This is a genomic window from Chloroflexota bacterium (genome assembly GCA_026389585.1).
Lineage (GTDB): Bacteria > Chloroflexota > Dehalococcoidia > UBA2247 > RBG-13-53-26 > JAPLHP01.
The window spans coordinates 1-42,483 of the sequence record JAPLHP010000011.1; the positions used below are offsets into that span (position 1 = coordinate 1).

Genomic DNA, 42,483 nt, shown 5'->3' on the forward strand with positions numbered 1-42,483 from the left:
CCGACGGTATTTCGTTGGAAACACCAGATGATACAACAATACGCTTACATTGTGGCTCTTGTGTAAATAGATGCTCATGCATCTATTCTAATTCATTCGCCGCAAGCGGCGGGGTATCAGACCCTAAAAGAGAATGACACGTGTCGGTTGTCGGCTTTATGCATTGCATAACTCAGGCATGGCAAGTAATCACCTCCATGGCCCATAATGATACTGAAGTCCGGTGCAGTTATCCTATTGAAGACGCGGATAACGAGAGAGTAGAATTGAGGGAAATGGGCGGGCGACGCCGGTGACACCAGGAGGTACGTAGTGACTTCTCTGCAAAAGCTTTTCAGCCCGGTCAGTATCGGATCGATGGAGGTAAAGAACCGCCTTGTGATGGCACCAATGACTACTCAGTGGGCAGGCCCGGGTGATACCATCACTCAGCGATTGATAGACTATCATGTGGCCCGAGCCAGGGGCGGCGTCGGGTTGATCACTTTTGAAGTCTGCACTGTGGACCGCCAGTACCCCTACCAACTGCACACGGTGGGGTTGTGGGGTGACGAACTTATCGCCAATCACCGGGAATTGACCAAGGCCGTGCATGCCCACGGCGCCAAGATAGTGCCGCAGATCTCGCATGCCGGGCCGGAGTCATTCGCACCGTTTATCAACAAGCTGCAACCCCTGGGGCCATCGCCGTTCCAGTCTGCAGTAACCGCGCAGATGTGCCGTGAGGTCACGCTCGAAGAGATCGAATTGATCATCGAGCAGTACGGTGAGGCGGCCAGGCGGGCCAGAGAAGCCGGCTACGATGGGATGGAGTTGCACTGCGCCCATGCCTACATGATGTGCGGGTCGTTCATCTCGGCTTTGCGCAACAAACGGACGGATGCATACAACGGCAGCACGGTCGAAGGGCGGCTGCGGTTCCCCATAGAAGTCATCAAGAGGATGAAGGCCAAGGCAGGGAAAGACTTCCCTTTGACCATCCGCATCTCGGGTGACGAGCGGACGCCTGGCGGCCGCGACGTAGAAGGGACAAAGGAGATAGCCCCGAAGCTGGTTGAGGCCGGGGTAGATGCCTTTCACATCTCCGGAGGCGTTATCGACAGGCTCAGCACAGGTATTATCGCAGGTTCGAGCTTCGGACCTGGTTTCAACGCGCCGACTGCCGCGGCCATAAAGAAAGCGGTGAATGTGCCCGTGATGGTTGTGGGCAGAATCCACGACCCGGTCCTGGCAGAGAGGATACTGCAAGCTGATCAGGCAGACCTGATAGTCATGGGGCGCCCGCTGCTGGCAGACCCCGATCTGCCGAACAAAGCCCTGAAGGGAGAACTCCAGCATATCAGGAGATGTATCTCCTGCGAGAACTGCTTCGATTCGATAGCCGAGGGTGATTTCACCAACATGCACTGTGCAGTAAATGCTGCTACGGGAAAAGAGCGTCAGCTCAACACCGAGCGGGCGGCGAAGACCAAGAAAGTGATGGTGGTCGGCGGCGGGCCGGCGGGAATGGAAGCGGCGCGGGTCGCGGCCTTGAGAGGACACTCCGTCACACTGTATGAGAAGCAGGGGCGACTGGGCGGGTCGCTCCTCTTCGCTGACACTGTTCATAGCGACAACGACAATCTGCTCAACCACCTCACCACGGAGGTCAAGAGTCTGCCAATAGAGGTCAAGCTGCGGCATGATGTCACTCCTGCCCTGGTCAGTGCCGCCAAACCGGATGCAGTCATCCTGGCGTTGGGTCCGAACCTGTCCGTACCCTCCATAAGGGGGTCGGACGGCCGCAATGTGCTGAGTGGCCCGGAGCTGAAGAAAATGCTGGGCGGCAATCTGCAGGGGGCCGCCATCAAGAAGCTGCCTGCCTGGCAGAGACTGGGGCTGCAACTGGGCGGTCCGCTGATGCGGCGTTGCCTGAATCCTCCGCGTATAAGGAGGCTGACGCGGTTGTGGATGCCACTGGGAAAGAGGGTCACAGTCATAGGAGGTGACCTGGCAGGCTGCGAGCTGGCTTTGTTTCTGGCAGAGAGAGGCAGAAAAGTCACCCTTTTGGATAGCGGAGGGAAGATCGCCCCCGACGTCGGAAGCAAGCGAAGGGCGGAGGTGAGGCAGAGTCTACAGGAATCGGAAGTCACCGTCGTTACCGGGGCGGTGTACGAAGAGATAACCCCGAAGGGGGTCGTTTTCAGCACAAAAGATGGGGGCAAGAAGACCGTGGGAAGCGAAACTGTGGTAATTGCCGGCAATGTCGAGCCGAATATGGATCTGCAGAAGACGCTCGAGGGGAAGGTCCCCGAGCTGTATGTGATAGGTGACTGCAAGAAGCTGGGCTTGATAAGGGGGGCTATTGGTGATGGCATGACCATCGCCTGTAAAATATAGACCAACCCGCGCAGAAGGGTTGTGGTTTATTACCACTCTACATAGAGTTATTAGGAAGAGGAGGGTCATCCATGAAGCCGCTGAAGAAGCTATTCACACCCATCAAGATCGGAGCAATGGAGCTGAAGAACCGTATCGTTATGGCTCCCATGACCACCACCTGGGCACCTACCGACGGTACTGTGCCACAGCAGATGATCGACTACTGGGAGGCCCGGGCGAAGGGAGGGGTGGGGCTGATCATATTCGAAACTGTGGTCATCGATGCCGCTTTCCCGTATATAGTCCAGAGCGTCGGACTCTGGGATGACAAGCTCATCCCCAGCTTCAAGAGGTGGGTTGACGCCATGCATGCCCACGGCGCTAAGGTGGCACCGCAGATCAGCCATCCAGGACCGGAGTCATTCTCCTGGATATTTGGAGTACAGCCCGTAGGGCCTTCTGTATTGGTCAGCAGAAGACACGGGCAGGCCTGCCGCGAGCTCACTGTGGATGAAATAAAGAAGATCATAGAGCAGTACGGCGATGCAGCAAGACGGGCGAGAGAGGCCGGCTGCGACTGCATGGAATTGCACGCCGGTCACCGATATATGCTGGCTGCCTCGTTCCTGTCACCATTGCGCAACCAGAGAACTGATGAGTACGGGGGCACCATCGACGGCCGACTGAGATTCGTTCTGGAAGTGGTGGATAACATCAAGAGGAAGGCCGGGAAGGACTTCCCGGTGATCATCCGCATCTCGGGCGATGAGCATGTGCCCGGCGGGAGAGACCTGATGGACACGCTGTACATAGCCCCCAAGCTGGTAGAGGCCGGTGTAGATGCCATCGAAATCTCCGGCGGGGTAGATCCTGAACATACCTACCGGGTGCTGCCATGCATGGGGATGCCCCCAGGGTTAAATGTGCCTGCCGCGGCTGCTGTGAAGCAGATGGTGAATGTGCCGGTTATAGTGGTAGGAAAGATCACCGATCCCCGTTTTGCAGATGACATTCTCGTTAAGGAATATGCCGACATCATAATGATGGGGCGAGCCCTCCTGGCCGATCCCGAGCTACCCAACAAGGCAAAGGCCGGCAGGTTCGAAGATATCGCTCCCTGCACTAGCTGCGGGCAGGGATGTCTTCGGATGCCATTGACGTTCGAGGGCTTCACCTGCGTCATCAATCCCACAATCGGCAAGGAGAAGGAGATGGTCATCACCCCTGCAGCCAAGCCGAAGAAGGTGCTGGTGATCGGGGGTGGCCCCGGAGGCCTGGAGGCAGCCCGTGTGGCTGCAATCAGGGGGCACGATGTCACCCTGTGGGAGAAGGCCTCCAAGATGGGAGGACAATTGAACCTGGCGCCCATTCCACCCACAAAGCAGGACATGGCCAGATGGGTCATCTATCTCACCACTCAGGTGAAGAAGGCTAAGGTCAAGGTGGAATTGAACAAGGAGGCTACGCCGGAGTTGATCGAGCAGTTCAAGCCGGACGTGGTTATTGTGGCCACCGGAGGCAAGCCTCTCATTCCGCCCATACCAGGTGTGCAGGGGAAGAAGGTGGCTACGGGAGCCGATGTGCTCACGGGTAAGGTCGCTATATCCCGCGGGAACGTGGTCATCATCGGAGGTGGCATGGTGGGCTGCGAAGTAGCTGACTGGATAGCCAACCCCGGCCTGGACCAGACCTCAGGATGCACCAACATCACTATCATTGAAATGTTGCAGGACATCGCTCTGGACGAGATCCCACAATCGAGAATGGTGCTTCTGCCAAGGTTGAGAGAAAATGGCATCAAGGCCATAACCTCAGCCACAGTGAAGGAGATTCTGGAGGATGGGGTGGTCTATACCAAGAACGGCCGCGACGAGACCATCCGCGGCATGGACTTTATCATACTGACCTGCGGCGCCACATCGGTGGATGAGCTGAGCGAGAAGATCAAGGGCAAGGTGCCGGAGGTCTATGTTATCGGCGATGCCAAGAAGGCCCGCAAGGTACTCGAAGCCATCGCCGAAGGCGCAGAACTAGCCAGAAAGATCTGATTCTATCCTTCTGGAGCGAGATCCTTAAAGGGGACAGCCCCGTGCGAGGCTGTCCCCCTGTTCTTCCCCCGTGCGGATTGCGGCGGCAAAATGTCTCAGAATTCCCACTCCTTCAACGGCTCAAACCTGCCCTGGAAGAACCGCAGGACTTTTGGCTCATAAGCTAACTTCAACCCTGTGATCCTGTCGCGCTTCTGATAAAGTCCCGCTATCCCTTCCACCGCATAGTCTATGTGCGAATTGGTGTACACCCTGCGCGGGATGGTGCACCGGACCAGTTCCAGCTTTGGCCTGTAGTTCTGGCCGGTCTTCGGCTCGCGACCCTTGGAGACGTTCCCGCGCTCCATCGTCCTCACCCCAGAATCAATGTAGATGGCCGCAGTCAAGGCCTGCGCCGGGTATTCTTCCTGGTCTATATGGGGCAGGAATCGTTTGGCATCAATGAAGACGGCATGTGAGCCCGGAGGTACCACAATCGGCACACCGGCCTCCTGAAGCTTGCGGCCGAATTCCTGGGTTTGGGCAACTCTCATCTTGATATAGTCATCGTCCAGTGAATCCATCAAGCCTCGATGGAGCGCCTCGATGTCCTTGGAATCCAGACCACCGTTGGTCACATCCCCCTCCCAGACCCTCAGCATCCTCAAGAAGGCACGGTTCAAGTCGGGGCTGTTGCACGCGATCAATCCGCCCATGTTGACCAGGAAATCCTTCTTGGCGCTGATGGTGCAGCCGTCGCCGTAACTCAGCAGTTCGCGCAGGATCTCCTTGACGGGTTTGTCGCTGTATTGAGGGTCCTTCCACTTGATCATATAGGCGTTCTCAACGCACCTGGTGGCGTCGTACATGTTCGGGATGCCGTATTTGTGAAGCAGTTTCGCCACGTCTTTGGCGTTCTGCATGGATATCGGCTGCCCGCCCGCCATGTTCACGCAGGTCTCGAAACTCACGTAAGCCACATTCTCCGGACCAGCGCGCAGAATCTCGCCCTCCAGCTTCTTCAAGTCTATGTTGCCCTTCCACGGAAACGGATTGGTGGGATCGTGCGCTTCGTCCACAATGACGTCCACAAAAACCCCGCCGGCCATCTCCTGATGAAGCTTGGTCGTGGTGAAGTACATGTTTCCGGGCACGATCTGCCCCAGCTTGATCATGCACTGGGACATGATGTGTTCCGCGGCCCGGCCCTGGTGTGTCGGAATGATGTAGTTGTAGCCCAGGATCTCCCGGAACTCTTCCACCATCTTCAGGTAATGGCGGCTGCTGTATGGAGTGTCGCCGGTGTTGGTCATCCCCTCCCACTGGTAGCAGCTCATGGCCGAAGTTCCGCTGTCGGTCAGGAGATCCAGATAAACGTCTTCCGATTTGAGCAGGAAGGTGTTGTATCCGGCTTCCGCCATGGCCTTTTTGCGGTATGCTTTGTCCACCATCCTTACCGGTTCGAAAATGGCGATCTTGTACGGCTCGTACATCCGCTTCTCTGAGCGCTCCACCCGCGGAAACGAAACAAACAGGCGTTGCTTCAGGGGCTCAAACTGGGCCTCGTCCACAAATTCAGGATCGTTCTTCAGCGAAAGGCCGGTCAAGTCGTCTCGATTCTTGTACACCGCCACCACCACGTCCGCGACCTCTCTCAGATGGTTTATCGTATATGCGCACCGGGGAAGCTCGAACATCAGTGTCCTGGCCCCCTCGCCTTTCGCGTGATAGTCCCACAGCCCTTCTATCTTGCCGCGCATGCCGCCCTGGATATACAGGGAAGCCGCCAGGGCGAACTTGGGAGATTCCTCACTCGGAATGTGGGGCAGGAACTGCTTTACATTCAGCGCGAAGCCCCTGGTGCCCTTGAACACCGGCACGCCTTCGGCCTGGATCATGTTGTAAAGTGTGCCAATTTGCTCCTGATACCATTCGGTGTATTCCGTTTTCCTCATTTCTGCAACGCCGACGGCAAAAACCTCCATGGCCCTGCCCGACACGCCACCATACGTGTGCAGACCTTCAAAAACTACGACCTCGTTTCGGAGTTTCTCGAAGCACTCGTCGTGGCGGCTGGCGATGAAACCGCCTACGTCCGATCTGGGGTCCTGGCTGGCATCCATCAGAACGACGTCCGCCAGTTGAATGATCTTTTTCGCTATGTCTACTATTTCTTGATCCGAGGCCTCTACATTCCTGATCCAATAAGCATTTTCGAGAACGTTTGAAATGTCCACGACCAGCGGGAGCGAGTAGGCGGTCGCGAGCTTTCTCACCGCCTCGATGTTGGGCAGCGATACAGGCTGGCCATTCCAGGCGTCGGGGCACGTTTCAATCTGGATGTAGGCGGCTCCATCTCTTCCGAGTTCCTTCAGCAGCCGCTTCAGTTTCGCCACATCCAGATTCCCGCCGAACTTCTCCGGCTCTCCGTACTTGGCGGCATCTTTGACACTAACGTCAACGCTCTTTCCCTTGTTGGCAAGGACCAGCCCTTCGCACCGCCCGCGGTTGTGCAGAACAGTCTGGCCCGGTTGAATCATCGTCGCTGCCAGGAGCTTCTCTGAACCGATTCCATTGTGCGTTGGCACCAGCCGGTCAATGCCCAGGACTTCCTGGACGGCACTCTCCAGTCGCAGGAAGCTTCTGGCGCCGGCATAGGCTTCATCGCCAATCATCAGCCCGGCCTTCTGGAAGTGGGACCACGCCGACATCCCCCGCGCCACCATGTCAAAGGCCACATGATCGGAACAAACGTGAAACGTATTGAAATGCGCTTGCTTCAGGATGTTCCACCGTTCGTAGGGCCTGAGCGCCGTGATCTTCTTGACTTCCTTAATCTTGAAAGGCTCGCTTCTCATCTGTCTTCACTCCGTAGGTTTGCTTCCCGTCGTTAAGTTTATCCGATACCCCCGCCTATTGTATCACCTCAATAGTTGGGCCTGCTGTCAGGTAGAACGCGGGCTGGGTAGCCTCTGGAGCAGGGGGTCGCGCGGAAGAGCATGAAGGATGAAAGGCAAAATCCGTGCTGTCTTCGTATGTAGCGTTCAAGCCGGGGGTCCGAAGATCGCCAGCGGCCTCTTGTTGCACAGATTGGGGTGTCCACCCTTCCTATTTGCCATACAGGCAACCACCCCAGCACCACCTTGTGGAACTTCAAGCTGTCCTGCGCCATTGCTCTAGGCTCAAGTCTCCCGGAAGCACTTGAGCGTGCATAGACCACAGTTCTTAAGAGACGATGGTCTCACACCAGAACCGGGTGACTCTGGCCGATGGTTGGCTTGAGTGATGTCAGCGCTGGCTGGCTTGGGTGAGCCGCTTGCACAAAAGCAGCATTCGATTCGGCTCGCCAGGAGCGTCATCGTCAACTAACTTGGTGGCAGGCACCCCTTCACGTCAAATATGTCTTGACGTACTTCTCCATCTCCGGCGTCGGTTTCCACCACTTCTTGACGCCCAGGTCCTCAGCCACCTTGTTGGCGCCGAGGTATCCCGGCCCTCCCAACACCAGCCCTCCCGGATAGGTGGACACGCCGCACACGTAGAGGCCCTCGATGGGCGTCCTGGTGGATGAACATTCCTGGTTGGGGCGGAAGCAGCCCATCTGCACCGGCCGGTAATCGCCGTGCTTTATGGCCCCGCGGCGCATGTTGGGGAAGCGGATGGCGATATCCTCGGGCGTCTCGTTATTGGTGCCGATGATGTTCGCCTTCTTCATGTTGGGCGCCACGCGTTGCCATTTGGCCAGAATGGCCTCATCCAGTTCCTTGGCCCTTTTCTCCCAGCCGCCCTCGATCTCGTAGGGAGCGTGCATCTGGAAGAAGGACACGTGCTTGCCGGGCTTGCGGCTGAGATGGGGATCGAAGAGGCTCTCGCAGGTCGAGTGACCGCCGAAGTTGCTGCCGATCTTGCCTTTCACCACGTTGTCCCAGTGGGCCAGCAGTTGCCCGGTGCTCTCGAAACCGAAGACAGTCATGAAGGCCTCATTCACCCAAGTGTCATCGCAGGCATAGTGAGGGGCTTCCTCAGAGGCAACGTGCAGGGTGTAGAAGCTCCACTTATCATACTTCCAGCCCTCTACGGCGTCCTTCAGAGAGGCAGGCAGATTGTCCTTGCCCACCAGATCGAAGAAGGTGGTCTGGGGGTCCAGGGTGGACATGACCACTTTGGCTCGCAGAGTCCTCTCTTCATACCCGATGAGAACGCCCTCCACCCGTCCGTTGTTCATCAGGATCTTGGTGGCTTCGGCGGCCTCCAGAATCATGCCTCCGTTCCGCACGATCTCTCTGGCCATGGCGGCGGCGAACTTGTGCGAGCCGCCGTAGCAGAGGCACTTGTTCATCCCTCTGTCCAGAAGCAGGGGCACGAAGAAACCGATGCCGGTCTCCATGGGGTCCAGCCCCCACATGCAACTGGAGTAGAGCATAAGAGCGCGCACCCGGTCGTTCTCGAAGACATCGTTGATGATCTCCAGTGGACTGCGGTCGACCATCTCCAGCATCTCCGCGCCGATGGGGGTGCGCTGCATGGCCACGGACAGGTCGATGGGGGACATGGGAGGTATGTAGGTGGCCGGAGCCACTATCTCGTTGACGATGCGCCGCCAGGTGCGCATGACCTTGCCGAAGGCGATGGCATCCTTGAACGAGAACTTGCTGATGGAATCCTTGGTGTCCTCTATCATGCGGGTCAGCACCAGCGACTTGCCGTCTTCGAACACCATGGCCGTCTGAGAGTTGGGCTTGACCCAGACCAGGGCATGGTCGTCGAGGTTGAAGTCCTTGATCACCGGCATGTAGTCCACCATCATGTGATAGACAACGTGCGGGTTGGAGGAATACAGAGGGAAGATGATCTCCTCCGTGGCCAGCCCGCCTCCGACTTCGAAGCGGCGCTCCACCACGGCCACCTTCAGTCCGGCCTTGGCCAGATACGCTCCGGCCATCAGACCGTTGGGGCCGCCTCCGATGATAACGACGTCCCAGGTGGTTTCGTCGGGGAACTCGTCGAACATCTTGAAGATAGGTTGCTCTCGCATGACGTCCTCCTCTTCCCCTACCTCGGGGGTATGGCCGAGATCTTGCCCTGCTGGGGTATATACCAAGGCGACGGGTACCACCATTTGCCCGGCTGGGCGATCCCGTCCTCGATCAGGATGTGCATCAGGTTGTACGGGATAGCCATCAGGCACAGCGCGCCCGGATGCCCGGAAGTTTGATGGCAATGGTAGAGTCCGTCGATGGGCGTCCGGTAGCGGGCCAGCTCGGGCAGCGGGCGCTGCGTCCATAGCTGGTCACGGCAGTGCCGGGTGCCGCACCAGGTCCCGCCGACCAGGCCGCTGTGGCGGAACTCAGCTTCGTACGGTGTCGCTGCCCAGTGGTGAATGATATTATCCGAGTCCAGGCCATCCAGCGCTTGAGAGAAGGCTTCGCGCATGTAGGCATTGAGCTTATCCTTGATCTTATCGATGGCATCTGGCCCTTCGATGTGGTACTCTGGCGGGGGAACATTGACCTCAAAAGCTGCCGATATGTACCCCTTGGGATGATAACCCTGGCAATCAGTGGGGTCGAACGCCTGCGATGGGGTGAGAAACCACATCAGTCTCTCCGGCGGCACGGTCGGGTTGCCTTTGCGACCATCCACATCCATCACGTTCTCGTAGTAGATCTGTCGCGAATCCGAGGGGTAGACGGCCCCACAGGGAGTCTTGTTAGGGCCTAGCCCCACCTCATCCATCACTCTGAACTTCTCACGCCAGCGGATGGGCCTACGCGTGTGCAAGGTGGACACATAGAGACTCCCTCCCTTAAGACTGATGTCCTTTATGCGCTGGACGAAACCGGGGTCCAGGTGCTGCTTCCCGATCAACTTCAGGAAGGTCTGCTTGTAGTCCACCGCGGCGATCACGGCCTTGTTGGCCCATAGTGTCTTCGCGCCCGAAGCAGCGTTATCCCTCAGTCGCACCCCCACGGCCCGGCCATCCCGGATGATAATTTCATCAACGGGACAGCAGGTGCGCACCACGACGCCATTGGCCACGTCCGCACGATGTATAGCGTGGAAATAGCCGTGCAGGCCGCCGCGTGGCACGCTCAACTTCCCTGCTATCAAGATGAGGATGTCTGAAAGAAAAGAAGGAATGGCCACACCCTCCCAGTGGCCGGCCGCCCCTGAGGCCCACGCTGCGAATGCCAGCATAGTCTTGACCGACTCGGTCTTCATGTGCTCGTCCATGAGGTCAAACATGGTCATCTCACGCAGTTCCGGGGTCCACACATCCGGCTGCCGCTCTTTGTACACCTGCATGTAGGGTACGTTCTCGTCCGTGACCTCCACCTCAGGCGGATGGGGCGGGCACCAGAATGTGGCCCGCAGAAGCTCCTGCACAAAGGGAGTCGCGCTGGCCAAGCCGCTCAACTTGGCAAACCCCTCCATGTCCTTCGGGTTGGGCGCCTCGATACCGGCCGTGGTCGGCTGGCCTATGGCACCCATGGACTTCATAAGATCCATCGGACTCCAGGACATGCGGAAGCCGTGCTTCCAAAGCTCCAGTTGCTCGAAGCCCGGAGATGGAGCTCCGTACATGAGCATGGCATGGGGATAGATACGCACCCCGGCCATGGGTTCCACGGTCTCACAGGGCCCGCCGGACTCTGTCCTCTCCTCCAATACGCAGACGCTCAGCTTGCACTTGGCCAGATATGCCGCCGTTGTCATGCCGTTGTGCCCACCACCCACAATCACCACATCGTATCTTTCGTCCTTGCTCATGTTTTCCTCCTATCTGGCTGACTAGCGAGCATGTCTCTGCTCCCACCCTTTGCGGATCCCTGATCAGAAGATTGCTGTCCTATGTAGCTATCCGTCAACTGGCTTCAGAACATCTGTGCAGAAAACACCATTCGGGCACTTCGGCCCGGATCAACGAGTCAGGCCCCATGCTAAAGCAGTACGGCACGGTTCCCATATCCCCCCTTGGCACGCTAGCACAAGAAGGCAGAGGATGTCAACTGTTTTCATAATCCGGTAGTGTTCGGTAGAGGTGGATGGCTTCTGAAAAATAAAACTATCCATCTCATATGATGCCTAACCATGGTTTTTACATAAAGTTCCCTCGTCAATCGTAGTGCTGTCGGCCAATAGGTTGCACCTTGAATTCACCTGTTTCGTCTACGCCATTATCCCTTGACATTTCGTAGGGGTGTGGTATAATGCTAAGTACATATGTCGAACGAAGGTTGGGGAATACTGTCATATACTATCTTTCCCAAAGGAGTGACGCTAACATGCGTGTTCCTGATGAAGTTAGACAGTGTGTTGTATTTGTAGGTTTGCCAGTTTCTCAACCTAATGGACAGGTAGCCTTATCATTTAAGGGAACTGCCTTTTTTGTTGCAGTTCCCTCGGCTGTGATTCCGGGGAACAGTTATATGTGCCTAGTAACGGCTAAACATGTGGCTGTTGCACTTGAGGGTAAACCATTCCTAGTCCGAGTCAATACAAAAGATGGAGGTTCACAGTTAATAAGAGGCGAGGGGGCAAAATGGTGGTATCATCCCATTGACTCATCTGTGGATGTTGCTGTTATCCCTTGGGTGCCCCCTGAACAGGTTGAATACATTCCAATCCCAGATACCATGTTCCTTTCCGATGAAATAATTCGGAGCAAGGGTATTGGAACTGGGGACGAAGTTTTTATCACAGGGCTTTTTGCGTATCTCGCTGGGTCTTCAAGGAATCAACCAATAATACGTATGGGGAATATTGCAATGATGCCGGGCGAGCCAGTTGTAACCAAGGAATTTGGCAATATTGAGGCATATTTGATTGAAGCTAGGTCTATTGGTGGGTTAAGTGGGTCGCCAGCATTTGTTAGAGAGACAAGTCCGTTCGGCAGGGTCGGCGCCTTTTATTTCCTCGGATTGATGCATGGGCACTGGGATATCCCACCTGAGTCCAAGAATGACCAGTTAGTAATGGACAGTGACAAAAATGGTCAGGTAAATATAGGTATAGCCATTGTGATACCGGCGAAGAAAATTCTGGAGGTTCTTAATCAGCCAGCTTTGGTTCAAGCGAGAAAACAGAACGATGAAAACTGGCAAAAGCAACACACGCCAACTCTGGATGACCAAATTAAGTTGTCGGAGCAAAAAGAAGAAACACCAAAGTAGCTTTCTTATCACACTAATGGAGGGCGCTAATGGCCAAGCATCCTTTGATGAAGCAACCCCTAACTAAGAAGCGGTTTGAAAGTCTCCTAAAGAAGGCTGCTCAACCTGTTTCAGAGTGGCAACACGCTCCAAAAGAGACAGGAATAGTGGAGTCTCGTCCTTCCGATGATTGTAGCGGTAAACGTAAGAGTCGAGGTAAGACTGAAGATAAAGAGGGCTGACCGAGTGATTAACGCCACTGATACCACGCTTGATGTTACTCCAGAGCGATTCAATAGTGTTGACGTGGGCAGTCCCATTAACATACTGTTTGGCAGCATGTTGAACTATTTCATGGGCATATCCCAATCTTTCGATATGATTGTAGCTGGCAAGTTCATCCGTAAAGATAACTGTCTTGCCCTCTCTGGCAATCCTAGCTTCAATCATGGGCAGCAATGTTCGGGCTTGAACATTGGGAACTACCTTGGTGATTGCATTTCCGTCACGCTCCACCATGCCCATGACAATCGCCTTGCCAGATGCACCACGGCCACGCTTACCTGGTTTTCTACCACCAAAATAGGACTCGTCAACTTCAACCTGTCCAGTAAGCGGATTAACATTCTCGGACATGAGTTTGCGAATCTGATTGAATATACGCCATGCTGTTTTGTAGGTGACACCCAGTTCCCTCTGAAGTTGTTTGGCAGAGATCCCCGTCTTAGTAGAGGACATTAGGAAGATAGCATGGAACCAAGAGCAGAGAGGCGTATCGGATTTGTGGAAGATAGTCCCCGCAGTCGGAGAGATACCCCTACCACAAAACTCACAGGCGTAGAATTTTCCTCCAGACCTCTTGTAGTGTTTAGTTACCTTCACGCATTTATCGCAATAAACGCCATTTGGAAAGCGAAGTTTGAAAAGGAAATCAAGACAAGCATCATCATTCGGGAATTGTTCATTAAAGTTTTTTGTAGTATAGGTTTTCATCTCTTTTCTCCAATCTCATCTTATACCTACACTATAGCATAAACAATACGAAATGTCAAGGGATAATTGCGTTCGTCTATGAAAGCACGGTAGATTTGATCAATGGATTCTGTTGGCACATCTGCCCGAATACTTACAGTAGAAACAAAGCCATCTTTCCTCATGTCCTGTGGCGTGTTGTTACGTGGAATGGGAAAGACATATTGATCTCCTCCGAGGTCTCTGGCATAGGGGAGATCACTCCTATAGAGGAATAACTTGGTTCTGGTCGTATCCATGGCAATAACATCAATCAGTAATTGTTCACCATAAGTCAAAGACCATGACTTCCTATATGGTGGCACATTATCGTGGGTTCCTTGTAGTGCTACCGGAAGGATGTTGGTTAAGTCTGGGTTAGATTGAGAGTGAGGTAAGATGGATGAATTCCGTAAATGTCCTGGTGTTCATATCCTTCTCTGAATAGCCCGTGAACTCCACGGCTTTGGGGTTAGCAAACTTCAGCATCCCATCCTGTACCACAACGACGGCTTCATCGGAGTTTTGCATCAGCAAGTGCCTCTCCTCTTCTGATGCCTGCAGCCTCGTCTCCGCCAGCTTCTGGGCGGTGATATCCCTGACGGAAATCAAGCCGGCGAGCCTTCCCTGATACTCTATTCTCACACCAAGGGCGCTGAGCCATATCTCCCTGCCGTCCCTGGTTATGGCCCTGAGTTCCATGACCCGCCGCATGTTCTTCTGGAACATATCTTCGGCTATCATCCTGGCTACCCGGTCTCTGTCTTCTGTGGGGATGTGGTTCAGTGGATTCAGGCCGATCATCTCCGTCGGGAACGTAAACCCGAAGATCTTGGCCATAGCTTGGTTGGCCAGTACCACCCTCCCCGTCTCAGCATCGATAACCTCCAAACCATCAAGGGTGGCCTCGAAAATGACTCTATACAGAAGCTCGCTATCCCTCTCTGCTATTTCCTTGTGTACTATCATGGTCAGATCCCTCTTCCCTTCAGTGGCCTATGAGGATTTGCCTTCATCACAGTGTTAGTCGGCTTAGATATTACATACACGATATGATCTCGTATCTCATTTATCAATAACTCTATTTTCCGCCCTGGCCACCACCCTGACAAGATACAAATGGCCCAATAAGATGACCCAAAGGGTTCATAGTTGTCTCCGGCAAGGCTTTCTATGGAGTGCCCGCATCAGGCAAGTCTTAATGAATAGGAGCATGAGCGATGGTCTATCATCTGGAGGAGTGGATGACCGACACGGCGGCACCCGGGCCAAAGGAAGATATCAAGACCAAGTGGCTTATCCTGGCGGTAGTGATGCTGGGGAGCATTATGGGGCCTCTCGATAGCAGCATCGTCAATACCGTCCTTCCATCCATTACAGGGTACTTCAATACCGAGATATCGATAGCGCAGTGGGTACCGACAGTCTATCTGTTGACCATTAGCTGCCTCATTCTGCTCTATGGCCGTCTGGGGGACATGATAGGATACCGGAGGGTTTTACTGGGTGTGTTTTGACAATGGGGCCGGGGGTGGACTATCATTTTGAGCTTGGAGTAACACTGGCAGGCGCATGAAATCTTGAAACCAGACTCTCTCTGCTCTATCCCTGGCGTCAACCATTTGGTAGATACGATTCACAGGACTTCGAAGTATTGAATACTGCTGCACGCCCTGGCGGCAGGCGCAACCCGCCCCCCCTCGACTACATCTTCCATCCCCGCTCGGTGGCCGTTGTGGGCATCTCGGCTGACTTGCCCAAGATGTGGATCAAACAGCTATACCTCGACTCTCTGCTCCAGAGTGGATACCCCGGCCAGATCTACCTGGTGAATCCGAAGGGGGGAGAGATGGCGGGTTTTCCCATCTACCGCAGCTTGAAGGACATCCCGGGACCGGTGGATCATGTCGTTATCTCTGTTCCTGCTCTGCACACCCCAAAAGTCATGGAAGACTGTCGGGATATTGGAGTCAAGGTGGTGCATGTCTTCGCATCTGGCTATGCCGAGACCGGTGAACCTGATCGTGTCGAGGTTCAGAACAGGCTGGTGGAGATAGCCCGACAGGGTAACATCCGCATTATCGGTCCCAATTGCCTGGGCATCTACTACCCCAAGGGTAAGATTGGTCTATGTCCGGACTTCCCAATAGAGGTGGGACCTGTAGGATATCTTTGCCAGAGCGGTGGCAATGTCACCTATATGGTGCGGCAAGCAGTGGCTCGCGGCCTGCGTTTCAGCAAGGTTGTCAGCTATGGCAATGCCTGCGACATCAACGAATGTGATTTGTTGGACTATTTTGCAGAGGACCCTGAAACCAAGGTGATTGCAGCCTACATTGAGGGTGTCAAAGACGGTCGCCGCCTGGTCAAGGCGTTGAACAGAGCAGCCTCTGCCAAGCCGGTGGTGGTTTTCAAAGGAGGCTTTACTGCTGGTGGACTGAGGGCTGCGGCTTCACATACAGGGTCTCTGGCAGGGACCGATGTGGTCTGGGATAGCCTCCTCAGACAGGCTGGGGCTATCAGGGTATACAGTATTGAAGAGATGGTGGACATGCTGGTGGCGTTGCTCCGTGCCAAACCTCCCAAAGGTCTGAACACCTGTGTTGTGGGACACGGAGGCGGCGCCAGTGTCATGGCTACTGATGAATTGGAGCGAGTGGGGTTGCGACTTGTCCCTATGCCGGAGGAGACAAGGTCGAAGTTAAAGGAGTTCATTGATCTGGCAAACAGTATGCTCCGCAATCCGATCGACGCTAGCCCAGTGCCGGCGCTGGATGTGATGGAGTTTTTGAATAGCCTGGGAAACCGCAAGTGGGTTGACCTGCTGCGGGAGAAGGCAGGCACAGGAGCCATGGGCCATTGGAGCCGGCTGAATGCCGTGTTAAGGGAGTGGAGTGGCCTCGATCTGGTGGTCTACCAGCACGGCTTCGACATAAGCCCAATGCCAGTGGGCGAGTGGGACATTGCCTTCGTGGTGGGTCCAATGGTTTTGGCTGCTAAAGCATGTGAATTGCCCAGCGTTGTTGTTCTCCACTCCATGGGAAATGATGATACCTGGCGGGCTTCGGCTGAATTGCGGGCACTCTGCGTAGAGTTTGGCCTCCCTCTATTCCTCTCCATGAGGGGGGCGGCTGTGGCAATCCGGAAGTTGATCGATTACTACCAGGCCTATCCAGATAGGCTTCCCAGCATCAGTGGTGGTTTTCCGCCCGCACCCTGCGGATAGCCATCTTGTTCTGGCTTTCACAATCAGGCACGCTGCTGGATTATCTTGCTGAGTGGATGGTGTGGCACAGCTTCGCCTTCAGATATGCTTCTCGGCGAACTCACCGGCTATGGGAAGTTTGTATCTCTCGCCCTGATAGGCCTTGACCATGAGCACGATCCAGAGGACAACCGCCAGGATACATGCGATCACGTAGAGGGCTGCAAACAGGGCGCCAACAAGCCACAGCTCACGAAGAACGGAAAGCACAACCATCACGGCTGTGATTGCTCCAAATGTGACTATGGACTGCATGGCATGGAAACGGATGAAATGGTTCTCCTTCTCCAAGAGTATGAATATGAGTCCGGTTACCCAACCCAGTACGTAGCAGAGCAGTCCAGCGATGTTTGGCTCCAGGCCGGTGCTGGTCCCGGTGGGCTTAGGGGCATCTGGAGCGAGAACTGAGCCACACTTCTGGCAGAATTTGCTGATTTCATCGTTTTCGGCCCCACACTTTGGACAGAACATTTTTGCCTCCTTAGTACCCCGGCGTGGCTGGGAGATAAGCTCTTCAGTTCCGAGGTGAAATAGACATGGCATGGTCAGCAGAGAGCCTGCCGATGGGCTACTTCTTGTAGGGATGCCTCCATTCCAGCTCTCCTGCATAGGCTGTGGCGAAAGCACCGACCGTGGCAATGTACACGCCCTCACGGATGGTGCCATCGTTGTCCTCTATATAGTACATGGTCTGGAAAATCAGCGCCAGTGCCAGGGCACTCAACAGAATCATGACTAGGCCCCATGCCCCGGGAGTGCCGCTCCGGGATAACACCAGCTGTCAAGACTCTTTAGAAATGACCTCCTTCTTGACTCAGTAGCGGCCCGAAAACGTTAATGGCTGGGCAATGCATAGCTTCCCGTGTTCCCTTGGTCACCGCCGGGCTCTTGCAGGCTGGCAAGCTTCGCTGGATATGCCTTGTTGAATTCTATCAGCTTCCGGATAGCTTGAGCCGCCCCTCTTAGTGTGAGGAAAAAGGGGATTCTTTCTTTCAGACACAATTCCTGTATCGTCAATGATACCTGCCATGAAGCATTGGTGGCCATGGAGTGGAAAACCACGGCCATAGGCAGTTTGCATTCCATGACAGCAGCTAATGTTGGCTCCACAGTAGTTGCAACCCAATCACCCGCGGGAATGGGCGGCGTGTCGAAGGCAAAGTGAAATATTACCAGATCCAATCCTTGCCAGTCCTCGATTGCCTCCAGGAAATCACCCCATCCTCTATCTCCCAGTGCCGCCGCCGCAACGGGGGATTCTTCCCCGGCAGGTGCGGGTTGTTCAACAAGAGAACGGTTCAGCAGTACTCCAACAAGGGGGAAAGCATCGATGGGGTTACAGAGCATACCGCCAGCCAGTGGGATGATCTCTTTCATTCTGTTTTCTGTCCCTGCTGGTATAGAGGGCAGTTTCAATCCAGCACGCTCCAGCTCATCTGTGGCGAGAACGCTGGCGCCGCCGCCGATACCCACGGCGCACGCATTCAATCCCTGTGGCGGTTTCATACGCAGCAGTGCCACCAGTACATCTGCCATTTCCTCCACGCTGTAGACTCTGATGGCCCCGGTTTGCCTTAGAAGACCCTCCCAGACACTGTCGGTCCCGGCGAGGGATCCGGTGTGGGAGGCAGTAGCCCTGCCCCCGCCCTCGGTATAACCGCCTTTGAATACTACAACAGGCTTCTTCGAAGCTGCCTTGGTGAGCGTTCTGACCAGGCGTCGACCGTCAGTGGTGCCTTCAATGTACGCGGCGATAACCCTGGTATTGGGGTCATCGGCCAGGTATTCCAGGAGGTCACACTCGTTGATATCGCAGGCGTTGCCATAGCTGATAGCTTTGCTGAAACGAAGTCCCCGCACAAGAGCGCTGCGGATGATGTATGCGGTATTGCCACCACTCTGGCAGAGAATCCCGAGAGGGCCACTCTCTCTGGGGAAGTCCATGGAGAAGTTTATCCCTGAATCGGGACAATAGATTCCCATGCAATTGGGCCCAATGATGGGTATGCCGCTGCTGCGGGCGATCTCCAGCAACCTCTTCTGCAGATCAATACCTTGCGGCTCTCCTGTCTCAGCAAATCCGGCAGTATAGAGTTGCATCACCTTGACACCGGCGTCGCGACAGTCCTCCATCAACTTTGGGGTGTGTCGGGCAGGAATGCAGGAGATGACGTAATCCACAGGGCCAGGGACATCTTTCAAACTGGCGTACACGGGAAGCCTTCCGATGTGTCCTCCTTTGGGGTTTATGGGGTAGATTGGCCCCTTGAATCCCATTTTCAGAGGCGAATCGAGGTAGACCTGATTGAGCCATGTCCCATATGGGTCTGGGGAAAGACCGGCCACTGCTATCGATCGAGGGTGAAAGATGTACTCCAGACCTGGCTGGTTCATCATGATCATTTCAGAAGTGGATAGGCTATGTTTGATTTACCCTGGCTCGGGCACAGAGCAAATCAATGTCGATCTCATTATGATATGTGCCGATATCTGCCAGTGAATGGGCATCGCTGTTGGTCAGCAGTACAAGGTCGTGCTTCTTGGCCAACTCCATTATCATCGTGTCATCCATCTCATCATCGTGTGCAGGGTTTCTGAATTCGATACCGTGAATAGTGCTATCTATATAAGAACCAAGGTTTCTGATACACGGGTGGCCGGGGTGGGCGATGAACCTGAAGGTGACATCGCCGGGAAGGTACAACTCCACTAGGTGAAACAGCGCCTTGTCAATCTTCAGGAATACCTTATCGATCTCCTTGCCGGGGATGATCAGGATCTCATCATTGAAATAGCGATGGACTATTTCCTTCACTTCATAAGCGTAGGTATCGGTGTAATGCTCTGTGATGGCGATGCCGTCCAATCCCTGAGCTTTGACTGCGGAGACGATCTGCCTCACGATGTCTGGGGTCGGATGCGGACAGGCTGTTGCCTCGCGACAATGGGTATGCAGATCCAGCTTCAAATGCTATACCTTACTCACTCTAGCATTGACCAAATAGATCACCTATCTTGTTCACAGCGCGATGTAATTGGGAGATCTGTTATTGGCCAGAGCGGCCATACAGGAAAGCCTTGGCTCTGGGATTGTGTTGGATGTGCCGACCTACCAGATCTCTACCCGGGCGCCCGGGTATTTCTTCAGTAAAGACTGTGTGAGATTATTGCGGATCTCCTTGTCTTGGATGGTTTCCACTTCTGAAACTATTGGGGCGGTTCCCCCACCTCGCAATTGCCTTTTCACCAGAAATCCAGGGACCTGAATATAGCTCCAACTGGCTACGCCGCAGCAGGAGGCCTCAATGCACGCATCTCCTACAATGTAGAGTACCTCCCGGCCGTCATATGGTATGGTATGTTCCTCACGTGGTATGTAATAGCCGGATATTGAGCTCACTTCCTGGTTCAATTCGGGATGAGTGAATTCTGTTGTCATCTCTCTTCCTCCGGTTAACAGCCGTGAGATTATTATAACATACCCTATAGGCTGTAGCGGTTTTCCTCCCCGTTGGCTGGCGCATCTGACTATGGACATGGACAGTTTTCTATCTTCGGAAGGGCTGCTATGCCAGCTAACTTAAGTTGCTGTGAACTGTGGCAAAATGGATAATGCCAGCGGGTGACAGAATCCGAGAGATGCTATAGAATAGGTTGGCTACCAGAACCCCATAGTTGCTGTGTGCTCATGATGAAAATGAAAGGAGGTGTTACTATGGCAGAGCAACAGGAAGGGGCATTGACTGGGTATCGTGTACTTGATCTGGCTGACAAGAAGGGTGGGTATTGTACCAAGCTGCTGGCAGATCTTGGAGCTGATGTGATCAAAGTCGAGAGCCCGGAAGGTGACCCCAGCCGGAGGATACCACCTTTCGCAGGTGATGTCCCTCATATGGAGAAAAGCCTGCATTTTCTCTATCGGCATGCCAACAAGCGGGGAATTACCTTGAATATCGAGGACCCTGCTGGCAAGACGATTTTCAAGAAACTGGTTAAGAAAGCAGATGTACTGGTGGAGACATATCCACCAGGATATATGGCAAGCCTGGGACTGGACTATGAGGCACTGAAGAAGATAAACCCGGGCCTCATAATGGCAAGCATTACCGAGTTCGGTCAGACCGGCCCGTATAAGGACTGGAAGGGTTCTGCAATAGTTGACTATGCTATGAGCAACACGATGATCACCAGCGGCTTCCAGGATGGGGCACCGATCAACCTGCCTGGCCTGGCATCGTATGATGCTGCTTCTCTGATAGCTGCCATACAAGTGGTTTTATCACTCTATCTTCGCGGAAGCAAAGGACATGGTCAATACATTGATGTCTCTGTGCATGAATGCTCACGCATTGGCCTCTATCCCTGGATGCTGCCTATGTACTCGTATAACATCAACCCCGGCAGCCCGCCGCCACCCCCCGAGGGGCGCCTCGGCGCTGCAATATACCCCGTCTACCCCTGCAAGGACGGAATGATCCGGATTGTTGCCCTTACGCCGAGACAGTGGGATGCCCTGGTTAAAGTGCTTGATGAGCCTGAGGTATTAAAACTGCCTCAATGGCGCGAGTTTTACTATCGCATTGGGAATGCTGCCGATCTGTATGCTCTCATGATAGAGTTCACCATGAAATATACCATGCTCGAGCTGTTTGAGAGGGGGCATAATGAGGGTGTTCCTGTTGTGCCGATCTATGATGTAGGCGGGTTTGTCAACAGCCCTCAGACAAAGGCGAGGAAGTTCTTTGTTGACATGGATCATCCTGTGGTGGGCAAGTTCAAGTACCCCGCCCCCCCCTATAAATGGACTGGTACATTCTGTGGCATGAGGCGTCCGGCCCCATGCCTGGGCCAGCATAACGAGGAGATCTATTACGGTGAGCTGGGTTTTTCCAAATATGATCTGGTCGCCCTCAGGCGTGCCGGGGTCGCGTAGGAAGGAGGTCAAGAAAATGCCAAACACTCCTCTGGAAGGAATACGGGTTCTGAGTTTTAGCCAAGGTGCTGTAATACCTGATTTCGGCAAGATTCTCGGTGAGTTCGGAGCCGATGTCATCAAGATAGAGTCCAAAGAAGGCATGGATTTCATGAGGACTATTGGAGCGGATCCGAACAACATCGCTGGTTTCAATGAGTCGAACCGCAGTACGCGGAGTTTTGGGGTAAACCTGAAGAAGGAGGAGGGGAGGGAGATTGTCAGAAAGCTGATCAAGATGACTGACATCATAGGGGAAAACTTCCGCGGCGATGTTATGAAGAGCCATGACCTGGATTACGAGAATGTACGCCGGATCAAACCCGATATCATCTACGTTAGCAGTCAGGGTTTTGGTCGTGGCGGACCATATGCCGATTACCAGGCTTATGGGCCTATGCTGGCGGCTGCCTCTGGTCTGCTGGCGCTCTGGGCTCATCCTACTGACCCCTACCCTGTAGGAGCCAATGTGCCGCTTCCCGACCATATGGCAAGCAAGCAGGCGGTGGTGGCGGCACTAGCTGCCCTCGACTACAGACGACGCACGGGGAAGGGGCAATTCATTGACATGTCTCAGGTAGAGATGGCAGCCGGCCTGATTGGGGAGGCTTGCCTAGACTATACCATAAACGGACGGGTTCAGAAGCCGGTGGGGAACCGCAGTCCTTATGCTGCGCCCTACGGCTGCTATCGTTGCAAGGGCAATGATGAGTGGTGTGCCGTCAGTGTGTTTACCAGTGACGAATGGGAGAAATTCTGTAAGGCGATCGGCAACCCATCCTGGACGAAGGATCACAAATTCGCTGACGTTGTCAGCCGATTGAGGAACGTTGATGAGCTGGATAAGCTGATTGGAGAATGGACTATTCAACATGGCCCTCGTGAAGTGATGAATGTTCTGCAATCTGCAGGAGTGGCAGCCGGTGTGTGCCAGCGGCCTGCCGACATTCTGGATGATCTGCAGCTTAAGTGGCTGAATGCCTTCGTAGAGATTGATCATCCCGTGTCAGGCAAGAGGATGTATCCGGCCATACCCTTCAGGATGTCAGAGGTGAAGCTGCCTCCGAGCAGGCCGGCACCGCTTCTTGGCCAGCACACTGCAGAGATTTGCCGTGAGCTGCTGAAAATGTCAGACGGCGAGATAGAGCAGCTAAAAGGGCAGGGCGCACTGGAGATTGCGGCCAAAGCCAAGTGAGATTCAAGGCCGTGACGCGTATCTGAGGAGCAGGACTTCAGCTCTCAAGGATGGAGGGTTGATAAGGGATAAGACTCAGGTGAAGTAAGGACAATCTGCCCTCACCATTCTGCCGGTGAAATAAAATGCGGTGCCAGCGATTAACATTGTTGCTGACACCGCTACTTTTATGTAAGTTATCTTCGGAAAATGTGCTCATGTGGCAACATCGGCCGTATTAGTATGACCAGAATCACGCCTTGTCAATGACTGGGAAGCAATTCTGGAGAGGCAAGTCCTATATGTGGACACACAGTGGGCAGATCTAATTCAGTAATCAGCTCGTACCCCTTTTGTTGCCCTTCCTGGCTTCAATACTGCGCAGTGAATCATCATCGAATCCAAAATGATGGGCTATCTCGTGGCGGACTACTCTTTGTACCTCTTCTGCGATCTCCTTCGTGGAACGGCATCTGGACTCAATTGGCTTTTGGAAAATGATGATCTTGTCCGGGAGCGCCATGCTATATGCCCTGGTGCGTTCGGTATGGGGGATCCCTTCGTAGAGACCCAATAGAGTCATGCCGGGGCCCAAATTGGCTAGTTGCCTGCGGGTAGGAGAGTCTTGTACTACCACATCGATGTTCTCCAGTTGACTCAGGAACTCCCCCGGCAGGTCGCCAACCGCCCTGGCTACCAGATCTTCAAACTCTGCTCTTTCCAACTAAGTTGTCTCTCCCATGGCCCAGCTGCTCTGTTGTGACACTACCCGGTTCGCTTCCTCCATCATGTTCCTTCAGCCTGGTCTAACCGGGCGGACTCTGATGACATTATAGCATTGTGTGCTTATCTTGAATGCAGAGTCTGCTGCTTAGTTGCAAGAATAGGCCTCATCCCCTTTGTGAGGAGGAGACCCTTCGGCTTCGCTCAGGGTAATAGCATGTAATTGGCTGGTGGCTGTCGGGTACCCTGACCCGACAGCCAGTTGTTTTGCACGAGCCGCAGGCCAGGTCGGGACTTGACACCCACATGGGGTCAGGGCACTCGTGGTTGATGGTCACGAAGGTATGGTAGATCAAGACAAAACTGCTGGCTGTTCTAGGACGAGGCTAAGGCTGGTTTCGGACAGAGCTAAAGCTCTGTCCCTACAACTACACCTACACCCAACCCTACAACTACAACAAAGCCTATAACCGAGATTTGACTTAACACCGAATCAACCGTTGATCCGGGGGGAGTGCCTGGGGCAGGTCTGAAGACCTGCGCTACATTTGTGATGCCGACAGGCCGTGGGCGCCACCTGGATTCCCGTTTGCACGGGAATCACATGGTGTGGGGCGGTTCGTCCTTCCGCAGAAGGATGGCTCGTAGCTGATAGCTGATGGCTGATTGTTCATGGCTCACAGCCTTGGTTGGCAAGGGGGCCAGATTATACGGGTATGTGACCAGGGGTTATGTTATTGACACAGGGACGATGGAAAACTACCGCAGGGCTGAGCGAGATGCGCTGGGAGGCAGGTTTGTTCCAAAGAGGGCGGTCTCCACGAGGTAACAGATAATATGCCCGGCAACGATGTGGGCTTCCTGGACCCGCGGTGTGTCAGTTGAGGGAATCGAGAGGACGTATTCGGCAATTTCCTTGAGCTTACCTCCCTGGCCGGTAAGAGCTACAGTGACAGCACCATTTTTCTTTGCTTCCTCTATTGCCTTGATGACATTGGGGGAGTTGCCACTGGTGCTAATGCCGATGACTACGTCACCTTTGTTCAGCAGCCCCCGGAGTTGTCTGGCGAAGACCTCGTCATAGCCAAAGTCGTTGGCAATGGCAGTCAGGGAAGAGGTGTTGGTGGTGAGTGCGATGGCTGGTAAGGGATCCCGATAGAGGGTGAATTTGCCAGCCAGCTCACAGGCGATGTGCTCGGCATCAGCAGCGCTGCCACCATTCCCGAAAAGAAGCACTTTGTTGCCGCGGCGGAAGGCCTCAACCATTTGGGTGGCTATCTTAATGATGGTGCCTGCCCGGGTGATCAGGTCTTTCTGCAGAACAACGCTGTCCTCGATTTGCTTTATTACTACATCCGTCTTGTTTTCCATGGTTTTCAGTCCTCGCTGACCTCCCAGCTTTGCATGCCACGGAGGTCGAAAGCAAAGCCAACGATCTTGCCGCCAGCTTGCTCCAGCTTCTCAGCCACAACGTGCCACTTGTCAAATTCGCAGAGGAAAAGTAGGTAACCACCACCTCCTGCTCCCAGCAACTTACCACCTATAGCCCCACTTTGTCTGGCCAATTCGTAAAGCTTGTCGATGCGATCATCTGTTATCTTTCCAGAGAACTGCTTCTTGCAGCACCAGGCATCGTGCAATAGAAGCCCAAATTCGTTGATTCTTCCCAGGAGAAGGGAATTCTTCATGCGATAGGCCAGTTCCTTCGTTTCCTGTAGGGCTTGAACCACCTTCTCCTTCTTCTCAATGTAAGCAGTTACCTGGTCATGGAGAATACCAGCAGAGACTCTAGTCCCTCCGGTGTAACAAATCATCAACCGATACTGAAGCTCATTGATGGTATCCCAGTCTATCCGCAGCGGATTGACTATGGTTGTCTTGCCGAGAAACTCGATAAAGTTAAATCCGCCGAATGTAGCTGCATACTGATCCTGTCTTCCTCCTTTAATGCCGGCTTCATCCCGTTCGATGCGGTAAGCCATCTCGGCAATATCATAATCTGTGAGGGGCAGTTTGAGCCACTGTGTGAAAGCACCGACAATGGCCACTACCAGCGCCGAAGAGGTTCCCAGGCCTGAGCCCGGTGGCGAATCGCTGTGCAGGAAAAGGTCGAAACCAGTCTTCACGTCCATGGTACGGATAGCCGCTTTAACTAAATCCAGCTTGCCGTCGTACTTCAATTCACCGTTGATCTGGTATCTGGCAACGAGGTCGTAGTCCAGGGATTTGACGTTGATGGAGTCATCATCACGCCCCACCAGTGTGCAATAGGCATATTTATCAATGGTGGTACTGAGGACTGCGCCCCCCTTTTCTTCCGGATAAGGGGGAACGTCGGTGCCACCGCCGCCGAAGCTAATCCTCAAAGGTGCCCTGCTTCTAATGATCATGATGGCGGTCCCTTATTTGCCTCTCACTCATTGAATGGGCCTCGATTTTGCGTCCTCTACCACCCATTCTACTGCCTCGTACAGGCTGCCAGCAATATGATCGGGTAATTGATGCTGTTGCTTGTTTTCTGTCTGGCTTGGATCTGTAGTCAACCAGACTGTCCGACAACCGGCGGCATTACCTGCCTCCACGTCCTTGGCATCATCGCCGATCATGTATGACATCTCTAAGGCTATGCCCATATCCTTTGCCGCTTGCAGGAGAAGTGCAGGCTTTGGCTTGCGGCAATCACATCCATCATCGGGATGGTGGGGGCAAAAATAGATAGCGTCCACAAAGGCATGATGTTTGTGCAATTCCTGCTTCATCTTTTGGTGAATGAGGGACAATGTCTCCTCTGTGAAGTAACCCCGAGCTATTCCTGATTGATTGGTGATCACCACAGTCTTGAAACCATGTTGATTCACCATTCGAATTCCCTGCGGTGCATGGGGCAGAATCTCAAAGTCTTCCACACGGCGGCAATAGGGGACATCTTTGGCGATGGTGCCATCCCTGTCAAGGAATACGGCTCTGTCCAATGCCATAGTCCCTTTCAGCCATCTGCTCTAAGGCATGAGGTCATCACGTGACCCAGCATGAGGTGTACATCCTCGACCTGCTCCATGGAGTTGTCAGGCACGATAACGCAGAGGTCAACGAGGTCCTTCATTTTCCCTCCGTCGAAGCCGGTGAGCCCAATAGTGATAGCGCCAACGGACTTTGCCAGCTTCAGTGCCTTGAGCACATTGGGTGACCTGCCGCTTCCACTAATGCCAATGACCACATCCCCTGGCTCAACCTGGGTTTGCAGTTGTTGAGAGAAGATATCCTCGTACGAGGTATCATTGGCCCAGGCAGAGATAAGAGGCACGTTGTCAGTCAGGGCGATGGCTCGCAGGCGGGGTTTATCTGGAGCGATAGTTCCCTTAGTTAGATCAACAGCGAGGTGAGAAGCAGTGGCAGCGCTGCCTCCATTACCGAAAAGGAAAACCTGTTTCTTCTGAGCGCGTGCACTCCTCAAAACCTGAACCATCTGTTCTATGGTCTCTAGAGGCAACTTGGTCAAAGTAGCGCGCATTTCGTCCAGATAAGCTTTTATGATTTGGCTGCTTCTAGTCATTGGAACCACCTCGCTTGTCATTTTGCTCTCCCTATAACCCCCCATTTGCCTCATGACCTTCGCGGCTTGAATGGAACTGTCCAATAGCCAGACACAAGAATACTTTTGGGAGTTCACTTTGTCAATTTTTATTGAGAGTCCTTCACAAAGCGAAGGATTCTCAGAAGGACGACGCGGCAATCCCTACATCGGTATTCGCGTAGCAATGACATTCGCCATATGACGGCAATCGTTTCTGGATTCCCTTTTGCACGGGAATGACAGATGAGCGAAGTTGTCATTGCGAGTCCTTCGCTCTGGGAAGTCCTTCCGCAGAAGGACGACGAAGCAATCCCGGGGTGGTGTGATGCGGCCAGGCGAATGTAGGGATTGCCGCGCCTTCTCCTAGCCCGGATTGGAGAATGGCTCGCAATGACATGATGCGGCGTGCATGGTCACTCCAGCCTGTAGGGACTCTGTCCGAAGTCCGAAACCGGAGATTAGTGGACAGACCTTTAGGTCTGTCCCTACTGGAGGGAGACCCTTCGGCTTCGCTCAGGGTGACATATTGCATAAAAGTCGGGGGGACAAACCGCACAAAAGTCAGGGTGACATATTGCCCACTGCGTCGGGTCATCCTTCTGCGGAAGGACGACAGCCACCAGGGTGTATTTGGAGCTCATAGTGCATAGTTCATAGCTCATGGGCATAGAGGGCAGCTCATGAATCAGAGAGATTGCATGGGGTACAACAAAGGCAGCCACTACTTGTAGATATCAAGATGCCATGGAAAGAGCTACTACAAGCGGCGGAAGGACGATTACCAAGAAGACAGGAATAAGACAGGCAGCAGCGGCCCTGGCAGGTGAGAGGCTGTAATTATGGCGCACGGCGATTATGCACAGTGTCAAAATCCAGAGAGAGAGAATGAAGCAACAAGTGAAGTAGACAGTCTGTCCAGTGGCTGAGCTAAGGAAGGCGCGCAGGAGAGCCAGTGGCCCAACGAACACTGCAGGAAAGGAAGCAAAGCCTACTCCACATAGTATTCCCAGGTAGCTGCCCTTGCCCCGGAAGAGGAGGGCGAGCATGTGGAAAAGCCCGGCCATCACGATCAGGACTGCCAGAAACATAAGGACCCAGATAGATACCACGGGGGCAAGCTGCAGGGTGCCTCTCCCTGACCCAAGTATGACCTCGACGAGTTGAGGAGGATTGGGGAGTAAATCAAAAGCAAATATTAGAGAAACGGATGTGGCTATGAGCAGTGCCCAATGCCAGGGTTTCTTCCTGGTCACGGTGGAAAATGCCTTTGATGGTGATACCAGAACCTGATAGAGAATGTCCAGTATTAGCGGTTGCATTAGTTGCTACCCACGATAACAAGCTTAAGCGGCGCAGAAAAATGCTTTGTTGTGGCCAATCTGTCGCCGGACGGGAGTGATCTGCGCTGCGCTTGCCTCTGGCGTCTCATTATGGGTTATATAATCTTCAAAGGCAAATGATGTGTAATGATGTGTGTTGAGCTATCCGTGTCAACTCATTTGACAGGCAGAAGAACCAGTGATAGAGTAAGTAATTAGCAGTCTCGGTAGGAGACTGCTAATTTGCAGGGGAAAGATGGATCGTTTGTTAGAAAGAAGGGCAACTATTCTCAGTATCGTTGTAGGGGAGTACATAGACTCTGGTACTCCGGTAGCTTCTGAGAGTATGGCACGGTGCTATTCTTTGAAGGTTAGTCCGGCGACCATACGCAACGACATGGCTTCTCTTGAAGAGGAAGGGTACATTCGCCGTCCCCATACGTCTGCCGGGGCTATACCTTCTGACAGGGGTTATCGTTACTACGTTGAATGCCTGATGAAGGAAGCGGAGATCAGCCGGAAGGATAGACGGGGTATACAAGAGTTCTTCTATCAGGCGGAGCAGGAACCCGACGAGTGGGCGCGATTGGCGGTATCAGTGCTTACCCAGAGGCTGAGGAGCATTGCTCTGGCCACCCCACCGCGGGCTTCAGGCTGCCACTTCAGACGTTTGGATCTCATAGCCCTTCAAGATTTGCTTATCATGCTGGTGCTGGTTCTACAGGAGGGGGGGATCAAACAGCGGCTCATTGCGGTGGAGAAAGTTATCTCTCAGGATGAACTCACTGCTGTGGCTAATAAGATGAATGAGGTTTATCAGGGACTGGATTATGCTGAGATCCGCGCCGAGGCGACTGATTTGTACCTGTCTCTGCTTGAGGAATCGATTACCGGGGTGATAGTGCACATGATGGAGGCAGAAAACAAAAGGCGACATGGGCAATTCTATATTGATGGATGGCGTTACCTGTTAGGTCAAGGGGAAATCACCAGGAGCAGGAGGCTGCTCGATCTGGTCGAGGCCCTGGAGGAGAGGAGCATCCTCAGCACCCTTATTGGTAATCTGGATCATGGGTCAGGAATCAAGATTATCATAGGCAATGAGAACGAAAACGAGGCTTTACGGGAGTGCAGTGTAATTTTGAGCAACTATGGGGCTTGTGGCAGGACGGGAACTATCGGGATCATCGGCCCCACGCGCATGTCCTACAGTCGAGCGATTCCTATGATAAACTATCTGTCTAATCTTATGAGTGATTTGCTAGTTGAGGTATACTCTTGAACCAAGAGGCTTACATGGAAGAGAATAGGCAGGAAGAAATCGTAGAGGTGGCAGCTGAGGGTAAAGAAGAGCTGAACAAGGCTCTGGAGGAAGAAAAGGCCAAGGCAGAAAAGTATCTGGGCAACTGGCAAAGAGCAGAAGCTGATTTCGATAATTACCGGAAACGGGTTGAGCAGGAGAAGAGTGACCTCGTCAGATTTGCCAATACATCGCTTATTCTTAACCTGTTGCCGGTGCTCGACGATATGGAACGTGCCTTCAGGTCGCTTCCCGACAAGCTGGCGCAGATGACGTGGACGGACGGCATTCGGCTTATTCATCGTAAGCTCCAGGCCACTTTGGAAGCGCAGGGAGTCTCTGAGATCAAGGCAGTAGTGGAGCCCTTCGATCCCGCTGTTCATGAGGCAGTGGCTCAGGGTGTAGGGGAGGAAGGGAAGATAGTTGAGGAGTTACAGAAAGGATACAAATTGCACGGTCGAGTAATTCGGCCCGCCTATGTGGTCGTTGGCAATGGTACACAGCAAAAAGAAAATGAGACGGACCAGCCTAATGGTTCCGGAGATTGAGGAGGACAAATATGGGTAGAGCAGTAGGGATAGACCTGGGAACGACGTTTAGTGAGATAGCGACGATGGAGGGAGGTCAGCCAAAGATCATTCCTTCCGTGGAGGGCAGCACCCTGTTCCCCTCAGTGGTAGCGATGGGAAACACGGGTGAACGCCTTGTGGGGCAACTGGCAAGGCGTCAGGCGATCGTCAACCCTGAGAATACTATCTACAGCATAAAGAGATTCATGGGTCGGAAATGGGGGGAGCCAGCGGGGCGAGAATTACCGGTGGAAGAGGATGCCCGGCGCAAGACATACAAGGTGACGAAGGGGCCAAACAACGAGGTTCGGGTGGTCATGGGAGGGAAGGAGTACAGGCCGGAGGAGATCTCGGCCGTGATTCTGCAGAAGCTTAAGGCTGATGCCGAGACATATCTTGGTGAGAAGGTAACTGATGCCGTAATCACTGTCCCGGCCTACTTCAACGATGCTCAGCGGCAGGCGACCAAAGACGCAGGGGCCATTGCCGGACTCAACGTGTTGCGAATAATCAACGAGCCGACGGCTGCTGCCTTGGCCTATGGACTGGATAAGAAGAAGGAACAGACTATCGCCGTATACGACCTTGGAGGCGGGACTTTTGACGTATCCATACTCGAGCTAGGTGAAGGGACATTCCAGGTGAAATCCACCGCCGGGGATACTCACCTGGGTGGTGATGATTTCGACCAGAGAATCATGGATTGGATTTGTGATGAATTCAAACGAGGGCAGGGGATAGATCTGCGCCAGGACCGGATTGCGCTGCAGCGAATCAGGGAAGCGGCTGAGAAGGCCAAGATAGAACTATCCACCATGCAGCAAACAGAGATAAGCCTCCCTTACGTCACTGCAGACGCAAGCGGTCCTAAACACCTCAGCATGAGTCTGACGAGAGCAAAGCTGGAACAACTGGTAATGGATTTGGCAGAAAAAACGTTAGAGCCCTGCCGGCAGGCACTAGCGGATTCTGGCAAGACAGCAGCACAGATTGATGAGGTGATACTGGTTGGTGGGCAAACGAGGATGCCGCTTGTTCAACAAAAAGTAAAGGGGTTGTTTGGTAAGGAACCTCATAAAGGGGTGAATGCAGATGAGGTGGTGGCTAGCGGAGCGGCCATTCAGTCCGGCGTACTCAAGGGTGAAGTGAGAGAGGTACTCCTTCTGGATGTTACGCCGCTGACCCTGGGTATCGAGACTCTGGGTGGCGTGGCCACACCCCTGATCCCGCGCAATACCACTATTCCCAGCAGCAAGAGCCAGGTCTTTTCCACTGCTGCTGACAACCAGCCCAGTGTAGAGGTCCATGTCATACAGGGCGAGCGCCCCATGGCGACTGACAATAAGACGCTGGGGAGGTTCATGCTCGATGGTATTCTTCCTGCACCGCGCGGCATGCCGCAGGTCGAAGTCACCTTTGACATTGATGCCAATGGCATCCTCAAGGTAAGTGCCAAAGATAAAGGTACCGGCAGAGAGCAGAAAATCACTATTACTGCCTCCAGCGGCCTCAACAAGGATGAAGTAGAGCGGATGAAGAAAGAGGCAGAGGTGCATGCTGCAGATGATCAGAAGAGGAAGGATGAGGTCGAAGCCCGCAACACTGCTGATACGTTGGTCTACACTGCTGAGAAGACGATGCGGGAGCATGGAGACAAGGTGCCGGCCGACGTGAAGCAGCAAGTCGAAGGCAAGATCGCCGCTGTCCGCTCAGCGATGCAGGGTCAGGACATAAGCTATCTTCGCCGCACCGTTCAGGAGCTTTCTGAGGTTCTGCAGCGGGTCGGCGCCAGTGTTTATCAGCAACCAGGAGCGCCGCCGCCAGGTGGTGAGGCCCCACCTCCACCAGGAGGCCAGGGTCCCGCCGGGGGCAAACCTGACGAGGGCAGTGTCGATGGTGAGTTCCGAGAGGTATAATATCCCACATCAGCCCTGATTTTTGGCTCCTTACGAACTTGCAGTCAGGGAACTGAAAGTCGTATCCTGTTGATGTTGTTCGGGGTGTAGCGCAGTCTGGTAGCGCACCTGAATGGGGTTCAGGTGGTCGTGCGTTCGAATCGCACCACCCCGACCATCTTCTGAGCGTCAGTTGGCACTATTTTGGCACCATTTGTTCTGGAACCTCCCTTTTCCAGGAAGTCGTCAAACCTCTGGGCTGCCTCTTTTTGCTGTGTTGGCAAAACATGGACATAGGTATCGAGTGTCGTCCTGACCGAGCTGTGACCTAGGAGCCTGGGTCACGAGTATTTGCCCAAAGCTAGGCTGGGCGCAAGCCAACGGTTGTTTTGTGTCTAACTTATCCGCGTTGTCCGAGTGGTGACCCACCCTCCTAGATTGCTGGCCTGGCCTCTCTATCACATAATGCCGGCACTCCAAGGCTTGTGCCGTATGAAGGCCCCCTTTGTATCCAAGCTGAGGTTGGCTGACTCTACCACATATCCAACCAGTGAGGTAGCATAGCCAATTTGACTTTGCCATAATCTTCGTGATATTGTCCCATTAGTTTTTCCACACGGTACACAATTCGGTCAGCCTTCTGTATATGATGCCCGAGCGGGGCAGGTCGGAATCGAATCGATAGGAGGTCTAGGCAATGGGAGGAGTCTTCTGGATCATCTACATCGCAGTGATCGTCTTCATGATAGCGTGTATGTGGACCGTCTTCGGGAAAGCCGGGAAACCCGGTTGGGGTTGCATCGTTCCGATATACAACATCATGCTTCTATGTGACATTGCCGGAAAATCACGCTGGTGGACATTGCTATGTTGCATTCCATTAGTCAACATTGTCGCCATCATAATTCTGAGCCTTGGTGTGGCCAAGAACTTCGGTAGGAGTGATGGATTTGGAGTGGGCCTCTGGCTTCTCGCCCCTATCTTCTATGGAATATTGGCGTTCGGGTCTTCTCAGTATTCTCGACTCCCTGGGAAACAGGTGTAGGTCACCACAGACTATAGACCGTGGATTAGGGCAAAAGACATAAGGCCTGTAGTCATTGAATCCGCTTGGCCCCGTGTCCACACTTAGGGGATTCGGCTTGGCCCGCGTTAAATTCCACCATCGCATTCCACCATCGCCTTGTAGAACTTCAAGCTGTCATCTGTATCCAAGCTGAGGTTGACAGCCACTGTTGGCTGGGTGGTATTATCCTAGTCGAGCCATTTCAACTGGTTATCATCAAGGGAGGATTCAAATGAAACGTCTTCTAGTTCTTACAGTACTCCTTCTAGGTATAGCAGTGGTTTTTGTAGGGTGTGGGGCTAAGAGCGATTCTGCTGCAGTGGAGGACACGATAAGAGGGTACATTTCTGCGTACAATTCTGGAGACTATGAGAAATGCGTGAGCTATTTCGATAACCTCAGTGAAGAGGAAAGAAGTGCCATGTTGTCTGAGCTAGAACAGAGCGGGGGATCGTCTGAGGAAATCACGATAGAGAGCATTGACAACATAACTGTCAGTGACTCAATAGCAACAGCCACTGTGAAGATGACCTGGGCAGGTGATACAGAGACGTCCGAAATAAGCCTGGTAAAGAAGGATGGGGAATGGAAACTCAGTACGGAAGATGTCGGGCCTGCCAATAACCTGCAGGCAGCCAATGCCGAGATATACAATGCCAAGACGGCAGTCGCTGCATGTATGGCCGAAGCTAATAAATGGACGCTCACGCTGCATGCTGCTTGGAATGGCACTGCAGGCAAGGTAACAGCTACGGCCGACGACTTGTCGACAATAGATGCGGCCAGCTTTCTAAACGATGCGTTCAGGGCTACTTACACGTTCGATGTGGATGGCAACCTTGTGAGCGCCACCCTCACCCCAGCTCCAGGCAATACGGCTTGGACTGGTATTAAGTGGGATCACAGTACCCTGAGTTGGGTGCAGGCCTAAATAGGAGTCACCTGAAGCCGGCAAAGAAGACCAACCAGAAGAGGAGGCAAAGATGTTCTGTCCGAAGTGTGGCAAGGAAACCCCAGAGAACCAAGCCTTTTGTTCTGGCTGTGGTGCTCCTCGTCAGGGACTTGGCACAACAAATACATCTGGCATGGGACCACTCGCACAGATCCCGCCCGAGATCAAAGGCTGGAACTGGGGAGCCTTCTTTCTGGGATGGATATGGGGGCTGGGCAACAGCGTTTGGATTGCACTAATTGAGTGGGTACCCTATGTGGGCTGGGTCATGGCGTTCGTGCTTGGAGCGAAAGGAAGCGAGTGGGCGTGGGCTGCGAAGAAATGGGACAGCGTTGAAGACTTCAAGAGAACCCAGAGAACGTGGGCACTGTGGGGGCTGGGCTGGTGGATCGCTGTGGCTGCAATACTTGTATTGATTATTGCGCTCGTTGTGCTGATATCAGACTGAACGGCAAGAGTCCCATCAACGCCTTGTAGAACTTCAGCCTATCCTCCCCTACCCCGTCAGCCCCAGATGGTCACATGGGGCGCCCCTTTGTATCCAAGGCGTGAAAACCTTGTGATTCAGCCACATCAGTCTGAGATTCTCTGGTGAAGTGCCGGTGGTAGCTTGATAGATAACTCCCTATCCTCCATGGGTGGCTGGGGCAGCACTGATGAGGGGCTGGCTGCCCTGGTCACCAAATGAGGCTGGTTATGATGGTAGAGGGGGGACGCTTGGTCAAGAGCGCGGCTCTACGGATCATGCCAGCCTCACCAATATGATACACTAGAAACCCAGTTGTGTCTCTGGCCGCTACCCCATCAGCCCCAGATGGTCACACGGGGCGTCTGTGAGATTCTGAGAGACTCCCAGATACCTCTCCGTGGTCTGGATGCTGGAATGCCCCAGACTCATCTGAATTTGATTGAGCCCCGCATTCCCTTTGTGCGCCAACTTGGCGAATGTCCGCCTGAGGTCGTGTGCCGCTATGCCCTTGGGAGCGTAGGTGGTGACCACATCAGCTATCGCCTGATCGGTCAGACTATCCCTCATTATCCTACCACCTTTGTTGATGGGGCGGAAGATACGGCCATTGTCTACGAGCACACCTACCTTGACCCCAGAAGCAGTCGATGTTAACATCATCTTTGGTTTGTTGAATAGGGAGGAGCATACAAGAGCGTGAATTGGAAAGAAGATTATAAACGGAAGCTGGTTTCCCCTGAAGATGCCGTTAAGGCAGTGAAGTCCGGAGACTACGTCGTCTTCGCCCAGCCGGAAACCCTGGCCCTGGGACTGGCGTTGATCAGCCGCGCCGATGAGCTGAAGGGAATAAGGATCATGGGCGGTGGCGGCAGCGACCTTCCTGTGTACGACCCTTCCTGGTATGAAGTCTATCCGGACTCCTTCCAACTGGAAACGTCCTACGTCCTGCCCCTGGTAAGGGCGCTCGTTGCCGAAAGGAAGTCGGATTTCACCGTCAGCGGGCTCTTCGGAGTACCCGATATCACCGAAAAGAAGCCCATGGACGTCTTCATGGTGCAGGTATCACCTCCGGATGAACATGGTTTCTGCAGCTTCGGCGCCTCGCTCTGGATGAAGAGGGAATGGGTAAAAATGGCCAAGGTGGTCATGGCCGAAGCGAATGAGAGGATGATCCGCACCTACGGCGATAACTTCGTCCACGTCTCTGAGATAGATTACATTGTGGAGCACACTCCCTCCGGAAAGGTCCCCGGCGGCACCGACATCCTGGGGAGGAGAACCTCCGGGCCAGGCGAGCTGGAGAAGACCATTGCCGGATACGTTGGCAGCATCATCAAGGATGGCGACTGTCTGGAGATCGGCGTGGGTGGCACTGCCGAATGGGTGGCTCAGCTCGGCGTCCTGGACAACAGGCATGATCTGGGCTGGCATTCGGAGAACACTGTCAGGGGGATCGCCACCCTGGTAATGAACGGCGTCATCAGTGGCAAACACAAGAACATTCATGCGGGAAAGGCAGTAGCCACCGCCGTCGGCGGCGGCACCAAAGAGGAAATGGATTTCATCAATGATAATCCCCTCTTTGAGGTCTATTCCTCGAACTATATTCTCAACCCGCTAGTGATTGCTTCCCACGATAATATGGTGGCCATCAACAGCGCCATTGCCCTGGACCTTACCGGCCAGATCGCGGCCGAATCCGTAGGGCCGGTGATGACCAGCGGTTCGGGAGGACAGCTTTCCTTCGCCATCGGAGCTTACCTCTCAAAGGGAGGACGCAGCGTCGTGGCTATTCCTTCGACTGCAAAGGATGGCGCCCTATCGCGCATCGTGCCTATGCTCGAACAGGGGACAGTGGTGAGTACCCCCCGCACCTTGGCTGACATCGTGATCACCGAATACGGCATCGCCCATCTCAAGGGCAAGACGCAGAGAGAGCGGGCCCTGGAGCTTATTTCTATCGCCCACCCCAATTTCCGGGCCGAGCTCAAGAAACAGGCAGAAAGGCTTTACTGGCCTTAAATGACCAGTGATCGCATTGTTGTCACCGGCATGGGGGTGGTGAGCCCCCTCGGCCTTGATGTCCCTTCACTCTGGGAAGCCCTCAAGGCCGGGAAGTCGGGCGTTGACCGCATTACCTTCTTTGATGCCGGGCCCTTTGAGACCCAGATCGCTGCCGAGGTAAAGGGATTCAATCCCACCGACCACCTGGAACACCGCGAGGCTCGCCGCATGGACCGCTACACCCAGTTTGCGGTGGTGGCCAGCCTTCAAGCGGTAGCCCAGGCCAAAATTGATCTTGCCAACAACCCCTCGGAAGCCGGAGACGTCGGCGTACTTATCGGCAGCGGCATCGGAGGGCTGACCACCCTCAGCGCCCAGATGGCTGTGCTGGCTGAGAAAGGACCTCAACGGGTGAGCCCCCTGCTGGTTCCCATGATGATCTCCGACGCTGCCTCGGGACAGGTATCCATAATGCTGGGCGCCAAAGGCCTGAATTTCTGCGCTACCTCTGCCTGCTCCAGCGGCGCCGACGCCGTCGGCGAAGCCTGCGAGGTTATCAAGCGCGGTGACGCGCGGGTGATGCTGGCCGGTGGTGCCGAAGCAGCCATCACTCCCATCGGTATTGCCGGCTTCAATTCCGCCGGCGCCCTTTCCAGGCGCAACGATGAGCCTCAGAAGGCTTCCCGCCCCTTCGACTCTGAGCGTGACGGCTTTGTCATGGGAGAAGGGGCAGCCGTGCTCGTCCTCGAAAGCCTGCCCCATGCCCTGAAGCACAACGCCAATATCCTGGCCGAGGTCGTAGCTTACGGAGCTACCTCCGATGCCTACCACATCACCAAGCCGTCAACAAAGGGAGAAGGCGGGGCCAAGGCGATGCAGGTCGCCCTGAAAAAGGCCGCGATGCAGCCCGCCGAGATCGAGTACATTAACGCGCATGGCACTTCCACTACATTGAACGACAGGTGCGAGACCATGGCCATCAAAACCGTCTTCGGCGACTACGCCTACCATGTCCCCATCAGCTCTACCAAATCCATGATGGGGCACCTCATCGGCGCAGCCGGCGCCATTGAGGCCATAATATGCGTCCTCGCTATTCAGCATGGAGTCATCCCACCCACGATTAACCTGACCCATCCCGATCCGGAGTGCGATCTTGATTACGTACCCAACACAGCCCGTCAGAAAAAGGTAAGGACAGCGCTGTCAAATTCCTTCGGCTTCGGAGGCCATAACTCCGTCCTTATCTTCAGAGAATATAGTGAAGGCAGATAGTTGAATCACCGCCGGTGGAAGATACTTCCGCCCCCTCCCGCCGCATGTCTGGCGGGAATGGGGGTGCCGCCTTTGGTGGCCCAACTCCTCTATAACCGTTCCCTCACAGAGCCCCAGCAGGCCGAAGCCTTCCTCAACATAGAAGATAGTCTTCAGGGCGACCCCTTCCTCCTCCCCGATATGGACAAGGCGGTAGCCAGGATATATCGTGCCCTGCTCTCAGGTGAGATCATTGCCGTCTACGGCGACTATGATGCCGATGGCGTCTGCGGCACCGCTACTCTCATTAAGGGACTTTCCCATCTCGGAGGGAAAGTCATCCCTTATCTCACACACCGTCTCCAGGACGGCTATGGGCTTAACCTGGACTCTCTGGAAGACCTGAGGAAACAGGGCGCTACCCTGGTGATCACCGTTGACTGCGGCATCAGCAATATCTCCGAGGTGGAACATGCCCAGAAGAGAGGCCTGGACATCATTGTCACAGACCACCACTCAATTACTCACGGCCTTCCACCGGCGTTAGCGGTGATCAATCCAAAGCGGACCGATCCCTCTTATCCCTTCTACCAGCTTGCCGGTGTTGGAGTGGCTTTCAAGCTCCTCCAGGCACTGTTCCAGGCACTGGGCAGGAAGGATCACCTCGATGAGCTGCTGGACCTGGTGGCCATCGGAACCGTGGCGGACATGGTGCCCCTCGTGGGGGAAAACCGCTATCTGGTGGAAAAGGGGCTGGATATACTGGGCCGGACCAGTTGCATCGGTCTTCAGGAGATGGCACATATCGCCGGACTGGAGTTGAGCGACCTGAACCCTGAGATCATCTCCTGGGCTATAACGCCCCGCCTCAATGCCCCGGGGAGAGTAGATCATGCCCTCATCAGCTACAGGCTGCTGGTGACCGATTCGCCCGATGAGGCCCGCTACCTGGCTGAGGAACTGGAGAGGAAGAATACCCAGCGCCAGAAGCTGACCGAAGAGTTTCTGTCCCGGGCCAGGGGGCAGCTACCCGCCGACGTTGCTGATTCCCCTCTCATCATGGTGGGAGGCAAGGACTATCCCTCGGGAATCGTGGGGCTCATAGCCGGCAGACTCTCGGATGAATTCTACCGCCCGGCATTCGTCTTCGAAATGGGGGACAATACCATAAGCGGCAGCGCCCGCAGCATCCCCGAGTTTGACGTTGTCAGCGCGCTACAGGAATGTCGCCATCTCCTGCTGCGGTTTGGCGGGCACCCCACGGCAGCAGGATTCGCCCTGCCCGCTGAGAATCTGGAATACTTCCAGCAATGCCTGCTCGATATGGCCACCCGCCAGTTATCCTCCGTAGACCTCCGGCCTTCTCTGACCGTCGAGGCTGATATACCGCTTTCCAGCATCCAGGGCAGAACCTTCAAACTTGTGGAAAGACTTGCCCCTTTTGGCCGCGGCAATCCTGTGCCTGCCTTACTCTCCCGGCGGGTAAGGGTACTGGACAGCTACACAGTAGGTGGTGGGAGCCAACACCTGAAAATGAAGGTCAGGGACGGAGAGATTACCTGGAAAGCCCTCGGCTTCGACCTGGGCCACCTCGCCGCCGAGGTGACCTCTGAAATTGATGTGGTCTACAACCTGGTGGTCGACCGCTGGAACGGAGAGGAGATGCTGGCGCTGAATATCCTGGATTTTGCCCCTGCCTGATAACGCCCGACTAAGTTCGGGTACTGGTTGATCGGTCACATCACTCTAACTGGATTCCTGCCTACGCAGGAATGACATATGGAAGGACCCACGGATTTTGGCCCCCCCGGGGGGATTGACAGGGGGGTATATAATATTCAGCGAACTGGAGAAAGAGGGTGTCGAGTATGCGGAATACACTCAGAAGACGGTTATGGCACGTATCGGGCGGATTATCTATCGCAGTGGCTGCCTGGTTTTTGCCAGAGACAGCCATGCTCATGTCTCTAGGGCTGGTGACCTTCCTTTTCCTGGGATTTGAGTTCACCAGGCTCAGGGTTCCGCTCATAAACAGGTGGTTTGTCTCGCGTTTCGGGCCGATATTGAGGGAGGAAGAGGCATCACGTGTCACTCCCTCCAGTTATGTGCTTATTTCGGCGCTGGTGGCATATCTGGCCTTCGGCAGGGAAATTGCAGTGCTTTCGGTGTGTTTCCTCGCTGTAGGTGATGTAGCGGCTGGTATTGTTGGCCGACACCTGGGCAGAACGAAACTCTTCGGCAAGGCGTTGGAAGGGGACTTGGCTTGCTTTGTCGCCTGCCTCGCAGCCGGATTTGTCCTCCACCATGCAGGTTTGGAGGTTGGACTGGTGGCCGTACTGGTAGGCTCCCTAGCTGCGACCGTTGGTCAGGCCATACGAAGCCCGGTGGATGACAATCTAACCTTGCCTCTGTTTGCCGGAATGGCCATGGCAGCTATGCCTCGCTAGCTGCGAAGTCAGTGGGAGAGGATTGCAGTGTTCCCAACATACTCTGTTCTACCATTTCTTTCACGATTCTCAAACTAGCCAACTGGTCTTCCATTGTGCCTTGATCTGTGCCGGACGCGAAGAACCCCGTGCCTTTGAGGAATCTATTGGCGAGTGAGAGACGTCTCTTGGCATGTTGCAGCCACGGCATGTAGTCAACCAGGTCTCTCGAAGGCACTTCCAAAGTAACATAGCCCTGTTTCTCAACCCCTGTGTGTTCCATGATCTGCTTGAGGTTATCTCGAAGACACTGCAGCTTGCTCTGAGGAATCTTCGACAATGGAGCATGAGCGTGTCGTATTGTGTGATCGACCTCCGGCGAATAATGGAGATGCAGGTTGACTATATCATCACCCATTTTGCCATCCCTTAGTTCATTCGACAGCCTGTCCCACTCCCCGTCCACGGTAAGGATATGGCCATAGTCCAGGGTGAGTTTGACCTCGTCCGTGAACCCCAGTGTTTCTTGCTTCCATTCATCAATTGTCTGGCAGAGCCACAGCCTGTCATTCGGACTGTTCTCGATGGTTGGAATGATCTTGCGATCGCGGCCGTACTCTTCGTACAGGCGCTTGTTGGTGACAGCGATGAATTCAATGCTCTCTCTCGACCTGGCAAGAGCCTTTTCCCTGTCCTCACCATCCCTGGCGATTCCAGCATGAAAAACGAGGACGGGATTGTCAGTCACAACCAGATTGGGGTCAGCATACATTATCCTGTATGCTACCTCAAGTTGACTTTCTATTGCCCTTTTCACTCTCGCCGATATTTCACTAAGGTTGAAGGTGTATCTGCCCAGCAGAGGACTCCTCTCGATGTGTGCATGGAACGAGGCGATAGGTTCTCCAATGAGGTCTATCATCTTGTCACTTATCTTCCATTCAAACGGATTACAGAACATGCGCGGGTCTGTCAGATGAAGTTCGATGGCATCGAAGAGATGAGGCCCGACCAGCTTGGTGTTCAGGGCAGTTTTTGCCAGGAACAGAAGAGAATCGTTGAAGCGCTTTTCGGCTCTCCTCAACAAGGTCACCGAATTGGCCAGCTTCTCGAACCCGGACCTCAACATGAGGTATGTGAAGCAGGTACCACTGAAGGTCGTTGCGTGGTGTGAAGAAATAGCATATCTCATTTCTTTTTCCATGTAAGGCAATACTAAGATTTTGCTATGGGCACACGGCCCACGGCAAACTTATTATCAATGATGAAGGGGGATGCTCACAGTATCACGGCAGGTCATTGTTGTCAACTTCCTATGTCATTCCCGCGAAAGCGTGAATCCAGTTCCCCATGAGCTACGAGCTATGAGCCATGAGCCATCCTTCTGCAGAAGGACGGCCTGCCCCTGTCTCTACCCTTCGAAAGCAAACCCTTTCTCAGAAAAGACCCCCAGGCAAGCACTGACCACATTGGGGTCATACAGGATACCGCTGTTGCATGAAATCTCTTCGAGTGCCTTGTCTATACCCAGTGGGGGACGGTAGGGCCGATGGGAGGTCATGGCCTCAACAACATCCGCCACGCCCAGTATTCGGGCCTCTATGAGGAGCTTGTCTTCCCGGATGCCCGAAGGATAGCCGGAGCCGTTCATCCTTTCGTGGTGCTGAACTACAATGTCGGCAATCGGCCAGGGGAATTCTACAGTCTTCAATATATCGTAACCAACCTGGCTGTGGACCTTGATCAACTGGAACTCGATATCGGTCAGGATGCCGGGCTTGCTGAGGATTTCTTGCGGCACAGAGATCTTGCCGATATCGTGAAGGAGCCCGGCTATGCGGATCGCCTGGGTCTGATCAGGGGTGAAGCCCATTTCCCGGGCTATGGCACAGCCAAGCTGGGCCACCCGCCTCTGGTGGCCGGCGGTATAGCGGTCCCTCGATTCCGACGTCAGTGCTATGGCCTGGAT

38 protein-coding genes, 1 tRNA gene and 2 pseudogenes are annotated in these 42,483 nt (G+C 54.1%); 18 read left to right on the forward strand and 23 right to left on the reverse strand.

Annotated features, from left to right (window positions below):
* A partial coding sequence (locus NTZ04_00540; protein ID MCX5990816.1) for an IS200/IS605 family transposase occupies window positions 1-78 on the reverse strand: 78 nt, incomplete at its 3' end.
* A 234-nt stretch (window positions 79-312) separates the two neighbouring features.
* Between NTZ04_00540 and NTZ04_00545 the strand changes: the two genes are divergently transcribed.
* Together NTZ04_00545 and NTZ04_00550 are read left to right on the forward strand one after the other, a co-directional pair.
* Window positions 313-2,379 carry an FAD-dependent oxidoreductase gene (locus NTZ04_00545; protein ID MCX5990817.1) on the forward strand — a complete coding sequence of 689 codons (2,067 nt, stop codon included), beginning with the start codon at window positions 313-315 and terminating at the stop codon, window positions 2,377-2,379.
* Between the two features lie 71 nt (window positions 2,380-2,450).
* On the forward strand, window positions 2,451-4,409 hold the full coding sequence (locus NTZ04_00550; protein ID MCX5990818.1) for an FAD-dependent oxidoreductase: 1,959 nt from the start codon (window positions 2,451-2,453) through the stop codon (window positions 4,407-4,409).
* Window positions 4,410-4,504: 95 nt separating this feature from the next.
* On the opposite strand, the gene NTZ04_00555 is transcribed toward NTZ04_00550, so the two are convergent.
* The 4 genes and pseudogenes from NTZ04_00555 to NTZ04_00570 all read right to left on the reverse strand — a co-directional run bounded on the left by NTZ04_00555 (window position 4,505) and on the right by NTZ04_00570 (window position 11,159).
* Window positions 4,505-5,881, reverse strand: coding sequence for a tryptophanase (locus NTZ04_00555; GenBank protein ID MCX5990819.1), 1,377 nt, complete (start codon window positions 5,879-5,881; stop codon window positions 4,505-4,507).
* Between the two features lie 90 nt (window positions 5,882-5,971).
* Window positions 5,972-7,246 (reverse strand): annotated as a pseudogene (locus tag NTZ04_00560) (tryptophanase).
* 530 nt (window positions 7,247-7,776) lie between these two features.
* On the reverse strand, window positions 7,777-9,423 hold the full coding sequence (locus NTZ04_00565) for an NAD(P)/FAD-dependent oxidoreductase (protein MCX5990820.1): 1,647 nt from the start codon (window positions 9,421-9,423) through the stop codon (window positions 7,777-7,779).
* Window positions 9,424-9,440: 17 nt separating this feature from the next.
* Window positions 9,441-11,159 carry an NAD(P)/FAD-dependent oxidoreductase gene (locus NTZ04_00570; GenBank protein ID MCX5990821.1) on the reverse strand — a complete coding sequence of 573 codons (1,719 nt, stop codon included), beginning with the start codon at window positions 11,157-11,159 and terminating at the stop codon, window positions 9,441-9,443.
* A 515-nt stretch (window positions 11,160-11,674) separates the two neighbouring features.
* Here NTZ04_00570 and NTZ04_00575 point away from each other — a divergent pair.
* A complete protein-coding gene (locus tag NTZ04_00575; protein ID MCX5990822.1) occupies window positions 11,675-12,562 on the forward strand; it encodes a hypothetical protein in 888 nt (295 codons plus the stop codon).
* 63 nt (window positions 12,563-12,625) lie between these two features.
* Here the strand turns inward: NTZ04_00575 and NTZ04_00580 are convergent, their stop codons facing one another.
* From NTZ04_00580 to NTZ04_00590, 3 genes are all read right to left on the reverse strand, one after another.
* Entirely contained in the window at window positions 12,626-13,534 is a 909-nt protein-coding gene (locus NTZ04_00580) for an IS1595 family transposase (protein ID MCX5990823.1), read from the reverse strand.
* A gap of 26 nt (window positions 13,535-13,560) precedes the next feature.
* Complete coding sequence (locus NTZ04_00585; GenBank protein ID MCX5990824.1) at window positions 13,561-13,851, reverse strand: hypothetical protein; 291 nt, start codon at window positions 13,849-13,851, stop codon at window positions 13,561-13,563.
* Window positions 13,852-13,930: 79 nt separating this feature from the next.
* The gene (locus tag NTZ04_00590) at window positions 13,931-14,521 is read right to left on the reverse strand and encodes a PAS domain S-box protein (GenBank protein MCX5990825.1); all 591 of its coding nucleotides are present in this window, start codon (window positions 14,519-14,521) and stop codon (window positions 13,931-13,933) included.
* Between the two features lie 251 nt (window positions 14,522-14,772).
* Between NTZ04_00590 and NTZ04_00595 the strand changes: the two genes are divergently transcribed.
* Window positions 14,773-15,069: an MFS transporter gene (locus NTZ04_00595; GenBank protein MCX5990826.1), complete on the forward strand. Its 297-nt coding sequence runs from the start codon at window positions 14,773-14,775 to the stop codon at window positions 15,067-15,069.
* Between the two features lie 137 nt (window positions 15,070-15,206).
* The gene (locus tag NTZ04_00600) at window positions 15,207-16,778 is read left to right on the forward strand and encodes a CoA-binding protein (GenBank protein MCX5990827.1); all 1,572 of its coding nucleotides are present in this window, start codon (window positions 15,207-15,209) and stop codon (window positions 16,776-16,778) included.
* Window positions 16,779-16,856: 78 nt separating this feature from the next.
* On the opposite strand, the gene NTZ04_00605 is transcribed toward NTZ04_00600, so the two are convergent.
* The 6 genes and pseudogenes from NTZ04_00605 to NTZ04_00630 form a co-directional block, all read right to left on the reverse strand.
* Window positions 16,857-17,177 (reverse strand): DUF4870 domain-containing protein, encoded by a 321-nt coding sequence (locus tag NTZ04_00605; protein ID MCX5990828.1) that lies wholly within the window; start codon window positions 17,175-17,177, stop codon window positions 16,857-16,859.
* 48 nt (window positions 17,178-17,225) lie between these two features.
* Window positions 17,226-17,288 (reverse strand): annotated as a pseudogene (locus NTZ04_00610) (zinc-ribbon domain-containing protein).
* 97 nt (window positions 17,289-17,385) lie between these two features.
* Complete coding sequence (locus NTZ04_00615; GenBank protein ID MCX5990829.1) at window positions 17,386-17,550, reverse strand: hypothetical protein; 165 nt, start codon at window positions 17,548-17,550, stop codon at window positions 17,386-17,388.
* A gap of 101 nt (window positions 17,551-17,651) precedes the next feature.
* Window positions 17,652-19,214, reverse strand: coding sequence for a CoA-binding protein (locus tag NTZ04_00620; protein MCX5990830.1), 1,563 nt, complete (start codon window positions 19,212-19,214; stop codon window positions 17,652-17,654).
* A gap of 22 nt (window positions 19,215-19,236) precedes the next feature.
* Window positions 19,237-19,785 (reverse strand): PHP domain-containing protein, encoded by a 549-nt coding sequence (locus NTZ04_00625; protein ID MCX5990831.1) that lies wholly within the window; start codon window positions 19,783-19,785, stop codon window positions 19,237-19,239.
* A gap of 141 nt (window positions 19,786-19,926) precedes the next feature.
* A complete protein-coding gene (locus NTZ04_00630; protein MCX5990832.1) occupies window positions 19,927-20,256 on the reverse strand; it encodes a hypothetical protein in 330 nt (109 codons plus the stop codon).
* Between the two features lie 276 nt (window positions 20,257-20,532).
* Here NTZ04_00630 and NTZ04_00635 point away from each other — a divergent pair, with 276 nt between their 5' ends.
* Both NTZ04_00635 and NTZ04_00640 read left to right on the forward strand, forming a co-directional pair.
* Window positions 20,533-21,750 carry a CoA transferase gene (locus NTZ04_00635; protein ID MCX5990833.1) on the forward strand — a complete coding sequence of 406 codons (1,218 nt, stop codon included), beginning with the start codon at window positions 20,533-20,535 and terminating at the stop codon, window positions 21,748-21,750.
* 16 nt (window positions 21,751-21,766) lie between these two features.
* Window positions 21,767-22,984 carry a CoA transferase gene (locus NTZ04_00640; protein MCX5990834.1) on the forward strand — a complete coding sequence of 406 codons (1,218 nt, stop codon included), beginning with the start codon at window positions 21,767-21,769 and terminating at the stop codon, window positions 22,982-22,984.
* Between the two features lie 316 nt (window positions 22,985-23,300).
* Here NTZ04_00640 and NTZ04_00645 read toward each other — a convergent pair whose 3' ends face one another.
* From NTZ04_00645 to NTZ04_00670, 6 genes are all read right to left on the reverse strand, one after another.
* Window positions 23,301-23,687 (reverse strand): metallopeptidase family protein, encoded by a 387-nt coding sequence (locus NTZ04_00645; GenBank protein MCX5990835.1) that lies wholly within the window; start codon window positions 23,685-23,687, stop codon window positions 23,301-23,303.
* A 758-nt stretch (window positions 23,688-24,445) separates the two neighbouring features.
* The gene (locus tag NTZ04_00650; GenBank protein MCX5990836.1) at window positions 24,446-25,057 is read right to left on the reverse strand and encodes a D-sedoheptulose 7-phosphate isomerase; all 612 of its coding nucleotides are present in this window, start codon (window positions 25,055-25,057) and stop codon (window positions 24,446-24,448) included.
* Window positions 25,058-25,062: 5 nt separating this feature from the next.
* Complete coding sequence (locus NTZ04_00655) at window positions 25,063-26,052, reverse strand: GHMP kinase (protein ID MCX5990837.1); 990 nt, start codon at window positions 26,050-26,052, stop codon at window positions 25,063-25,065.
* A 51-nt stretch (window positions 26,053-26,103) separates the two neighbouring features.
* Window positions 26,104-26,664, reverse strand: coding sequence for a D-glycero-beta-D-manno-heptose 1,7-bisphosphate 7-phosphatase (gmhB, locus tag NTZ04_00660; GenBank protein MCX5990838.1), 561 nt, complete (start codon window positions 26,662-26,664; stop codon window positions 26,104-26,106).
* A gap of 8 nt (window positions 26,665-26,672) precedes the next feature.
* Window positions 26,673-27,239 (reverse strand): SIS domain-containing protein, encoded by a 567-nt coding sequence (locus NTZ04_00665; protein MCX5990839.1) that lies wholly within the window; start codon window positions 27,237-27,239, stop codon window positions 26,673-26,675.
* A 755-nt stretch (window positions 27,240-27,994) separates the two neighbouring features.
* Window positions 27,995-28,579 carry a Yip1 family protein gene (locus NTZ04_00670; protein MCX5990840.1) on the reverse strand — a complete coding sequence of 195 codons (585 nt, stop codon included), beginning with the start codon at window positions 28,577-28,579 and terminating at the stop codon, window positions 27,995-27,997.
* A gap of 256 nt (window positions 28,580-28,835) precedes the next feature.
* Between NTZ04_00670 and hrcA the strand changes: the two genes are divergently transcribed.
* The 7 genes from hrcA (at window position 28,836) to NTZ04_00705 (ending at window position 34,809) form a co-directional block, all read left to right on the forward strand.
* Window positions 28,836-29,861: a heat-inducible transcriptional repressor HrcA gene (gene hrcA / locus NTZ04_00675; GenBank protein ID MCX5990841.1), complete on the forward strand. Its 1,026-nt coding sequence runs from the start codon at window positions 28,836-28,838 to the stop codon at window positions 29,859-29,861.
* Between the two features lie 14 nt (window positions 29,862-29,875).
* Window positions 29,876-30,427 carry a nucleotide exchange factor GrpE gene (locus NTZ04_00680; protein MCX5990842.1) on the forward strand — a complete coding sequence of 184 codons (552 nt, stop codon included), beginning with the start codon at window positions 29,876-29,878 and terminating at the stop codon, window positions 30,425-30,427.
* Between the two features lie 11 nt (window positions 30,428-30,438).
* The gene (gene dnaK, locus NTZ04_00685) at window positions 30,439-32,364 is read left to right on the forward strand and encodes a molecular chaperone DnaK (GenBank protein ID MCX5990843.1); all 1,926 of its coding nucleotides are present in this window, start codon (window positions 30,439-30,441) and stop codon (window positions 32,362-32,364) included.
* 80 nt (window positions 32,365-32,444) lie between these two features.
* Window positions 32,445-32,521: transfer RNA gene (locus tag NTZ04_00690), tRNA-Pro, on the forward strand.
* A gap of 519 nt (window positions 32,522-33,040) precedes the next feature.
* Window positions 33,041-33,388, forward strand: coding sequence for a DUF5684 domain-containing protein (locus NTZ04_00695; GenBank protein ID MCX5990844.1), 348 nt, complete (start codon window positions 33,041-33,043; stop codon window positions 33,386-33,388).
* Window positions 33,389-33,641: 253 nt separating this feature from the next.
* Window positions 33,642-34,340, forward strand: coding sequence for a nuclear transport factor 2 family protein (locus NTZ04_00700; GenBank protein MCX5990845.1), 699 nt, complete (start codon window positions 33,642-33,644; stop codon window positions 34,338-34,340).
* A gap of 52 nt (window positions 34,341-34,392) precedes the next feature.
* Window positions 34,393-34,809: a zinc ribbon domain-containing protein gene (locus NTZ04_00705; GenBank protein MCX5990846.1), complete on the forward strand. Its 417-nt coding sequence runs from the start codon at window positions 34,393-34,395 to the stop codon at window positions 34,807-34,809.
* 348 nt (window positions 34,810-35,157) lie between these two features.
* Here the strand turns inward: NTZ04_00705 and NTZ04_00710 are convergent, their stop codons facing one another.
* Complete coding sequence (locus tag NTZ04_00710) at window positions 35,158-35,397, reverse strand: tyrosine-type recombinase/integrase (GenBank protein MCX5990847.1); 240 nt, start codon at window positions 35,395-35,397, stop codon at window positions 35,158-35,160.
* Between the two features lie 129 nt (window positions 35,398-35,526).
* On the opposite strand from NTZ04_00710, the gene NTZ04_00715 reads away from it, so the two are divergent.
* From NTZ04_00715 to NTZ04_00730, 4 genes are all read left to right on the forward strand, one after another.
* The gene (locus tag NTZ04_00715) at window positions 35,527-36,852 is read left to right on the forward strand and encodes a 4-hydroxybutyrate CoA-transferase (protein ID MCX5990848.1); all 1,326 of its coding nucleotides are present in this window, start codon (window positions 35,527-35,529) and stop codon (window positions 36,850-36,852) included.
* Complete coding sequence (gene fabF, locus NTZ04_00720) at window positions 36,853-38,109, forward strand: beta-ketoacyl-ACP synthase II (protein MCX5990849.1); 1,257 nt, start codon at window positions 36,853-36,855, stop codon at window positions 38,107-38,109.
* A 63-nt stretch (window positions 38,110-38,172) separates the two neighbouring features.
* Window positions 38,173-39,789, forward strand: coding sequence for a single-stranded-DNA-specific exonuclease RecJ (gene recJ / locus NTZ04_00725; GenBank protein ID MCX5990850.1), 1,617 nt, complete (start codon window positions 38,173-38,175; stop codon window positions 39,787-39,789).
* A gap of 167 nt (window positions 39,790-39,956) precedes the next feature.
* The gene (locus NTZ04_00730) at window positions 39,957-40,535 is read left to right on the forward strand and encodes a hypothetical protein (protein MCX5990851.1); all 579 of its coding nucleotides are present in this window, start codon (window positions 39,957-39,959) and stop codon (window positions 40,533-40,535) included.
* On the opposite strand, the gene NTZ04_00735 is transcribed toward NTZ04_00730, so the two are convergent.
* Together NTZ04_00735 and NTZ04_00740 are read right to left on the reverse strand one after the other, a co-directional pair.
* The gene (locus NTZ04_00735; GenBank protein MCX5990852.1) at window positions 40,522-41,706 is read right to left on the reverse strand and encodes a hypothetical protein; all 1,185 of its coding nucleotides are present in this window, start codon (window positions 41,704-41,706) and stop codon (window positions 40,522-40,524) included. The genes NTZ04_00730 and NTZ04_00735 overlap by 14 nt on opposite strands.
* Window positions 41,707-41,925: 219 nt before the next feature.
* Window positions 41,926-42,483 (reverse strand): HD-GYP domain-containing protein (locus NTZ04_00740; GenBank protein ID MCX5990853.1); only part of this gene is annotated, 558 nt, incomplete at its 5' end.

Excerpts from the sequence above, each read along its gene's own strand:
- NTZ04_00550 (MCX5990818.1), top strand. The coding sequence starts at position 2,451 with ATGAAGCCGCTGAAGAAGCTATTCACACCCATCAAGATCGGAGCAATG.
- NTZ04_00565 (MCX5990820.1), bottom strand. The coding sequence starts at position 9,423 with ATGCGAGAGCAACCTATCTTCAAGATGTTCGACGAGTTCCCCGACGAA.
- NTZ04_00635 (MCX5990833.1), top strand. The coding sequence starts at position 20,533 with ATGGCAGAGCAACAGGAAGGGGCATTGACTGGGTATCGTGTACTTGAT.
- NTZ04_00595 (MCX5990826.1), top strand. The coding sequence starts at position 14,773 with ATGGTCTATCATCTGGAGGAGTGGATGACCGACACGGCGGCACCCGGG.
- NTZ04_00630 (MCX5990832.1), bottom strand. The coding sequence starts at position 20,256 with ATGACAACAGAATTCACTCATCCCGAATTGAACCAGGAAGTGAGCTCA.
- fabF (MCX5990849.1), top strand. The coding sequence starts at position 36,853 with ATGACCAGTGATCGCATTGTTGTCACCGGCATGGGGGTGGTGAGCCCC.
- NTZ04_00700 (MCX5990845.1), top strand. The coding sequence starts at position 33,642 with ATGAAACGTCTTCTAGTTCTTACAGTACTCCTTCTAGGTATAGCAGTG.
- NTZ04_00620 (MCX5990830.1), bottom strand. The coding sequence starts at position 19,214 with ATGATGAACCAGCCAGGTCTGGAGTACATCTTTCACCCTCGATCGATA.
- NTZ04_00730 (MCX5990851.1), top strand. The coding sequence starts at position 39,957 with ATGCGGAATACACTCAGAAGACGGTTATGGCACGTATCGGGCGGATTA.
- NTZ04_00555 (MCX5990819.1), bottom strand. The coding sequence starts at position 5,881 with ATGTACGAGCCGTACAAGATCGCCATTTTCGAACCGGTAAGGATGGTG.
- NTZ04_00710 (MCX5990847.1), bottom strand. The coding sequence starts at position 35,397 with ATGAGGGATAGTCTGACCGATCAGGCGATAGCTGATGTGGTCACCACC.
- NTZ04_00615 (MCX5990829.1), bottom strand. The coding sequence starts at position 17,550 with ATGATTCTGTTGAGTGCCCTGGCACTGGCGCTGATTTTCCAGACCATG.
- hrcA (MCX5990841.1), top strand. The coding sequence starts at position 28,836 with ATGGATCGTTTGTTAGAAAGAAGGGCAACTATTCTCAGTATCGTTGTA.
- NTZ04_00735 (MCX5990852.1), bottom strand. The coding sequence starts at position 41,706 with ATGAGATATGCTATTTCTTCACACCACGCAACGACCTTCAGTGGTACC.
- NTZ04_00680 (MCX5990842.1), top strand. The coding sequence starts at position 29,876 with ATGGAAGAGAATAGGCAGGAAGAAATCGTAGAGGTGGCAGCTGAGGGT.
- NTZ04_00570 (MCX5990821.1), bottom strand. The coding sequence starts at position 11,159 with ATGAGCAAGGACGAAAGATACGATGTGGTGATTGTGGGTGGTGGGCAC.
- NTZ04_00590 (MCX5990825.1), bottom strand. The coding sequence starts at position 14,521 with ATGATAGTACACAAGGAAATAGCAGAGAGGGATAGCGAGCTTCTGTAT.
- NTZ04_00665 (MCX5990839.1), bottom strand. The coding sequence starts at position 27,239 with ATGACTAGAAGCAGCCAAATCATAAAAGCTTATCTGGACGAAATGCGC.
- dnaK (MCX5990843.1), top strand. The coding sequence starts at position 30,439 with ATGGGTAGAGCAGTAGGGATAGACCTGGGAACGACGTTTAGTGAGATA.
- gmhB (MCX5990838.1), bottom strand. The coding sequence starts at position 26,664 with ATGGCATTGGACAGAGCCGTATTCCTTGACAGGGATGGCACCATCGCC.
- NTZ04_00650 (MCX5990836.1), bottom strand. The coding sequence starts at position 25,057 with ATGGAAAACAAGACGGATGTAGTAATAAAGCAAATCGAGGACAGCGTT.
- NTZ04_00695 (MCX5990844.1), top strand. The coding sequence starts at position 33,041 with ATGGGAGGAGTCTTCTGGATCATCTACATCGCAGTGATCGTCTTCATG.
- NTZ04_00705 (MCX5990846.1), top strand. The coding sequence starts at position 34,393 with ATGTTCTGTCCGAAGTGTGGCAAGGAAACCCCAGAGAACCAAGCCTTT.
- NTZ04_00580 (MCX5990823.1), bottom strand. The coding sequence starts at position 13,534 with ATGAAAACCTATACTACAAAAAACTTTAATGAACAATTCCCGAATGAT.
- NTZ04_00640 (MCX5990834.1), top strand. The coding sequence starts at position 21,767 with ATGCCAAACACTCCTCTGGAAGGAATACGGGTTCTGAGTTTTAGCCAA.
- NTZ04_00575 (MCX5990822.1), top strand. The coding sequence starts at position 11,675 with ATGCGTGTTCCTGATGAAGTTAGACAGTGTGTTGTATTTGTAGGTTTG.
- NTZ04_00670 (MCX5990840.1), bottom strand. The coding sequence starts at position 28,579 with ATGCAACCGCTAATACTGGACATTCTCTATCAGGTTCTGGTATCACCA.